Source organism: Mycobacterium sp. NGS58 (genome assembly GCF_059812385.1).
This window is the reverse complement of the sequence record NZ_JCALCO010000002.1, coordinates 57,672-114,203: the sequence shown is the minus strand read 5'-3', so window position 1 is coordinate 114,203 and position 56,532 is coordinate 57,672. Positions and strand designations below refer to the sequence as shown.

Annotated in this window: 52 protein-coding genes and 1 pseudogene (2 of these 53 running past the window's edge); 26 read left to right on the top strand and 27 right to left on the bottom strand. The window is 67.3% G+C overall.

Going from position 1 to position 56,532, the window contains the following annotated elements; genetic code table 11:
* From eccD to eccA, 4 genes are all read left to right on the top strand, one after another.
* Positions 1-514, top strand: partial view of a type VII secretion integral membrane protein EccD gene (gene eccD, locus AC5Y4H_RS02450; RefSeq protein ID WP_499978299.1) — the 3' portion only. Its footprint begins 1,016 nt before the window's first position; only the last 514 of its 1,530 coding nucleotides appear in the window; the start codon falls outside the window, past its left edge; its stop codon occupies positions 512-514.
* 41 nt (positions 515-555) lie between these two features.
* Positions 556-2,163 carry a type VII secretion system ESX-2 serine protease mycosin MycP2 gene (gene mycP2, locus AC5Y4H_RS02445; RefSeq protein ID WP_499978611.1) on the top strand — a complete coding sequence of 536 codons (1,608 nt, stop codon included), beginning with the start codon at positions 556-558 and terminating at the stop codon, positions 2,161-2,163.
* Complete coding sequence (eccE, locus tag AC5Y4H_RS02440) at positions 2,160-3,770, top strand: type VII secretion protein EccE (protein ID WP_499978296.1); 1,611 nt, start codon at positions 2,160-2,162, stop codon at positions 3,768-3,770. Before mycP2 ends, eccE begins: the two co-directional genes overlap by 4 nt.
* 131 nt (positions 3,771-3,901) lie before the next feature.
* Complete coding sequence (gene eccA, locus AC5Y4H_RS02435) at positions 3,902-5,743, top strand: type VII secretion AAA-ATPase EccA (RefSeq protein WP_499978294.1); 1,842 nt, start codon at positions 3,902-3,904, stop codon at positions 5,741-5,743.
* Between the two features lie 3 nt (positions 5,744-5,746).
* On the opposite strand, the gene AC5Y4H_RS02430 is transcribed toward eccA, so the two are convergent.
* Both AC5Y4H_RS02430 and AC5Y4H_RS02425 read right to left on the bottom strand, forming a co-directional pair.
* On the bottom strand, positions 5,747-6,187 hold the full coding sequence (locus AC5Y4H_RS02430; protein ID WP_499978292.1) for a nitroreductase family deazaflavin-dependent oxidoreductase: 441 nt from the start codon (positions 6,185-6,187) through the stop codon (positions 5,747-5,749).
* 1 nt (position 6,188) lies between these two features.
* Positions 6,189-7,040 (bottom strand): NmrA family NAD(P)-binding protein, encoded by an 852-nt coding sequence (locus AC5Y4H_RS02425; RefSeq protein ID WP_499978291.1) that lies wholly within the window; start codon positions 7,038-7,040, stop codon positions 6,189-6,191.
* A 111-nt stretch (positions 7,041-7,151) separates the two neighbouring features.
* Between AC5Y4H_RS02425 and sigI the strand changes: the two genes are divergently transcribed.
* Positions 7,152-8,009, top strand: coding sequence for an RNA polymerase sigma factor SigI (gene sigI / locus AC5Y4H_RS02420; RefSeq protein ID WP_499978289.1), 858 nt, complete (start codon positions 7,152-7,154; stop codon positions 8,007-8,009).
* On the opposite strand, the gene AC5Y4H_RS02415 is transcribed toward sigI, so the two are convergent.
* Complete coding sequence (locus tag AC5Y4H_RS02415; RefSeq protein WP_499978287.1) at positions 8,006-9,277, bottom strand: MinD/ParA family ATP-binding protein; 1,272 nt, start codon at positions 9,275-9,277, stop codon at positions 8,006-8,008. The genes sigI and AC5Y4H_RS02415 overlap by 4 nt on opposite strands.
* Before the next feature lie 642 nt (positions 9,278-9,919).
* Between AC5Y4H_RS02415 and gltB the strand changes: the two genes are divergently transcribed.
* Together gltB and AC5Y4H_RS02405 are read left to right on the top strand one after the other, a co-directional pair.
* Entirely contained in the window at positions 9,920-14,503 is a 4,584-nt protein-coding gene (gltB, locus tag AC5Y4H_RS02410; RefSeq protein ID WP_499978286.1) for a glutamate synthase large subunit, read from the top strand.
* The gene (locus AC5Y4H_RS02405) at positions 14,496-15,962 is read left to right on the top strand and encodes a glutamate synthase subunit beta (protein ID WP_499978284.1); all 1,467 of its coding nucleotides are present in this window, start codon (positions 14,496-14,498) and stop codon (positions 15,960-15,962) included. The genes gltB and AC5Y4H_RS02405 overlap by 8 nt, the downstream gene beginning before the upstream one ends.
* Positions 15,963-16,355: 393 nt before the next feature.
* On the opposite strand, the gene AC5Y4H_RS02400 is transcribed toward AC5Y4H_RS02405, so the two are convergent.
* Entirely contained in the window at positions 16,356-17,207 is an 852-nt protein-coding gene (locus AC5Y4H_RS02400; RefSeq protein ID WP_499978283.1) for an LLM class F420-dependent oxidoreductase, read from the bottom strand.
* 51 nt (positions 17,208-17,258) lie between these two features.
* On the opposite strand from AC5Y4H_RS02400, the gene AC5Y4H_RS02395 reads away from it, so the two are divergent.
* Complete coding sequence (locus AC5Y4H_RS02395; RefSeq protein WP_499978282.1) at positions 17,259-17,690, top strand: hypothetical protein; 432 nt, start codon at positions 17,259-17,261, stop codon at positions 17,688-17,690.
* A 22-nt stretch (positions 17,691-17,712) separates the two neighbouring features.
* On the top strand, positions 17,713-18,717 hold the full coding sequence (locus AC5Y4H_RS02390; RefSeq protein ID WP_499978281.1) for a PHP domain-containing protein: 1,005 nt from the start codon (positions 17,713-17,715) through the stop codon (positions 18,715-18,717).
* 25 nt (positions 18,718-18,742) lie between these two features.
* Here the strand turns inward: AC5Y4H_RS02390 and AC5Y4H_RS02385 are convergent, their stop codons facing one another.
* Positions 18,743-19,063, bottom strand: a complete 321-nt coding sequence (locus tag AC5Y4H_RS02385) for a DUF732 domain-containing protein (RefSeq protein WP_499978279.1) — start codon at positions 19,061-19,063, stop codon at positions 18,743-18,745.
* 218 nt (positions 19,064-19,281) lie between these two features.
* Between AC5Y4H_RS02385 and AC5Y4H_RS02380 the strand changes: the two genes are divergently transcribed.
* Complete coding sequence (locus AC5Y4H_RS02380) at positions 19,282-21,423, top strand: hypothetical protein (protein WP_499978278.1); 2,142 nt, start codon at positions 19,282-19,284, stop codon at positions 21,421-21,423.
* Between the two features lie 47 nt (positions 21,424-21,470).
* On the opposite strand, the gene dinB is transcribed toward AC5Y4H_RS02380, so the two are convergent.
* Together dinB and AC5Y4H_RS02370 are read right to left on the bottom strand one after the other, a co-directional pair.
* Entirely contained in the window at positions 21,471-22,679 is a 1,209-nt protein-coding gene (gene dinB / locus AC5Y4H_RS02375; protein WP_499978277.1) for a DNA polymerase IV, read from the bottom strand.
* Positions 22,680-22,709: 30 nt separating this feature from the next.
* Positions 22,710-23,348: a TetR/AcrR family transcriptional regulator gene (locus AC5Y4H_RS02370; RefSeq protein WP_499978275.1), complete on the bottom strand. Its 639-nt coding sequence runs from the start codon at positions 23,346-23,348 to the stop codon at positions 22,710-22,712.
* A gap of 77 nt (positions 23,349-23,425) precedes the next feature.
* Between AC5Y4H_RS02370 and AC5Y4H_RS02365 the strand changes: the two genes are divergently transcribed.
* A complete protein-coding gene (locus AC5Y4H_RS02365; RefSeq protein ID WP_499978274.1) occupies positions 23,426-24,895 on the top strand; it encodes a flavin-containing monooxygenase in 1,470 nt (489 codons plus the stop codon).
* Positions 24,896-24,899: 4 nt separating this feature from the next.
* Here AC5Y4H_RS02365 and rraA read toward each other — a convergent pair whose 3' ends face one another.
* The 10 genes from rraA to AC5Y4H_RS02315 form a co-directional block, all read right to left on the bottom strand.
* Entirely contained in the window at positions 24,900-25,382 is a 483-nt protein-coding gene (rraA, locus tag AC5Y4H_RS02360; protein WP_499978272.1) for a ribonuclease E activity regulator RraA, read from the bottom strand.
* Positions 25,383-25,399: 17 nt separating this feature from the next.
* Positions 25,400-25,837: an Rv3852 family protein gene (locus AC5Y4H_RS02355; protein ID WP_499978271.1), complete on the bottom strand. Its 438-nt coding sequence runs from the start codon at positions 25,835-25,837 to the stop codon at positions 25,400-25,402.
* 112 nt (positions 25,838-25,949) lie between these two features.
* Positions 25,950-26,450, bottom strand: a complete 501-nt coding sequence (locus AC5Y4H_RS02350) for a copper resistance CopC family protein (RefSeq protein WP_499978270.1) — start codon at positions 26,448-26,450, stop codon at positions 25,950-25,952.
* Positions 26,447-27,115, bottom strand: coding sequence for a YcnI family copper-binding membrane protein (locus AC5Y4H_RS02345; protein WP_499978268.1), 669 nt, complete (start codon positions 27,113-27,115; stop codon positions 26,447-26,449). The genes AC5Y4H_RS02350 and AC5Y4H_RS02345 overlap by 4 nt, the downstream gene beginning before the upstream one ends.
* Before the next feature lie 25 nt (positions 27,116-27,140).
* Positions 27,141-27,797 carry a DUF6474 family protein gene (locus AC5Y4H_RS02340; protein WP_499978610.1) on the bottom strand — a complete coding sequence of 219 codons (657 nt, stop codon included), beginning with the start codon at positions 27,795-27,797 and terminating at the stop codon, positions 27,141-27,143.
* Positions 27,798-27,928: 131 nt separating this feature from the next.
* Positions 27,929-28,327 (bottom strand): transcriptional regulator, encoded by a 399-nt coding sequence (locus AC5Y4H_RS02335; protein ID WP_499978267.1) that lies wholly within the window; start codon positions 28,325-28,327, stop codon positions 27,929-27,931.
* A 407-nt stretch (positions 28,328-28,734) separates the two neighbouring features.
* Positions 28,735-29,430 carry a TMEM165/GDT1 family protein gene (locus AC5Y4H_RS02330; protein ID WP_499978265.1) on the bottom strand — a complete coding sequence of 232 codons (696 nt, stop codon included), beginning with the start codon at positions 29,428-29,430 and terminating at the stop codon, positions 28,735-28,737.
* Between the two features lie 246 nt (positions 29,431-29,676).
* Positions 29,677-30,210 (bottom strand): peptidase, encoded by a 534-nt coding sequence (locus AC5Y4H_RS02325; RefSeq protein WP_499978262.1) that lies wholly within the window; start codon positions 30,208-30,210, stop codon positions 29,677-29,679.
* 199 nt (positions 30,211-30,409) lie between these two features.
* Positions 30,410-31,033 (bottom strand): superoxide dismutase, encoded by a 624-nt coding sequence (locus AC5Y4H_RS02320; protein WP_499978260.1) that lies wholly within the window; start codon positions 31,031-31,033, stop codon positions 30,410-30,412.
* A gap of 148 nt (positions 31,034-31,181) precedes the next feature.
* Complete coding sequence (locus AC5Y4H_RS02315) at positions 31,182-31,337, bottom strand: hypothetical protein (protein ID WP_499978258.1); 156 nt, start codon at positions 31,335-31,337, stop codon at positions 31,182-31,184.
* Positions 31,338-31,797: 460 nt separating this feature from the next.
* Between AC5Y4H_RS02315 and AC5Y4H_RS02310 the strand changes: the two genes are divergently transcribed.
* Both AC5Y4H_RS02310 and AC5Y4H_RS02305 read left to right on the top strand, forming a co-directional pair.
* Complete coding sequence (locus AC5Y4H_RS02310; RefSeq protein WP_499978256.1) at positions 31,798-32,844, top strand: DUF4328 domain-containing protein; 1,047 nt, start codon at positions 31,798-31,800, stop codon at positions 32,842-32,844.
* 4 nt (positions 32,845-32,848) lie between these two features.
* Positions 32,849-33,673 (top strand): glycerophosphodiester phosphodiesterase, encoded by an 825-nt coding sequence (locus tag AC5Y4H_RS02305; RefSeq protein ID WP_499978255.1) that lies wholly within the window; start codon positions 32,849-32,851, stop codon positions 33,671-33,673.
* An 8-nt stretch (positions 33,674-33,681) separates the two neighbouring features.
* On the opposite strand, the gene AC5Y4H_RS02300 is transcribed toward AC5Y4H_RS02305, so the two are convergent.
* Both AC5Y4H_RS02300 and AC5Y4H_RS02295 read right to left on the bottom strand, forming a co-directional pair.
* Positions 33,682-34,884 carry an LCP family protein gene (locus AC5Y4H_RS02300; protein ID WP_499978252.1) on the bottom strand — a complete coding sequence of 401 codons (1,203 nt, stop codon included), beginning with the start codon at positions 34,882-34,884 and terminating at the stop codon, positions 33,682-33,684.
* Positions 34,885-34,937: 53 nt separating this feature from the next.
* Positions 34,938-35,732: a DUF2470 domain-containing protein gene (locus tag AC5Y4H_RS02295; RefSeq protein WP_499978249.1), complete on the bottom strand. Its 795-nt coding sequence runs from the start codon at positions 35,730-35,732 to the stop codon at positions 34,938-34,940.
* 89 nt (positions 35,733-35,821) lie between these two features.
* Between AC5Y4H_RS02295 and pheA the strand changes: the two genes are divergently transcribed.
* Together pheA and AC5Y4H_RS02285 are read left to right on the top strand one after the other, a co-directional pair.
* A complete protein-coding gene (gene pheA, locus AC5Y4H_RS02290; RefSeq protein ID WP_499978247.1) occupies positions 35,822-36,766 on the top strand; it encodes a prephenate dehydratase in 945 nt (314 codons plus the stop codon).
* On the top strand, positions 36,763-37,449 hold the full coding sequence (locus tag AC5Y4H_RS02285; RefSeq protein WP_499978246.1) for a histidine phosphatase family protein: 687 nt from the start codon (positions 36,763-36,765) through the stop codon (positions 37,447-37,449). The genes pheA and AC5Y4H_RS02285 overlap by 4 nt, the downstream gene beginning before the upstream one ends.
* 8 nt (positions 37,450-37,457) lie before the next feature.
* On the opposite strand, the gene AC5Y4H_RS02280 is transcribed toward AC5Y4H_RS02285, so the two are convergent.
* The 3 genes and pseudogenes from AC5Y4H_RS02280 to AC5Y4H_RS02270 form a co-directional block, all read right to left on the bottom strand.
* Positions 37,458-37,649, bottom strand: a complete 192-nt coding sequence (locus AC5Y4H_RS02280) for a hypothetical protein (RefSeq protein WP_499978609.1) — start codon at positions 37,647-37,649, stop codon at positions 37,458-37,460.
* A pseudogene (locus AC5Y4H_RS02275) lies at positions 37,650-38,069 on the bottom strand (metallopeptidase family protein); the annotation flags it as partial.
* Positions 38,070-38,073: 4 nt separating this feature from the next.
* Positions 38,074-39,456 carry a septum formation family protein gene (locus AC5Y4H_RS02270; protein ID WP_499978244.1) on the bottom strand — a complete coding sequence of 461 codons (1,383 nt, stop codon included), beginning with the start codon at positions 39,454-39,456 and terminating at the stop codon, positions 38,074-38,076.
* A 112-nt stretch (positions 39,457-39,568) separates the two neighbouring features.
* Between AC5Y4H_RS02270 and serS the strand changes: the two genes are divergently transcribed.
* Positions 39,569-40,831 carry a serine--tRNA ligase gene (serS, locus tag AC5Y4H_RS02265; RefSeq protein ID WP_499978242.1) on the top strand — a complete coding sequence of 421 codons (1,263 nt, stop codon included), beginning with the start codon at positions 39,569-39,571 and terminating at the stop codon, positions 40,829-40,831.
* Positions 40,828-42,027, top strand: coding sequence for a formate-dependent phosphoribosylglycinamide formyltransferase (gene purT, locus AC5Y4H_RS02260; protein WP_499978240.1), 1,200 nt, complete (start codon positions 40,828-40,830; stop codon positions 42,025-42,027). Before serS ends, purT begins: the two co-directional genes overlap by 4 nt.
* Here the strand turns inward: purT and AC5Y4H_RS02255 are convergent.
* The gene (locus AC5Y4H_RS02255; protein WP_499978238.1) at positions 42,008-42,490 is read right to left on the bottom strand and encodes a DUF2834 domain-containing protein; all 483 of its coding nucleotides are present in this window, start codon (positions 42,488-42,490) and stop codon (positions 42,008-42,010) included. The two genes, purT and AC5Y4H_RS02255, sit on opposite strands and share 20 nt — an antisense overlap.
* Before the next feature lie 69 nt (positions 42,491-42,559).
* On the opposite strand from AC5Y4H_RS02255, the gene AC5Y4H_RS02250 reads away from it, so the two are divergent.
* A complete protein-coding gene (locus tag AC5Y4H_RS02250) occupies positions 42,560-43,192 on the top strand; it encodes a TetR/AcrR family transcriptional regulator (protein WP_499978236.1) in 633 nt (210 codons plus the stop codon).
* Positions 43,193-43,253: 61 nt separating this feature from the next.
* Complete coding sequence (locus AC5Y4H_RS02245) at positions 43,254-44,816, top strand: phytoene desaturase family protein (RefSeq protein WP_499978234.1); 1,563 nt, start codon at positions 43,254-43,256, stop codon at positions 44,814-44,816.
* Positions 44,817-44,824: 8 nt separating this feature from the next.
* On the opposite strand, the gene AC5Y4H_RS02240 is transcribed toward AC5Y4H_RS02245, so the two are convergent.
* Both AC5Y4H_RS02240 and AC5Y4H_RS02235 read right to left on the bottom strand, forming a co-directional pair.
* Positions 44,825-45,157, bottom strand: a complete 333-nt coding sequence (locus AC5Y4H_RS02240; protein ID WP_499978232.1) for a hypothetical protein — start codon at positions 45,155-45,157, stop codon at positions 44,825-44,827.
* The gene (locus tag AC5Y4H_RS02235) at positions 45,154-46,704 is read right to left on the bottom strand and encodes a Rieske 2Fe-2S domain-containing protein (RefSeq protein WP_499978230.1); all 1,551 of its coding nucleotides are present in this window, start codon (positions 46,702-46,704) and stop codon (positions 45,154-45,156) included. The genes AC5Y4H_RS02240 and AC5Y4H_RS02235 overlap by 4 nt, the downstream gene beginning before the upstream one ends.
* A gap of 149 nt (positions 46,705-46,853) precedes the next feature.
* Here AC5Y4H_RS02235 and AC5Y4H_RS02230 point away from each other — a divergent pair, with 149 nt between their 5' ends.
* From AC5Y4H_RS02230 to AC5Y4H_RS02215, 4 genes are read left to right on the top strand one after another with little or no spacing between them, the layout of a single operon-like run.
* Positions 46,854-47,621 carry a lysophospholipid acyltransferase family protein gene (locus tag AC5Y4H_RS02230; RefSeq protein ID WP_499978226.1) on the top strand — a complete coding sequence of 256 codons (768 nt, stop codon included), beginning with the start codon at positions 46,854-46,856 and terminating at the stop codon, positions 47,619-47,621.
* A 6-nt stretch (positions 47,622-47,627) separates the two neighbouring features.
* Positions 47,628-48,383, top strand: a complete 756-nt coding sequence (locus AC5Y4H_RS02225) for a lysophospholipid acyltransferase family protein (RefSeq protein ID WP_499978224.1) — start codon at positions 47,628-47,630, stop codon at positions 48,381-48,383.
* 14 nt (positions 48,384-48,397) lie between these two features.
* Positions 48,398-49,183, top strand: a complete 786-nt coding sequence (locus AC5Y4H_RS02220; protein WP_499978223.1) for a lysophospholipid acyltransferase family protein — start codon at positions 48,398-48,400, stop codon at positions 49,181-49,183.
* A gap of 34 nt (positions 49,184-49,217) precedes the next feature.
* Positions 49,218-50,033 carry an HAD family hydrolase gene (locus AC5Y4H_RS02215; RefSeq protein WP_499978221.1) on the top strand — a complete coding sequence of 272 codons (816 nt, stop codon included), beginning with the start codon at positions 49,218-49,220 and terminating at the stop codon, positions 50,031-50,033.
* Between the two features lie 7 nt (positions 50,034-50,040).
* Here the strand turns inward: AC5Y4H_RS02215 and AC5Y4H_RS02210 are convergent, their stop codons facing one another.
* Both AC5Y4H_RS02210 and AC5Y4H_RS02205 read right to left on the bottom strand, forming a co-directional pair.
* Positions 50,041-51,741, bottom strand: coding sequence for an N-acetylmuramoyl-L-alanine amidase (locus AC5Y4H_RS02210; RefSeq protein WP_499978219.1), 1,701 nt, complete (start codon positions 51,739-51,741; stop codon positions 50,041-50,043).
* A 126-nt stretch (positions 51,742-51,867) separates the two neighbouring features.
* On the bottom strand, positions 51,868-52,962 hold the full coding sequence (locus AC5Y4H_RS02205) for a PirG (RefSeq protein ID WP_499978217.1): 1,095 nt from the start codon (positions 52,960-52,962) through the stop codon (positions 51,868-51,870).
* A gap of 253 nt (positions 52,963-53,215) precedes the next feature.
* Between AC5Y4H_RS02205 and glf the strand changes: the two genes are divergently transcribed.
* The 3 genes in view from glf to AC5Y4H_RS02190 are tightly spaced (at most 43 nt apart) and all read left to right on the top strand, a layout consistent with a single transcriptional unit that may run on beyond the window.
* Positions 53,216-54,424 carry a UDP-galactopyranose mutase gene (gene glf, locus AC5Y4H_RS02200; protein WP_499978215.1) on the top strand — a complete coding sequence of 403 codons (1,209 nt, stop codon included), beginning with the start codon at positions 53,216-53,218 and terminating at the stop codon, positions 54,422-54,424.
* Positions 54,425-54,467: 43 nt separating this feature from the next.
* Complete coding sequence (locus AC5Y4H_RS02195; RefSeq protein WP_499978213.1) at positions 54,468-56,354, top strand: glycosyltransferase; 1,887 nt, start codon at positions 54,468-54,470, stop codon at positions 56,352-56,354.
* On the top strand, positions 56,347-56,532 hold the 5' end (the start) of the coding sequence (locus tag AC5Y4H_RS02190; RefSeq protein ID WP_499978212.1) for a phosphatase PAP2 family protein. Its footprint extends 357 nt past the window's final position; the window shows 186 of its 543 coding nt (coding positions 1-186); it begins with the start codon at positions 56,347-56,349; the stop codon falls past the right edge of the window. Before AC5Y4H_RS02195 ends, AC5Y4H_RS02190 begins: the two co-directional genes overlap by 8 nt.

The following is a 56,532-nucleotide window of genomic DNA, read 5'->3' as shown; positions in this document are numbered from 1 at the left end:
CGAGGACAACGAACTGACCGACATCACCGCGCGCGGCGCCGCGATCGCCGCCTCGGCGCGGTTGGTCAATGCGGTCCAGGTGGGCCTGTGCGCCGGGGTGTCGATAGTGCTGCCCGCGGCGGTATGGGGCGTGTTGACGCCTGGGCGTCAGTGGGCATGGTTGGCGCTGGTGGTCGCCGGGCTGGTGGTGGGCATCTTCGTCACGCAGGGGCGCGGATTCGCCGCCAAATATCAGGCCATCGCGCTCGTGTGCGGGGCGTCGGCCGCGGTGTGCGTGGGGGTGGTCAAGTATGCCGTCGCCGCGCCGAGAGATGCCATACCCGGCTTGATGTGGCCGGTGGTGACCGTGACGATCTTCGCCGGGTTGGGTTTGGCCGCAGCACTTTTGGTGCCGACCATGAGGTTCCGGCCATTCATCCGGTTGACGGTGGAATGGGTGGAAGTGCTCGCGTTCATCGTCTTGCTACCAGCTGCGGCAGCCTTGGGAGGGCTCTTCACGTGGATTCGCCACTGAAAAGGGCCGCGGTGGTCACCGCCGCCGTCGCCCTGGTAGCGATGTCAGCTGATATCCCCGCCGCACTTGCCATCACACCGCCCTCGGTGGATCCGGGGATGGTTCCGCCGGACGGGCCGCCGAGACCCGACCAGCCGATGCGCCGCGCCAACAGCTGCTCGACCCCGATCACCGTGCGAAATCCCGACGTCGCTCAGCTGGCCCCGGGCTTCAACTTGCTGAACATCACGAAGGCCTGGCAATACAGCACCGGCAACGGTGTTCCCGTCGCGGTCATCGACACCGGGGTGTCTCCGAACCCGCGGCTACCGGTGGTCCCCGGTGGGGATTACATCATGGGCGAGGACGGCCTGTCGGATTGCGACGCCCACGGCACGATCGTCAGCTCGATCATCGGCGCTGCGCCGCAGGGGATTTTGCCGATGCCGCGGCCGATGCCCGCCACTCCGGCCTTCCCTCCGCCGGCCGGTCCGCCGCCGGCCGCCGGCGCACCGCCCCCACCGGTCGAGGTCCCGCCCCCGGTGGCACCCCCGCCCCCGCCGCCGCCGGTGACGATCACCCAGGTCCTCCCGCCGCCGCCACCGCCCCCGCCGCCACCGCCGCCGGAAGGAGGCGGTGCCACCGCCGCATCCAACGGCCCCGCCGACCCGCAAACCGAGGACGAACCCGCGGTACCGCCGCTTCCCCCCGGAGCGCCCGACGGGGTCGTGGGGGTGGCCCCCCACGCGACCATCATCTCGATCCGCCAATCGTCACGCGCCTTCGAACCGGTCAACCCGCCGCCGGGAGATCCCTACTCCGACGAGAAGGTCAAGGCCGGAACGCTGAATTCGGTTGCGCGCGCGGTGGTTCACGCCGCGAACATGGGGGCCAAGGTGATCAACGTTTCGGTCACCGCGTGCTTGCCGGCCGCCTCCCCGGCCGATCAGCGCGCGCTGGGCGCCGCCCTGTGGTACGCGTCCACCGCGAAGGACGCGGTGATCGTCGCGGCCGCGGGCAACGACGGGGAAGCCGGCTGTAACAACAACCCGACCTATGACCCGCTGGACCCCTCGGATCCCCGGGACTGGCATCAGGTCAAGATCGTCTCGGCGCCCTCGTGGTTTTCTGATTACGTCCTGTCCGTGGGTGCCGTCGACGCCAGCGGTGCCCCGCTCGACAAGAGCATGTCGGGTCCCTGGGTCGGCGTGGCCGCGCCGGGAACCCACATCATGGGCCTGTCGCCCCAAGGCGGCGGTCCCGTCAATGCCTACCCGCCGTCGCGGCCGGGCGAGAAGAACATGCCCTTCTGGGGAACCAGTTTCTCGGCGGCCTACGTCAGCGGCGTCGCGGCGTTGGTGCGGGCGAAATTCCCGGACCTCAGCGCGCACCAGGTGATCAACCGAATCGTTCAGTCGGCGCACAATCCGCCTGCGGGCGTTGACAATAAGGTCGGATACGGGTTGGTGGACCCCGTCGCCGCGCTGACCTTCAACATCCCGCCGGGCGAGCGGATGCCCCCTGGCGCGCAAAGCCGCGTCATCACCCCGGCGCCGCCGCCCCCGCCGCCCGACCACCGGGCACGCAACATCGCGATCGGATTCGTCGGATTCGTGGCTGCCGGGATCCTCGTGTTCGCAATCGCGGCGCGGCTGCGGAGGGCTCGATGAGGCCGGACTTGACCGGGTTCACCCGCGGCAGCAACCGGCGGGTGGTCGGCGTGTGGGTGGTGTTCGTTCTCGCACTCGCGGGCTGGCTTGCGGGCGGCTACATCGGCGCGGCTGTCGCCGTGGTGGTGGGGATCGTGCTGACCTTCGTGCGCTGGTGGGGTCAGCCGGCGTGGTCGTGGGCCGTCTTGTGGCGGCGGGGTCGGCGTCCGGTCGACTGGACTGCCCCGATCACCGTGGCCAACAACCGATCCGGTGGTGGTGTCCGGGTGCAAGACGGCGTCGCCGTGGTCGCGGTGCAGCTTCTCGGCAGGGGCCATCGACCGACCATGGTGACCGGCTCGGTGACGGTCGAGACCGAAAACGTGCTCGACATAGTCGAATTGGTGCCGATGCTGCACCAGGCGCTGGGCCTGCAGCTCGATTCGATCAGCGTCGTCACCATCGGTTCTCGGCACGGCACCACCGGGGACTTTCCGCGGGTGTACGACTCGGAGATCGGAACGCCCCCCTACGCGGGCCGGCGCGAGACATGGCTGATCATGCGGCTGGCGGTGATCGACAACGCCGAAGCACTTTTCTGGCGCACCACCGTCGGCGCGGCCGCCATCTCGATCGCGCAACGCATCGCGGGATCGTTGCGCTGCCAAGGATTGCGGGCGAAGGTGGCCACCGCCACCGACCTCGTCGAGCTCGATCGCCGGCTGGGGCGGGACGCGGTGTCGGGGAACGTGCAGAGATGGAGGGCCATCCGCGGGGAAGCGGGTTGGATGACCACCTACGCATATCCGGCGGAGGCGATCACGTCGCGCAACCTCTCGCAGGCGTGGACGTTGCGCGCCGACGAGGTCATCCAGAACGTCACCGTGTTCCCGAACTCCGAATGCACCGCGACGATCACCGTACGCACGCCGACGCCCGCACCGACGCCGCCCAGCGTGATCCTGCGCCGGCTCAACGGCGAGCAGGCAGCGGCGGCGGCCGCGAACATGTGCGGTCCCCTCCCGCACCTGCGCGGCATTCGGCGCAGCCCGCTGCCCGCACAACTCGTCAGCGAGATCGGACCGTCGGGGGTGCTGATCGGCAAGCTGAGCAACGGCGATCGGCTGCTGATGCCGATTACCGATGCCGGCGAGTTGTCGCGCGTGTTCGTGGCGGCGGACGACCCGATTGCCAAGCGGCTGGTGATCCGCACCGCCGGTGCCGGCGAGCGGGTCTGCGTGCACACCCGTGACATGTCGCGCTGGCTCAGCGTGCGCATGCCGGAGATCAGCGTCGTGAGCAGCTCGCGTCCCGCACCACGGACCACGGTGAGCGTCGTCGAGTACGCCGCGCGGCGGGGCAACGCCCTTGGCGCGGGCGAAGGCTTGGGTATCGAGGCGGCGATCTCACCCACGCCGCGACCGGCAACCGTGATCACCGTCGCACCCGCGGGGGCCAGCCTCGCCGAGGGGCAACGGCACGGCTTCGAGGTGATCATCGAGCAGATCAGCCCGGCGGTGGTGAACGTCAGTGCAGCAGGGCAGGATTGGCTTGTCGAGATGGACATGTTCCGCGCCGAGAATCGCTACGTCAGTCTCGAGCCGGTGAGCATGTCGGTCGGCACATAGCAGGTCGTAAAGGCAAGTTTTGAGACACAGTGTGATGAGCGCACGCACCGGTTGCGGCGACAACTCGACTCGGCCGAAGGGGGCAGCCCATAACCTCGGCGCCCGGAGTCGCGGTGCTTGTGATGGGGGACATGATGGGTGATTTGCAAACAGCCCGAAGGCATTTCGACCGTGCCATGGCGATCAAGAGCCGACAGGGCCGGGCGGCGGCGTTACCTGAGTTCGTTGCTGCCACCGACGCCGACAAGTCGATGGCCGACGCGTGGCTGGGGCGCATCGCGTGCGGTGACAACGACCTGGCCTCGTTGCGACAGCTCTACGTCACCAGCGAATGGCTACACCGCGAGACCACGCGTATCGGGCAGACACTGGCCGCGGAGATCCAGCTCGGCCCCTATATCGGCATCACCGTCACCGACGCGTCACAGGTCGGGCTGGCGTTGTCGTCCGCGTTGACGATCGCCGGGGAGTACGCCGAGGCCGACAAGTTGCTGGCCAACCCTGACCTGCTGGACTCGTGGACGAACTACCAGTGGCATCAGTTGGCCCGGACGTTTTTGATGTACCGCACGCAACGCTGGCCGGACGTGCTGCTGGCCGCCGCCGAGGAGCTGCCCGCCCATGCCATCGTGATGTCGGCTGTGACGGCGTCGATCTGCGCGCTGGCCGCTCACGCGGCCGCCCACCTCGGGCAGGGCCGGGTCGCCCTGGACTGGCTGGACCGCGTCGACGTGATCGGGCACACCCAGTCGTCGTCACGCTTCGACTCCGATGTGTTGACGGCATCGATCGGGCCGGCCGACATCCCGTTGCTCGTCGCCGATCTGGCCTACGTGCGGGGGATGGCGCACCGGCAGCTGCGCGAGGAGGACAAGGCCCAGGTCTGGCTTTCCAAGGCCACCATCAACGGGGTCCTGACCGAGGCGGCCAAAGAAGCCCTGGCCGACCCGAACCTGCATCTGGTCGTGACCGACGAGCAAACCATCCGCAGCCGCACCGACCGCTGGGACGCCTCGTCGGCCAAGAGCCGCGACGAACTCGAGGACGACGCCGCCACCGGCCGCCGCGCGGAGCTGTTGGCCGAGGGGCGAAAGCTGTTGGCCAAGCAGGTGGGACTTGCTGCGGTCAAAGAAGCCGTCGCTGCGCTGGAAGACCAACTCGAAGTGCGGACAATGCGGCTCGAGCATGGCCTGCCGGTGGAGGGCCAGACCAACCACATGCTGCTCGTCGGGCCGCCCGGTACGGGTAAGACGACTACCGCCGAAGCCCTGGGCAAGATCTATGCCGGCATGGGAATCGTGCGGCACCCCGAGATCCGGGAGGTGCGCCGGTCGGATTTCTGTGGCCACTTCATCGGCGAGTCGGGGCCCAAGACCAACGAACTGATCGAAAAGTCGCTCGGGCGAATCATTTTCATGGATGAGTTCTATTCCCTGATCGAACGTCACCAGGACGGCACACCCGACATGATCGGCATGGAGGCCGTCAACCAGCTCCTGGTTGCGCTGGAAGTACACCGGTTCGATTTCTGTTTCATCGGCGCGGGTTACGAGGACCAGGTGGATGCGTTCCTCACCGTGAAGCCGGGTTTGGCGGGCCGGTTCAACCGCAAGCTCCGCTTCGAGTCCTACTCGCCGGCGGAGATCGTCGAGATCGCGCACCGGTACGCCACGCCACGCGCCAGCCTGCTCGACGAGGGCGCGCGCGAATCCTTCCTGGACGCGGCCACGACCATCCGCAACTACACCACTCCCGGCGGACGCCACGGCATCGACGCCATGCAGAACGGTAGGTTCGCCCGCAACGTCGTCGAACGCGCCGAGGGCTTTCGTGACACCCGAGTGGTCGCACAAAAGCGCGCGGGTCAGCCGGTGACCGTGGAGGATCTGCAGATCATCACCGCAGCCGACCTGCAGGCCGCGGTGCGCAGCGTCTGTTCCGACAACCGCGACATGGCGGCCATCGTCTGGTGACGGCTAGGCCGGCTCGAAGCGGAACACGGCGAGACGCCCCGCCAGCGCTTCGAATTCGTCGGCTGTTCCGTCGCGCACCATCCCCGAGCGTTTCGCAAACGCCACACCGACCGGAACTTCGGAGGGGAACGCCCGCAGCACCGACCGGGCCTCTTTAGCGGACAGTTCGACGATCCGGACGGACCGCGACCGCCGGCCACGGCTGAGCGTGCCGACGCCCGCGGCGCGGGCATTCGCGGCCCAGTCGGCGCCGGGATAACCGGCCACCACGTAGAGGCCGCCCTGGAAATGGAAGGGCGTCATCGGGGTGCTGCGTGGTTGACCCGACTTGCGGCCAGGCACGGTGAGCACCATTGCGGGCCCGGTTGGAATCCCGAGCCGTTGCACCGCCATCATGAACTTGTTCATCGGCTTGAGGTAGCGCGGGGGACGCGGATCGGCCATCTCAGATTCCTACTTTCTCGTTGTCGAACACGCCACGGTGCTCGGAAACCCAGTGCGCGAACGAAACTGGCGGACGGCCGAGGATCTTCTCCGCATCGTGTGTGACCAGTGCGGGCCTGCCGAGCGTCTCGCCGAGCATGGCGATGTAGGCGTCGGCGAATCCGGCGCCGAACCCCAACCCGATAAACCGTTGCCGCACCGCCTCGGTGGGGATCTCGCGGTATTGCAGCGGCCGGCCCAGGACGCCGCCGATGACCTCGACCAGTTCCGCGTTGGTGTACGCCCGGGGCCCGGTGAGCGGGATCCGTTGTCCGACAAGTTCATCGGAGAGCAACGCATGCCTCGCGACGCCCGCGATGTCTGCCTCGACGATCGGCGCGGTCGACGCTGCGGCGTACGGCCCGGCGACCACGTCGCCGGCGCGGATCTGCGCGGACCACATGCCGGCGAAGTTCGTCGCGAACACCGTGGGCCGCAGGCTCACCCAGGCCAGGCCGGAGTCGACCGCCAGACGTTCGACCTCCCTGTTGCGGTCGCCGCGGAACCGGGACGGCTGCCTGGCGTCGTCGTCGTCGGCATTGATCGCTGACAACGCGACCAGCTTGGTGACTCCGGCCCGCCCGCATTGCGCCACCACGTCTTCCAATTGCCCGGCCAGCGCCCGCGAGTTCAGGAACATCGCGGACGCACCCGACAACGCGTCGGCGGCCGAACCGAACACCTCTACGCCCGGGGGAAAGCCGGCCGGCGCCGGTTGTCGGGTGACCGCCCGAACCCGGGCGCCGGCGGCGAGTAGTTCGGCGACGAGTGGGCGTCCGACGTTGCCGGTCGCGCCGGTGACGACGATGGTCATGAGGGGCTTCCTTCCGTGAACTTCTTGCACTGCTGAAACGACGGGACAAAAGGTGGGAAAGTTACATCGCAAACCCCGTAACTTTTTGCCCTAGCAGTTCGTCGAAGAGCCATGAAGCAGTCGCAGTCAGCCAGCGACCAGGTCAGCGAGGCCTGGCGTCGCCACCGCCCGTACCTGGTCAATCTCGCCTACCAGATGCTGGGTGACATCGGCGAGGCGGAAGACATTGCGCAAGAGGCCTTTCTGCGGCTTTCACGCGCCGACGCAACCGAGATCGAGGACGTTCGTGGCTGGTTGACCGTGGTGGTGAGCCGCCTCTGTCTCGACCAGGTGCGCTCGGCCCGCGCCCGGTATGAACGCCCGGGCGACGTCGAGGAACGACCGGCACCGCGCCAATTCGACCCAGCCGACCGCGTCACCCTCGACGACGAGATTCGCACCGCGCTGCTCGAAGTACTGCGCAGGCTCAGTCCCGGTGAACGGGTCGCCTTCGTGCTGCACGACGTATTCGGTGTCCCCTTCGAGTCGATCTCACAGACCGTGGGCCGTCCGGTCGGCACCTGCCGTCAACTGGCCCGGCGTGCGCGGTCCAAATTTCATGCCGCACAACCGAACCTGACCGACGTCGCACCGGCGGAGCACCAGTTGGTCACCGAAAAATTCATCACCGCATGCGCGAACGGCGACCTGCAAGGGCTGGCCGCCGTCCTGGACCCGACGGTGTGGGGCGTGGGGACGGTCCTCTCCGACCCGCCACCGCCACCGCAGATCAACCACGGGCCGGATGCCGTGGCCACCAACCTGTTGCGCTACCTGTGGCCGGACGTGACCCTGGTCAGTGGTCCCGCCGGGGCTCCGGTGCTGCTGGCCTTCAGCGAGCGCCGCCTGTTCGCCGTCATCGTGCTGACGATCCGCGAATCCCGGGTGTGCAAGATCGAGGCCGTCGCCGACCCCTCGGCGCGGGCTTAGTTCTTCTTTTCCGTCGGGCGCGAATCTTTCGTGCCGTCGGGACGGGCCGCGAAGTAGCCGGCGATGGTCGCGGTGACCTCGAGGAACTTGCGACGCGTGGCCGGCGCCATCTCGTGGGCCACGTCGATGACGCCGCCGGGCCGGAGGTGGGGATCGTACGGCACCTCGATGACCGGGCGGCCGTGATCGGTGAATTCGCGAGCGAGCAGCGCCCGGGTGCGTTTGTCGGCATGCCCGTCGGAATCGTTGAGCACCACGATGCTGCGCTGCAACAGCGTGCTCAGCCCGTGATCGGTCAGCCACTCCATGGTCCGCGCCGCGGCGGATGCGCCGTCGGCCCAGGGCGAAGACACCACGATCAGCGCATCCAGGTCGCGCAGGACTTCCTGGGTGAGCGGCGAGTCCATCGTCGAACCGCAGTCGATGACCGAGATTGTGAAATGGCGGTCCAGCCGCAGCGCGGCTTCCCGGTAGATCGCCGGATCGAGCACCCGGCGCGGGCCCGACGCCGGTTCGCCGGCGAGCACGTGAAGGCCCGCGGAATTGCGGCCAAGCCGCGCCACCACATCGTCGAAGGAGCGAAGGTTCTTGTCGGCGGTGAGTTCCCAGAACGACCCCGTCGATGCCGGATCGATTCGGCTGCTGAGCCGGCCGAACGCGGTGTCGGCGTCGATCGCCACGACGTGGTCTTGGCGGCGGAGTGAGGCAAGCAGTGAGCCCACGCTCGCGGCCACCGACGTCTTTCCCACACCGCCCTTGCCCAGCACGCCGACCTTGTAGTTGCCGTACAGGCGGGTCCGGATGGCCGCCTCGAACTGGGCCTCCTGCTGCTGGGCGGGCGACGGGCCCAGCTTGATCAGCCCGAAGGTGGCCAGCCGCAAGACGCGTCGCCAACCGCGCTCGGCCAGCTCCCCGCCGCCCTGCTGGAGATCGGGTTGCGGTCCCGTCTGGGGCGCCTGCGGTGGGGCGGCAGGAGGAGCGGGACGATTCGGCTGCCTGGGTGGCGACCGGAACGACGACGGGGCGGCCGGAACCGACTGCGTCGCCGGTGACCAGCCCTGCGGTGGCGCGGGGGGACGGGCCGGTGGTGGCGGCGGAGCCGATGGCGGCCGCGGGGGGGCTGGCCGCTGGGCGACCGGAGGAGTGGCGGGCCGGGATTCGTGGGGCGCGGGCTGCGGCTGCCGCGAGGAGGGACCGGACGGTTGCGCCGGGGTGCTCGGCCGCTCGGGCTGCAGACGGTCCCGCAGGAATTCGTCGCGCTCGTTCATGGGCTCCTCGCGTGCCGGGGGGTCGATCGTCGCGCCGATGGGCCGGCGGCGACGAACGTATTACGTGATAAGCGCCACCGTCCAACCTGCGACGCCGGTTGTGACCAATTCTGTCCAGTATCTCCCGTCGCGTCGTATGCGCGAACCTGCAAACTCGGCCTCGCGCGGCTACGGACCGCCGTGACGCACCCGGCTGGGCGCTGAGCACGCTCATACCGGCGCCCAGCAACATCACCGACCGGCTCACCGGGCTCGCCAGCAAACTCGCCGAAAGGGGCGGACCCGGACCAGGAATTCTCGGAGCACCCGCAGCTACCAAAGGATTCCGCGGCCCCGGACCGGGGGTGGGCACAATTGCGCATCAGCGGCGGCAGCGAAATTTACGACGCCGCCGACTGGCGGTTAGACTTGACGAAGTTGGCATGTCAGGCGGGTATTGTCATATCGTTTTACGACTTGTCGAGACAGGTTCCAGGCCGCCGTTCAATGCTGCACGGACATCCCTAACAGGATCATCTCCGCCTGGGGCACAGCCCCTCGAGACAAGGCCGAAGGAGTTCTAGCCCGCAACCTCCGGGTGCGACCTCGTCGGGGCCGCTGGTAACGGCCGCACAGAACGTTCAGGTGAAGGGTCAGGTGCATATGACGCCCAAGCGCGTCGGGTTATACAACCCCGCGTTCGAGCACGACTCGTGCGGGGTTGCCATGGTCGTCGATATGCACGGCCGTCGTAGCCGCGACATCGTGGATAAGGCAATCACCGCGCTGCTGAACCTTGAGCACCGGGGTGCCCAGGGCGCCGAGCCCCGCAGTGGTGACGGCGCCGGCATCATGCTTCAGGTCCCCGACACCTTTCTTCGCGAGGTCGTCGACTTCGAGTTGCCCCCCGAGGGTAGTTACGCCACCGGCATCGCGTTTCTGCCGCAGTCGTCCAAGGACGCCGCGACGGCGTGTGCCGCGGTGGAGAAGATCGCCGAAGCCGAGGGCCTGACGGTCTTGGGCTGGCGCAATGTGCCCATCGACGATTCGTCGCTCGGCGCCTTGTCCCGTGACGCGATGCCGACCTTCCGGCAGGTATTCATGGCGGGCGCGTCCGGCATGACGCTGGAGCGCCGCGCCTATGTGGTGCGTAAGCGCGCCGAGCACGAACTGGGCACCAAGGGTCCTGGCCAGGATGGGCCCGGGCGCGAAACCGTATATTTCCCAAGCCTTTCCGGTCAGACCCTCGTCTACAAGGGCATGCTGACGACTCCACAGCTCAAGGCGTTTTACCTTGACCTGCAAGACGATCGGCTGACCAGCGCGCTGGGCATCGTGCACTCCCGGTTCTCCACCAACACGTTCCCGTCGTGGCCGCTGGCACACCCGTTCCGTCGCGTCGCGCACAACGGTGAGATCAACACCGTCACCGGTAACGAGAACTGGATGCGTGCGCGCGAGGCGCTGATCAAGACCGACGTTTTCGGGGCGGAAGCCGACGTCGAGAAGTTGTTCCCGATTTGCACGCCGGGGGCGTCCGACACCGCGCGTTTCGATGAGGCCCTCGAACTCCTCCACTTGGGCGGGCGCAGCCTGGCCCACGCGGTGTTGATGATGATCCCCGAGGCCTGGGAACGCAACGAGACGATGGACCCCGCGCGACGGGCGTTCTATCAGTACCACGCCTCGTTGATGGAGCCGTGGGACGGCCCGGCGTCGATCACGTTCACCGACGGAACCATCATCGGCGCCGTGCTCGACCGTAATGGCTTGCGCCCCTCGCGAATCTGGGTCACCGAAGACGGCTTGGTGGTCATGGCGTCCGAGGCCGGCGTGCTGGACCTAGACCCGGCCAAGGTGGTCCGTCGCATGCGCCTGCAGCCCGGCCGCATGTTCCTGGTGGACACCGCGCAGGGCCGCATCGTCTCCGACGAGGAGATCAAGGCGGAGCTGGCCGCCGAGCACCCGTATCAGGAGTGGCTGGACAGGAACCTGGTCCCGCTCGACGACCTGCCGCAGGGCAACTACAAGCGGATGCCCCATGACCGACTGGTCAAGCGCCAGCAGATATTCGGCTACACCTACGAGGAACTCAACCTCTTGGTCGCGCCGATGGTCCGCAGCGGCGCCGAGCCGATCGGGTCGATGGGCACCGACACCCCCGTCGCGGTACTCTCGCAGCGGCCCCGGATGCTCTACGACTACTTCCAGCAGCTCTTCGCGCAGGTGACCAACCCGCCGCTGGACGCCATCCGCGAGGAGGTGGTGACCAGCCTGCAGGGCACCACCGGCGGCGAGCGCGACCTGCTCACGCCGACCGAGCGCTCGTGTCACCAGATCGCGCTGTCACAGCCGATCCTGCGCAACAGGGAGCTGGCGAAGCTGATCAACCTCGACCCGGATGACGAGGTCAATGGTCGCCCGCATGGCATGCGCTCTAAGGTGATTCGCTGCCTGTACCCGGTCGCCGAGGGCGGCGCCGGCCTGGCCAACGCGCTCGAGGAGGTGCGCGCGCAGGCGTCGGCGGCGATCGCTGACGGCGCGCGGGTGATCATCCTGTCCGACCGCGAATCCGACGAACAGATGGCGCCCATCCCGTCGCTGCTCGCGGTGGCGGGGGTGCACCACCACCTGGTGCGCGACCGGACCCGGACCCACGTCGGCCTGGTGGTGGAAACCGGTGACGCCCGCGAGGTCCATCACATGGCCGCGCTGGTCGGCTTCGGTGCCGCGGCGATCAACCCGTACATGGCGTTCGAGTCCATCGAGGACATGCTCGATCGCGGCGTGATCGAAGGTATCGACCGCAAGAAGGCGCTGAGCAATTACATCAAGGCCGCCGGCAAGGGCGTGCTGAAAGTCATGTCCAAGATGGGCATCTCGACGGTGGCGTCCTACACCGGCGCGCAGTTGTTCCAGGCCGTCGGCATTTCCGAAGACGTGCTCAGCGAGTACTTCACCGGTTTGAGCTGTCCCATCGGCGGCGTCACCCTGGACGACATCGCCGCCGATGTCGCCGCCCGGCACGCGCTGGCCTACCTGGACCGCCCGGACGAGCGCGCCCACCGCGAGCTCGAGGTGGGCGGGGAATACCAGTGGCGCCGCGAGGGCGAGTACCACCTGTTCAACCCCGAGACCGTCTTCAAGCTGCAGCACGCGACGCGCACCGGCCAGTACAAGGTGTTCAAGGATTACACCCGTCTGGTCGACGACCAGAGCGAGCGGATGGCGTCGCTGCGCGGCCTGCTCAAGTTCCGGGCCGGGGTCAATCCGCCTATTCCCGTGGAAGAGGTGGAGCCCGCCAGCGAGATCGTCAAGCGCTTCTCGACCGGGGCGATGAGCTACGGCTCGATCTCCGCCGAGGCGCACGAGACGCTGGCAATCGCGATGAACCGCCTGGGTGGCCGGTCCAACAGCGGTGAAGGCGGCGAGGACGTCAAGCGGTTCGACCGCGATCCCAATGGCGATTGGCGGCGCAGCTCGATCAAACAGGTCGCCTCCGGGCGGTTCGGCGTCACGTCGCACTATCTGACGAACTGCACCGACATTCAGATCAAGATGGCCCAAGGTGCGAAACCCGGTGAGGGCGGCCAGCTTCCGGGGCACAAGGTGTACCCGTGGGTTGCCGAGGTGCGCCACTCCACCCCCGGCGTCGGCCTGATTTCGCCGCCGCCGCACCACGACATCTACTCCATCGAGGATCTGGCGCAGCTGATCCACGACCTGAAGAACGCCAACCCGGCCGCGCGGGTGCACGTCAAGCTGGTCTCCGAGAACGGCGTCGGGACGGTCGCCGCGGGCGTGTCGAAGGCCCATGCCGACGTGGTGCTGATCTCCGGGCACGACGGCGGCACCGGCGCGACCCCGCTGACTTCGATGAAGCACGCCGGGGCTCCGTGGGAGCTGGGGCTGGCCGAGACACAGCAGACGTTGCTGCTGAACGGATTACGTGACCGCATCGTGGTCCAGGTCGACGGCCAGCTCAAGACGGGCCGCGACGTGATGATCGCGGCGCTGCTCGGCGCCGAGGAATTCGGCTTCGCCACCGCGCCGCTGGTGGTCTCCGGCTGCATCATGATGCGGGTTTGCCACTTGGACACCTGCCCCGTGGGGGTGGCCACCCAAAACCCGGTGCTGCGCGAACGCTTCACCGGTAAGCCCGAATTCGTCGAGAACTTCTTCATGTTCATCGCCGAAGAGGTTCGCGAATACATGGCGCAGTTGGGATTCCGCACGATCAACGAGGCCGTCGGCCAGGTGAACTCCCTGGACATGACGCTGGCTCGGGCCCATTGGAAGGCGCACCGGCTGGATCTGGCCCCGGTGTTGCACGAGCCGGAATCGGCGTTCATGAACCAGGACCTGTACTGCAGCTCGCGCCAAGACCACGGTCTGGACAAGGCGCTGGACCAGCAGTTGATCGTGATGAGCCGCGAGGCGCTGGACTCCGGAAAGCCGGTGCGGTTCTCCACGACCATCAGCAACGTCAACCGCACGGTGGGCACCATGCTCGGCCATGAGGTCACCAAAGCTTATGGCGGACAAGGGTTGCCGGACGGAACCATCGACATCACGTTCGACGGCTCGGCGGGCAACAGCTTCGGTGCGTTCGTCCCTCGTGGCATCACGCTGCGCGTCTACGGCGACGCCAACGACTACGTCGGCAAGGGCCTGTCCGGTGGCCGGATCGTGGTTCGGCCGTCCGACGACGCCCCCCAGGACTATGTCGCCGAGGACAACATCATCGGCGGCAACGTGATCCTGTTCGGGGCGACCAGCGGCGAGGCGTACCTGCGTGGCGTCGTCGGCGAGCGATTCGCCGTCCGTAATTCCGGGGCGCACGCCGTCGTCGAGGGCGTCGGCGACCACGGTTGCGAATACATGACCGGCGGCAAGGTTGTCGTTCTCGGTCGCACCGGCCGCAACTTCGCGGCGGGCATGTCCGGCGGCGTGGCCTACGTATACGATCCGCAGGGCGAATTCCCAGGCAATCTCAACGCTGAGATGGTCGAGCTCGAGAGCTTGGATGAAGATGACTACGAGTGGTTACACGGCATGATTCAGGCACACGTTGATGCCACCGATTCCGCTGTCGGCCAGCGGATTCTGGGTGACTGGTCGCAACACCAGCGGCACTTCGCCAAGGTGATGCCGCGGGACTACAAGCGGGTGTTGCAGGCCATCGCCGAAGCAGAACGCGACGGCGTGGATGTCGACAAGGCGATCATGGCGGCCGCGCATGGCTGATCCGAGCGGCTTCCTGAAATACACGCATCGGGAATTGCCGAAGCGTCGGCCTGTCCCGCTGCGGTTGCGCGACTGGCACGAGGTCTACGAAGAGTTCGACAACGAGACGTTGCGCGAGCAGGCGACCCGATGCATGGACTGCGGTATTCCGTTCTGCCACAACGGTTGCCCGCTGGGCAACCTGATTCCGGAATGGAACGACCTGGTGCGCACGGACCGGTGGCGCGATGCCATCGAACGCCTGCACGCCACCAACAACTTTCCGGACTTCACCGGGCGGCTGTGCCCGGCGCCGTGCGAGCCGGCCTGTGTGCTCGGCATCAACCAGGATCCGGTGACGATCAAGCAGATCGAGCTGGAGATCATCGACAAGGCCTTCGACGAGGGCTGGGTGCGGCCGTTGCCGCCGGACGTGAAGACCGGAAAAAAGGTCGCCGTGGTCGGTTCCGGGCCTGCGGGCCTGGCCGCCGCCCAGCAGCTCACCCGCGCCGGGCACACGGTCACCGTGTTCGAGCGGGCCGATCGCATCGGTGGGCTGCTGCGCTACGGCATCCCGGAATTCAAGATGGAAAAGCGCGTCCTCGACCGCCGGCTGGACCAAATGCGGGCCGAGGGAACCGAATTCCGGCCCGGGGTCAAGGTCGGCGTCGACATCACCGCCGAGCAACTGCGTGCCGATTTCGACGCCGTGGTGCTGGCCGGAGGTGCCACCGCCGCGCGTGATCTGCCGATCCCCGGCCGCGAACTGGACGGCATCCACCAGGCGATGGAGTACCTGCCGTGGGGGAACCGCGTGCAGGAGGGTGACGACGTGGTGGGGCCCGACGGGGAGCCGCCGATCACTGCCAAGGACAAGAAGGTCGTCATCATCGGTGGCGGCGACACCGGCGCCGACTGCCTGGGCACCGCGCACCGGCAGGGTGCGAAAGTCATCCACCAGTTCGAGATCATGCCGCGCCCGCCCGAGACGCGCGCGCCGTCCACCCCGTGGCCGACCTACCCGCTGATGTACCGGGTGTCCTCGGCGCACGAGGAAGGCGGCGAGCGGGTGTTCTCGGTCAACACCGAGGAATTCGTCGGCGAAGACGGTCACGTGACGGCGCTTAAGGCGCACGAGGTGACGATGCAAGACGGCAAGTTCGTCAAGGTGGAGGGGTCCGAGTTCGATCTCGAGGCCGACCTGGTGTTGCTGGCGATGGGATTTGTCGGTCCCGAGAAGGAGGGCCTGCTCACCGACCTCGCGGTGAAATTCACCGAGCGCGGCAACGTCGCCCGCGGCGCCGATTTCGACACGTCGGTACCGGGCGTCTTCGTTGCCGGCGACATGGGTCGTGGCCAGTCGCTGATCGTCTGGGCGATAGCTGAGGGCAGGGCCGCCGCAGCCGCGGCGGACCGATTCCTGATGGGGACGACTGCGCTGCCGGCGCCGGTCAAGCCCACCGCCGTACCGCTTCAGTAGTAACACCAGTCACACGAGAAACACGGCCGACTTTGTTCGGCGAGTCTCCCACTGTTTGCCAGAGGGCAGGTGTCTAATAACCCGTTGTGAGCCCGCTCACACGGGGTCGCACCGGTTTACCGGTTGAACGCACCGATCGCAGGAGAGATTCTTGTGCATATCCACCCATTACCTCGGACACGGATGGGGCGAATCGCCTGGTCATGGTTGCGTCACCCGGTGAAAAGTCGTGAGTTTCCCGCCAAGCATGAGCGTCTGGTGACGGCTCAGGACTTGCTGCTCTTTGGTGCGTGACCGCCGCGCGGGCGCCGCGGTTGGGGCCCGTCGAGTTTGCTCAGCGCGCGCCCGCGGGATTTTCACCGGGCGGTCGGGGAACACGCCGCGGAAACTGCGTCAGCGATCCACCAAGCCCGAGTCGCGGATCGCCTCGGCGAGCGGTTCCAGCACGGCCGGGTCGTGTGGTGGGGGAAGGTAGACGATGCCCAGATCCAAGCCCTCGGCGGCCAGCGCGGCCGCGTCCTCGATGAGCTTGCCGTAGTTCAGGTCCGGCTCCAGGCGCAAGTGTGCCGAGAGCATGATCTCCTTCGGGTCGCGGCCGATGTCCGCGCAGTGCGAGGCCAGGACGTCACGCTTGTGGGCGAAAACGTCGGGCGGACCGCCCACGAAATTCCAGTGCTGGGCGTAACGGGCGGTGATCCGCAGCGTGCGCTTCTCCCCACTGCCGCCGATGCAAATCGGCGGGTGCGGCCGCTGGGGACCCTTGGGCTCGTTGCGGGCACCCTTGAGCTGGTAGAACTTGCCGTCGAAGTCGGTGGTCTCCTGGCTGAGCAGGCTGGTCAGCACCTCACACGCCTCCTCGAACCGGTCGAAGCGTTCCCTGATGCTGCCCAGCTCGATGCCGTACGCGCCCGACTCCTCTTCGTTCCAGCCGGCGCCGATCCCCAACTCGAGCCGCCCGTTCGAGATGATGTCCAGCGCGGCAACCATATTGGCCAGCACGGCGGGGTGGCGGTAGTGGATCCCGGTCACCAATGTCCCCACGCGCAGCCGGTTTGTGGCCTGCGCGAGCGCGGTGAGCGTCGTCCAGCCCTCCAGGCAGGGTCCGCTGCTGTCGGAGAAGATCGGATAGAAGTGATCGAACGTCCAGCCGGACTCGTAGACCTCGATGTCGTCGGCCGCTTGCCAGACGGCGAGCATCTGTGCCCAGGTGGTGTTCTGCGGAGAAGTCTTGAAAGCGAATCGCATGGCACCGACGTTAGCCGGTGTTTATGAAGGGCAACTAAACTCAAGCGCGCGATGACTGGCTCCCTCGGAATTGACACCAAGATCACCCTGCTGGCGGCGGGCTTGATCTTCATGCTTGCGCTGGTGCTGGGGGTGTGGAAATACCGCGAGATGATGACGTCGGAGACCCACCTTGCGCATCCCTATGTCGATATCGCGCACCGGGCCGCACTGCTGTATTCGTTCGCGACGCTGCTGCTCGCCGTCTTCGTTCAGCTGAGCGCGTGGCCGGGGTGGGTGAACCTGACGGCCGCCGGCGTGGTCGTCTTCTTCTTCGTGGCGGCCATCCTGGCGTACATCTACCACGGAGCACGGCGCGACACCGTCAACCAGTTCGAAAACGCCGACCGGAGTATCGCGGTGGCGATGGCGTTTCTGATCGCAGGGGAGATCGGCGGGTTCGGCGTGCTGCTCGCCGGATTCGTCGCCGGCCAGCTCTTGTGAGTGGGGCGGGCACACTGGGGTCATGGATCCGGTAGCGGCATTGCGGGAGATCGCCTACTTCAAGGACCGAAGCCGGCACGATCCCCGACGCGTGATGGCCTATCGCAACGCGGCCGACATCATCGAGGCCCTCGACGAGGCGACCCGGGAGCGGCACGGCCAGGCCAACAGCTGGCAGTCGCTGCCGGGGATCGGCCCCAAGACGGCCAAGGTCATCGACCAGGCCTGGTCCGGCCGCGAGCCCGACGTGTTGGTCGAATTGCGTTCCAGCGCAGAGGATCTCGGCGGCGGCGACATCCGCTCCGCGCTGCGCGGCGATCTGCACCTGCATTCCAACTGGTCGGACGGCTCCGCGCCGATCGAGGAGATGATGGCCAGCGCGGCGGCGCTGGGCCACGAGTACTGCGCGCTCACCGATCACTCGCCGCGGCTGACCATCGCCAACGGCCTGTCGCCGGAACGGTTACGCAAACAGCTCGACGTGATCGACGGCCTGCGGGAGAAATTCGCGCCGATGCGCATCCTGACCGGGATCGAGGTCGACATCCTTGACGACGGCAGCCTGGATCAGGAGCCCGAGCTGCTGGAGCGCCTCGACGTTGTGGTGGCCAGCGTGCATTCCAAATTGTCGATGGACGCCGCCGCGATGACCCGGCGCATGCTGCGGGCGGTGGCCAACCCGCACGCCGACGTGCTGGGTCACTGCACCGGCCGGCTGGTTTCCGGGAATCGCGGCATCCGGCCGGAATCCAAGTTCGACGCCGAAGCGGTGTTCACCGCATGCCGCGACCACGGAACGGCGGTGGAGATCAACTCTCGTCCCGAGCGGCGCGATCCGCCGGGCCGGCTGCTGAATTTGGCGCTCGAGATCGGTTGCGTGTTCACCATCGACACCGACGCCCACGCCCCCGGCCAGCTGGACTTCCTGGGCTATGGCGCCCAGCGCGCGCTGGACGCGGGCGTTCCCGTTGACCGGATCGTGAACACCTGGCCCGCCGAGCGGCTGCTGGAGTGGACCGGCTCCTAAGGTTGCCGAGGGCGTCAGGACGGGCTCAACGGCCGCAAAGGTTCCTCATCGCCGACCCGTAGAGAAAGTCGGCTTGTTGCTCATCTAGCCCTTTGCTCCCGTTCTGCTTGCTCTGATTGACGATGTCTTGAATGGAGTCTGCCCGCGACTTTCCGCTCTTGTTGGCGCATGCCAGATATCCCATACGCACCAGTTGTGCCCTCGGCCCATTGATGTTGCTGTTGGCGAGGTCGTTGACATAGTCATCCTCGCCGGCCGATGCCACCCCCGCGCCGGCCAGCGCTCCGATCGCGAGAGACACGACGGTCCCTACTAGGACCCCGGCTACCGTCTTGGCGCCGCTCATGGTCCGACCCCTTCGGTCTCGCCGATGAATTCATCACCGGGTTGGCTTGATCTCTACATCGCCCAGTGTGGTTCGCCTAAATGGTTGGCACACGCGTAGTGGACTACCTCACCTCGGTGCAGACCGCCACGGCGGTTGGAGTACCCGACTACGCAGGTCGCCGGGGTTCGGCGGGCATACGATCCGATTCTCGGACGAGATCCGCGAGGGACCACATCATGACGACCACGGAACGGCAACCGCACACTGACAACCAGGCGCAATCGCCGGCACCTGCCGTAGCGCCGAAGGCGCTTGAGGGACAACCCTCCGACGGAAGAGTCGTCCCCCACCCGTCATCACGGTCGACGCGCGAGGGCGTGGAGCGATTTGGCTTGCACGACCCGCATGTCATGGTCGGCGACAACAGCCAGGCGCGTAATCACCGCGATCGACCCCAAGGTGTCGAGGTGAGGGTCCACGGCATCGGTGATCACGACAGATACAGCGCACTCGGACGGCCCAGCTACAAAGAGCTGGTCGACAGCCGGGTGTGGATCGGCCAGGTACCGCGCCTGCCGTCGCACGAACTACGCCTGGTGAACTGGAGTCGCGCGAATCGTAAGCTGACTCGGCACCTCAGCTGGTACCTGGCGTTTCCGTTCACACTGGTCAACGTTGCGGGCTACATGGAGCCCAGGCAGAAAATGTTCCGCCCCCTCATGCGAGCCGGGGTCGCTGTCGCAGGGCTGCTGCTGACCATCTCGATGGCCGCGTGGATCACGGTGATTCTGGAATCGTGTTGGCAGAAAATGGGACTACGGGACGACCGGCTGACCGCGGTGGTGCTGCAGGTTATCGGACCCGGCCTCTTCATTTTGTTCATCGCGTATCGGATGGTCATCGGCCGGGTGTTGGTCGACAAGGGTGGAGCACTGGTCTCGGTGATTTCGATCGCCGCGCTCGCCGGGATGGTCCCGATTCTGCACACGAAGCCCGCATCGAAGACCGGCGACTGGCTGCACCGGCTGTTTTTGCCGGACGGCGCTCCGGACAACACCGTCGATGCGATGACCGCCCTCGTGGTCGTGTCCACGGCGATCATATGGATAACGGCAATGGGACTGTGTGTCCTCGCGCTCTGGAAGAAGCAAGACTGCCCCGCCTTCGCGGGGGCCGCGGCCCTACTCGTCCTAGCGGTGTCTCTCATGCATACGGCCGGTTCTATGCTCCGGCTGTTCACCGATAGCCTGCTCCGATTCGTTCCGGATGCGCAGGTTCCGTTCCGACACATCGCGCCGGGCTCGTACATCTCTAATGTCCTGCTGCCCAAACCGACCGGCTTTAAGACCGCGGAGGTCTCCTTCGCCGGCTCTGCGTTATGGATCGATCTCACGCCCGTCTTCTTTCTCGCCATGCTGACGCTCGCCGCGATCGCCGTACGCATCGAATTGCGACGGCAACGCAAGCGGTTAGCGGTCACACCGGGCTCCAAGAGGCCCGGCTTCAAGGAAGCGACCGTGACCCACGCATTGGTCGAATCGTTGCCCAAACACTTGGCCCCCCTCGTCGCCGTCGCCATCCTCTGCACCGGAATCCTCTGGATTCTGATGGGGTACGCCTTCGTGTGGGCAACGCCCCGTCAGAGGGATGACATTCTCCTAGGCCTGCAGATCGCCGGCGCGATCGCGATCGTCCTCGTTATTATTCGACGTCCCGAAAAACTGGCCGATCGGCTCCGCCGCACCTTCGGTTCTATCGCAGACATTGCGGGTTTCTGGGCGCCGGATCTGCATCCGTTAGCTGGCGCATCGTATCGTCGAGCCTTGCTCGCCGGGATCCGCCAGACGATCAATGACCTGGTGATGGACTTCCCCAATCTGCCTATCGCCCTCGTCGGACACAGTCAGGGCTCGGTGGTTTGCGCCTGGTTCGTCCGCGGCGGGCATTGGACCGAGCAACCGACCGAGGGCAAAACCGACCGCCGCGCGCTCAAGGAAAACCTGCATCAGGCCGGCAATACCGCCCGCTCGGGGCGCATCGCGTTGTACACCTGCGGATCACCGCTGTCCACGCTGTACCAAACGTTCTTTCCCCGCTATTTCGACTGCGACTTCTTCCGCAAGACGGCAAACATGACCTACAACGGGTCGTGGTGGCGCAACTATTGGCGCAAGACCGATCCGATCGGATCTGAACTGCCCACAAAACGGCCCCGCGACAACATAGATGTCACCGAACGCTCATGTGCGGAGACGGTTGGTCATGGCGAGTACTGGCGAGAAGAGCGGCTGCGCGGCGGTATCGAGAGTTTTTTCGGCATCGCGGCCGTGAAAGCGCCGGTACGCCAGGACAAGTCGGTGAACCCGGCAGCCTCCTGAACATGAATCCACGCGGCCGCGACGTCAGCTGATCGTCTACACGCCCGTCAGTCGGGCAAATGCGGCATCTCGAAGCCCGGATCATGGCCCAGCAGCACCGCGGGCGCCAGCGCCGACTTGCCGTAGCGCCGGCGCACCCGGTCGATGGCCGCGTCGATGTCGTCGCCGCGGTGCTTCGGCTCGCCGAAGGGCAGCATCAGCTGCTGGGACCCGCTGCGGTCGATACCCGATACGGCGAAGCCGACCAGCGTCAGGCCGCGCTGCGCGATAAGCGGCGCTGCGTCGGCGACCAATTGACGTGCGGCGGCCAACAGGGGCGCGGTCGACGAGGTGGCCCACGGCAACGTATGCGATCGGGTGGCCCGGGTGAAGTCGTCGAAGCGCAGCCGCAGCACCACCGTGCGACCGGTACGCCCCGCCGCCCGCATGCGGTCGGTGATGCGGTCGATGAGATTCACGACGACGGCGTCGATTTCGTTGTCCGACATGGTGTTTCCGGCGCGGCCCAGGGCCCGCTGAGCGCCGACGGACCGGCGGTGCACACCGGTGGTCACCCGGCGGCGGTCGATATTGCGGGACAACGCATACAGCTGGCGGCCCATCGCACCGCCGACCATCGAGCCCAAAGCGGACTCGCTGAGCTCGGCGACGTCGGCGACGGTCACGATGCCGTGCGCGCGTAGTTTCTCGGCGGTCACCGCGCCCACACCCCAGAGCCGGCGCACCGGCAGCGGCCGCAGAAACGTCAGCTCCTGATCGGGCGGAACCAGCAGCAGCCCGTCGGGCTTGGCTTCCTGGCTGGCGACCTTGGCGAGGAACTTCGTGCGGGCGACGCCGACGGTGATCGGCAGCCCGACGCGGTCGCGCACGTCCGCCCGCAGCCGCTCGGCGATCGCGACCGGCGTGCCGCTGACCCGGCGCAGCCCGCCGACATCGAGGAACGCTTCGTCCACCGACAGCGCCTCGACCACCGGGGAGCAATCGCGGAACACCTCGAAGACGGCGTCGCTGGCCCGTGAATACGCGCTCATCCGCGGGGGCACCACGACGGCCTGTGGACAAAGCCTGCGCGCCTGCTGACCGCCCATGGCCGTCCGCACCCCGTAGGCCTTGGCCTCGTAACTCGCGGCCAGCACCACTCCGCCGCCCACGATCACCGGGCGGCCGCGCAGGGTCGGGTCGTCGCGCTGCTCGACGGACGCGTAGAAGGAATCGAGGTCCGCGTGCAGGATGGACGCATCGCACCGCACGAACATATGTTCGCATACGGCGCCGACAAGCCCGGTTCAGCCGGCTGCGCCGTAGACGCTGCTGACCCAGACGTGGACCAGCGTGTCGAGCAATTGCTCGCTGGGCACCGACGGCCGCCCGTCGGCGAACGAGCTGAGCATGACCTTTTCGTTGAGCAGATTCAGTGCCGCGGACAGATGGTGGGCCGGCAGCGTGACCGGCGCGGCGCCGCGGGCGCGCTCGGCTTCGATCACGGTGGTGGTGTGGTCGACCCATTTCTGCATGAAGCGCGACCACAGGTCGTCGACGTCCTTGTTGGTGCGCGCCGCGTCGGCGGCCAACGACACCGCCCGATGCGCTCCGAACGTCTCGACGAACACGTTGATCCCGATGCGCCACAACGCTTTCAGATCGGCGGGCGGGTTGGCGACCATGGTCTCCAGGGCGGAGTCGGCTTCCATGATCACGCGTTCGAACAGGGTGAACAACACCGCGTCCTTGGAGGGAAAGTAGAAGTAGAACGTCGGCCGGGACAGGCCGGCCCCCTTGGCCAGGTCGTCGACCGAGATTTCGGCGAGCGGGCGGTCCCTCAACAGCCGCTCGGCGGTGGACAGGATGGCCAGCTCACGATCGTCGCCGGACGGGCGCGCGGAGCGCCTGCCACGGTGGGTGCGGGCCGAACCGACGGTAGTCACGGCCGCTACCTTACACGCTGTTGAAAGTTTCGACACGGTGTTGACTAGTTCGACATCGCGTTGATAGCGTTGCCGTCATGACTGAGCACCTTGACGTCCTCATCGTGGGCGCCGGTATCTCCGGCGTGAGTGCGGCCTGGCACCTGCAGGAACGCTGCCCGACGAAGAGCTACGCCATCCTCGAACGCCGCGCCGACCTGGGCGGAACCTGGGACCTGTTCAAGTACCCGGGCATCCGGTCGGACTCGGACATGTTCACGCTGGGCTTCCGGTTCAAGCCTTGGCGCTCGGCGAAGTCGATCGCCGACGGGGCCTCGATCAAGGCCTACATCAAAGAGACCGCCGTCGAGAACCGGATCGAGCCGAAGATCCGCTACCGCCATCGGGTGGTGGCCGCCGACTGGTCCGACGCCGACAACCTCTGGACGGTGACCGTCGAGAGCGATGGCCGGCAGAGCGAGATGACGTGCTCGTTCCTGTTCGCCTGCACCGGCTACTACAACTACGACGAGGGGTTCTCGCCCACCTTTCCCGGCTCGGAGGACTTCGGCGGCACCATCGTCCATCCGCAGCACTGGCCGGAGGACCTCGACTACGCGGGCAAGCGCGTCGTCGTCATCGGATCCGGTGCCACCGCGATCACCCTGATTCCCGCCCTGGTGAATTCGGGTGCGGGTCACGTGACGATGCTGCAGCGTTCGCCGACCTACATCGGGTCGCTGCCCGGCGTCGATCCCTTCGCCGAGAAGGCCAACCGGCTGCTGCCCGAGCGCCTCGCGCACATGGCCAATCGCTGGAAAGCCATCGCGTTCAGCACCTTCCAGTACCAGCTGTCCCGTAAGGCTCCGGGCTACATGCGCAAGACGTTGATGACGATGGTGAAGCGACGCCTGCCGGAGGGCTACGACGTCGAAAAGCACTTCGGGCCCCGCTACAACGTCTGGGACGAGCGGCTGTGCCTGGCCCCTGACGGCGACTTCTTCCGGACCATCCGGCACGGCAAGGCCGACGTCGTCACCGAGACCATCGACCGGTTCACCAAGACCGGCATCAGGCTCACTTCGGGCGAGGAGTTGGCGGCCGACATCATCATCACCGCAACGGGTTTGAACATGCAGTTGCTGGGCGGGGTGAAGCCGACCCGCAACGGTGAGGACATCGACCTGACCTCGCTGATGACCTACAAGGGCCTCATGTTCTCCGGCGTTCCCAACTTCGCCATCACCTTCGGCTACACGAACGCGTCCTGGACGCTGAAGGCCGACCTGGTCTCCGAGTTCGTCTGCCGATTGCTGAACTACATGGATGCCAAGGGCTTTGACTTCGTGGAGCCGCAGCATCCCGGCGACGCCGTCGACGAGCTGCCGTTCATGGACTTCACCCCGGGCTACTTCCGACGTTCGATGCATCTGCTGCCCAAGTCAGGGTCGCGGGAGCCGTGGCGCCTCAAGCAGAACTACTTTTTCGACATGCGCACGATTCGGCGCGGCAAGGTCGACGACGAAGGCTTAAAGTTCGCGAAAAAGCCTGCACCGGTAGCGGTTTAGCGGATCACCCTGCTGCGGCGACGACGATTCCGTCGTCGTCGCTGTAGGCGATCTCACCCGGCACAAACGTCACCCCGCCGAGGGTGACCTCGACATCGCGCTCACCGGCACCGGTCTTGGTGCTCTTGCGCGGATTGGTGCCCAACGCCTTGATGCCGATGTCCATGCCGCGCAACGTGGCCGAGTCGCGCACCGCGCCATTCACGATGAGCCCGGCCCAGCCGTTGGAGCGGGCCAACTCGGCGATGACGTCGCCGACCAGCGCGGTGTGCAGGGAGCCGTCGCCGTCGATGACCAGGACGCCACCGCCGCCGGGCTCCGAAAGCACCGACTTCAGCAGAGCGTTGTCCTGAAAACACCGCACGGTGCTGATCGGTCCGGCAAATTCGGCCCGCCCGCCGAACTGGCGAAATTGCACGTCGCAACTGCGCACGTCGGGACCGATGCTGTCAACGAGGTCGGCCGTCGGCCGGAAAGACACCGTCACGTCTGGCACTTCGCCGCTCAGCGGCGACGCAGCTGGCGGATGAGCAGGATGGCCAGCAGGCTGACGGCCAGGGCGACGATCAGCGGCAGCGGGGATTGACCGGCCACCGGTCCCGCGGCCGCGGGAGTGACCGGGTTGTTCGCGGCCTCAACCGTGGACTTCGCCTGGGCGGCAGCATCTTTGGCGGCGGCGGTTAGGTCGCCGTTGCGTTCTGCGCGCTGCTGCACATCGACCGGCCGCTCGGCGGGCTGCTCGGGTGGTTTCGGGGGCGCGGGTGCGACGTTCTTTGCCGGCACCTTCTTGGCCGGTGCCTTCTTGGCGGGCGCCTTTTTCGCAGGTGCCTTCTTGGCAGGCGCTTTGGCGATCTTTTTCGCCGCCTTGGCGGGCGGTTTCTTCTCCGGCGGGGTGCCGGCGCCGTCGGGTGCGCTGTTGGTTGGGTCCTGCGGGTCTGCCATGCGGCCGCTCCTTGAGCTTCCTCTGTCGTCGTTCCCTAGCTCGCCGGGTTCAAGGTCCCATCATGCCAGGACGCCTCGGGGCACCTCGGTCGCCGGTCGCCGGTGACCGCTCTCACCGTCGGCGCCGTGCCGCCCACCACGCGCCACCGGCGACGAGCGCCCCCGCCGCCGCCACGAACGGCCAGACCGGGAGAGCGCCGCCGCCGTCCGGTGCCGCCACGGGAGGACCGGGCGTGCCGGTGCCGGCCACCGTGAGCCTGAACGACCACGACCCGGACACCACGTGGCCGTCGGCGGACGTGACCCGATAGTTCACCGTGTAGGTGCCGGCCGGTCCGAGCGCGCGCAGGTCGACGCCGACCACCGCACCCTGCACGGTGGGTTCTCCGGCGGACCACACGTTGCCGTCCGGCCCGACCACCGTCATGGCAGCGAATGCGGTCTGCAACTGCTCGTTGAAAGTGGCGCTCACCCGCCGGGGGCCGGCCGCCAGCGCCGCGCCGGCCGGGGGATCGGTCGATATGCGGGTGGCGTGGGCGCCCGCGGCCGGCGCGGTCAGTGTGGCGATCACGAACATGACGCCGACGCACACACCAACCGCCAGCCGCCTCATGCCCGTCGACGGATCAGTGCGATCGCGACGCCCGCAGCCGCGACCACCAGAGCCGCTCCCCCCAGCAACCGGGCGGTGTTATCGGCCGCAGTCGACCGCGCCGCGGCGGGCGCCGGGCTGGGTGACCCGTGGTGTTGGTGCGGGCCCGCCGGGGCGGTGGCGAGGGTGAGCGTGGGCGCAGGGTGCTCCGGCTCGCTCCCGTCGGGCAGCGGCTGCTGATCCCAATTCACGACGGTCCCGTCGGCGTAGGTCTGCGCGGCGGGGAAGCTGACGGTATCGGTGTCTGGCAACTTCACCGACAACCGGAATAGCCCGAATTGATCTGGGCCGATTCCGCCGTTGGGGGCGGCCGTCCACGTCACTGAGCGCACGGTGCCGGACGCAGGGTCCCGGTCGAGCTTGGCCGTCCAGCCGGGCAGGCTTTCAGTGCGCGCCGAGGCGACGTTGGGAAGCGTGATGGTCAACGCCGTGGTGAGCGCCCCGGTGTTCGATTCGTTGGGCACCTGGAACGCGACGATCGCCATGGACCCGCGGACCGCGTTGTCGCTGCTGGCGTGCACGTGCGCAGAGGCGGCGGGGGTTTGGGCCGCCGCTCCGAAATACAGGGCGACCGCCGCGAAGATCGCGATCAGGCTGCGCGGGATCCACCTGCTGCGAGTTGACATGCCGGCTGCTGCGGTCCGTGTGCGGTCAGCTCAGACCGAGGCGGGCCATCAGGTCCGCCTCGATGCCGTCGAGCTGCGACGAGATGGCGGCGTGGGCCGCTCGGCGCCGCGCGGCCGGCATGTTCTCCGCGGCGGTAATCGCCGCCGACAGATCGGTGAGCCGCTCGGCGATCGCGGCGCCGAACTGCTTGGTTTCGGCATCCTTGGGCTTCTTGTCCTGAACCATCCGCAGCGACTTCTCCGCCCCGGCGATACGGGCCGACAGCTGGGCGCCGTGACCGGAGAACTGGCCGATCTGGGCCAACGGAATGCCGAGCTGATCAGCGCGGCGCTGATCGATCTGCGCGCGGACCGCGACGGCCGCACGGTAGATGATTGGGGTGAGAATCGGTGCGAGCAGCCGAGATACCGTCAGCACCCGGCGAATTCGTGTCGGTGCGAAGATCTTGCCCTCCCGCGCGGCTTTGAGTTCGGCCTCGGCTACTTTCAGCGCATTGCGGTCGCTGTCTCGTTGCGCCTTGATCTGCGCGCGCAACGCCTTGGCCTCCGCCCGTTGGGCGGATTTGGCGCGGCGAACCTCGTTTTTTGCGGCCAACTTGGCCTCGAGCTTCGCGCGGGCCTTGATCGCGCGGACTTCAGCGCGACGCGTCGCGCGACTCTTTCGCTTGCGGAACAGGCCCATTCCCGGCCGCCTCCCGGTCATCTCGTGGATTAGCTCTCGCGGTTGCGCGATCCGCTGAGCCAACCCTAATCGGAATGGGCGGGCGGCAGCCCTGCAGGGCGGCCTCCACGGCCGGTGCCCTGGCGTGGACGTCAGGCGTCTAAGTGCTCGGCCCGGCGCAACTCGTTGACCCGCTCTATGACCTCACGCTGCGCCTCGGGGGACAGCTCGGCCGTGCGCACGGCGATGCGGCGCACGTTATCGTCGCGCGTCGTGGCCAACCACGACAACTCCTTGTCGAGCTTCTCGTAGTACTCGTCGTCGGTGAAGTAGGCCGACTTGATTCGGAAGAAGTTGGCCAGGGCGGCCATGGTCGCCGTCGACGGGTTGGTGCGGTTGCCTGAACGCAGCTGGGAGAGGTAGGGAGCAGACATCGTTATGCCCTCCGCCTTAAGTGCCGCGATCACTTCCGCGGAGGTGTGCGGTCCGCGCCCGGGCGGATACACCGTGTCGAACAGGCGGTTCAGGCGAGCAGCGAACGTCGTGCTCATCGATAAGACCTCCACTTGGCTGTAGAAGTGAACTATTACCTAGGTGTATTTGCTGATCATGGTAGCGAGGCTTGGTAACCGTAACCAGGTGCAAACCCCGAGGGAACGTCGACCGGCATTGCTGACGGCCACCAACTCCCCACTTGACGAGCGTCTAACTGATTCGCTGGGGTGTCCACTAATTAAGTGAAACTCACAGGTTATCCGCAGAATTCGAGGTTCGGCCGGAGATGGCGGGCGATTGGCCCACTGACGCGTGCGATAATATGCCGCGCGGTGCTGGGCGATCGCACCGCAACGGAGCAGCAATCCGGAACGGGTTAGCACGCCCTTTGCTGTCGAATGCCAAACGCGGCCCGCTGCCCGGGAAAGAGCACCCGGACACCGGTGGGCGAGGCGTCGTTAACTTAGCCCGTAGGCGTCCGTCCGGCGCCGATCGCCGCCACCGGTCGGCGGCGCCGCAGCGTCTGGGCGACCGCGAATACGACAGCGCCGATCGCTACCGCGACGGCCGCGGCGACGGCCACCCAGCACCAGCCCAATGCGCTGTCGAACAGCATCCACAGCCCGAAAGCGAGGAACAGCAGACTGGCCGCCACGTGCAGCAGTTTCTCCGGAAGTCGCCGATGCAGCAGCCGCCCCGCGACGATCGCCAACCCATCGGCCAGCACCATGCCCGCCGTCGAGCCGATCCACACTCCGATCCAATTGTGATAGCTGGCCAACGTCACCGTCGCCAAAGCGGTCTTGTCGCTCATTTCCGCGAGCGCGAACGACGACACCACGGTCAGGAAGGCGAATCGCGGTTCGCGCGGCTGCGACACCGCCTCGTCTGTCGTCGCGCCTTCGCGCCACGCCCATACCGCGAACGCGAGGAACGCGAACGCCGACGCGAAGGCGAGCGGCCGCGCCGGCAGGGCAGCGCCCAGGAAGTGTCCGACGGTCACCGACACCCCATGCACGGCGAACGCGGCGAGCGCCACCCCGCTCAGCACCACCCACCACCGGTAGCGCAGGGCGTAGGTCAGGGTGATCAGCTGGGACCTGTCGCCGAGTTCGGCGACGAACACCACTCCCAGCGTCAACAGTGCGGCGGCGAGCATGGCGGACGACCTTTCGACACGTCGTCGACGACAAGTCGTCGAACTCCGGTCGAAGGTCTCGCCCACCGGATGAACCGGTTCGCCGGCCGGGCTGTGCGCCAGTATGTCGACTCGACGATTTGGGGCTACTCCCCTTCGCTAACGGTCCCAGGTTAATGGACGCGTTCACAGTCCGCCAGCGGGGAAGCGGAGTTCGGCCAGCCGTATTTCTGGAATTCGAGTCCCGAACTGTTGCCGGACATTTCGTTATGCGGCAAGCAGCATTGCCAGTATTGCCGTATCGGGGTGGGTGATCGGGTCGACACCGACTCGGCTCACCATCGACGTGATGGTGCCGTCGGCTTCGGCCTCCACCCACGCCGCCCGATGCTCGAGTCCCAGATATGGCAGTCCGGGCAGCAATACGCATCCCGAGGCCGCCCCGGTGCACTCGGGAAGCGACGGCGTCGTTTCTGAAGGCGGGTGCAACATCAGCAGGGCAGGGGGCTGATGATCCGCGAAATAGCCTGGCTGGATTGCGGATTCACCGAATACGGTGCCCTCGGCCAGCACCAGGCCCACCGTGCCCGGCTCGGGCTCGTCCGGCAATTCCTCGCGGGCTCCGAAGACCGTTGTGGTGGAGAGTAATCCAGGCAAAGAGGCGATCCTGACCGCGACGATGAGCAGCTGCGCCCATTCTTTGGTCGAGTCGGGCCAGCGGCCGGAGATCACGAACCCCTTCAAGGCCCCACGAGAATGGAACGGGGAGACCCCGATAGGCCCGTCCGACCCAGTTTCCATTTCGACCTCCGCGCGACGCCTCCGCTTGGAATAACCACACTGGTAAGCCCGAATAATTAAGCATGCCTGCGGTTTAGGCGCGGTGCAACACGACACGGTCACCGGCGCAGAAGCGCGCTTTCCCGCAGTCGAAAAATGGTCAGCAATACGACCGGGGCGCCGCGCGAATTGCGCGACGCCCCGCCGATTGAAATGGAAGTCAGCCGAAAATCAGGCCCTTCGTTTGCGACGTCGCAGCCGCGTACCGCTTCTGCACGTCCGCCCAGTTGACGACGTTCCAGAAGGCCTTCACGTAATCCGCCTTGACGTTCTTGTACTGCAGGTAGAAGGCGTGCTCCCACATGTCGACCTGCAGCAAGGGGATGATGCCAAGCGGAACGTTGGCCTGCTGGTCGTATAGCTGGAAGGTCAGCAGCCGGCTGCCGAGGGTGTCGTAACCCAGCACCGCCCAGCCCGACCCCTGCAGTCCGTTCGCGGCAGCGCTGAACTGCGCGCGGAATCGGTCGAAGGACCCGAACGCGTCATCGATCGCGGCGGCCAGTTCGCCGGTCGGCTTGTCGCCGCCGTCCGGCGACAGGTTCTTCCACCAGATCGAGTGGTTGACGTGACCGCCCAAGTGGAAGGCGAGGTTCTTTTCGTTCAGGAAGATCGCAGCGTGGTCCTCGTTGGCGCGGGCCTCTTCGAGCTTGGACAGAGCGTCGTTCACGCCTTTGACGTAAGTGGCGTGGTGCTTACTGTGGTGGATCTCGTTGATCTGCCCCGAGATGTGCGGTTCCAACGCTGCATAGTCCCAGTCCAAGTCGGGCAGAGTGTATTCAGCCACGGCGTTCCTTTCTTCGGTTGTCGTCTTGACGCTCAGTCGCGCGGGACCGCCTCGCGGCGGTCAGCCGTTATCAACCCTGCTCCATGACCGCGCGCTCCGCAAGAACGACGCTTGTGAGCCGGAACGCGGATACCCGCTCAGCGGCGATTCAAGACAAGACGATGATCACGAGCACCGCGAGCAGCGCCAGGGCGATCAACCCGGCGCGCAGTGCGGCGATGCTGTAACTGTGATTCCACGCCGCCGAACCGCAGTACGACTTCGACGAGTCCGGTGAAGTCGGACCGAACGAATGCGTGGCCATCACTCGCCTTCCACCCCAGTCACCTCGCATCAGTGAAGTGAGTCACAAATACATTTCGCGAACGCGATCATAGCGCTTCGTGGCGGGCTTGAGAAATGATCGCTGAGCCTTGGTCCGGCGATAACCGCTGGCATAAGGGAAAAGTCGAGGACCGGCTGGTACGACCGTGCCATTGCTTAGCAAGCCAATCGATTTCGCTCAACGACCGATTCGGGGCCGTCTCGACGTGGTTGCAAACCCGAGGTGTTATCCACAGAGGCACCCCGTTTGCCGCCAGAGGCTGTAGCGATGCTGTCTGTACCCACTTCAGGGGTGTGGATAAACCTGTGGAAACTGTGGATAGTATTTGCCGGCTCAGTCGGTTGCCCAGTCCGCTCGAATGGTCGTCGATGACGCAGTGCACGCACGGCCCGTGACCGGTGTTCCCTGGCCGCCGTCGGGACGGCGTTAGTCTGGTCCGGTGATCCAGGTGTGCTCCCAGTGCGGCACGCGCTGGAACGTGCGCGATCGAGAGCGCGAATGGTGCCCCCGCTGCCGCGGGGCCCTCATGGCGCCCACGCACGATGGCCCCCCGGCCGACCCGCGATGGGGTGCGCCCGGCGCACCGACGCAGGCTCGCCCCGCGACGACGCCGACGCGGCAGCGCACCCCGCCGCACCTGCCGCCCGGCTACCGCTGGATAGCGGTGCGACCGGGTGCAGCGCCGCCCACCCGTCGTGGCCGCCGTCCGCTCGGGCCCACGCCGCGATACGCCGTCATACCGCGCTGGGGTTTGGCCGATCGCGTCGCACAGACGTCCGCCGCCGCACCAGCGCCAGTGCAGGCCGGGCCGCCTGCACAGATCGTCCGCACCACGTCCTTCGTCAGTGTGCTGGTGCTCAGCATCGCCGCCCTGGTTTACGTGGTGCGGTATGTGCTGCTGGTGATCAACCGGAACACCTTGCTGAACTCGTGGGTCGCCATCGGAGCCGACTGGCTCGGCGTGCTCGCCAGCGTGGGCGCGGGTGCGGCGGTGATCGCTTCGGGCGTGCAACTGATCCGCTGGATGATCGCCCGCCGCGCCGCCGTATTCGCCCATCATGGGTTGCCTGAGCAGCGCTCGCCGCGGGCGCTGTGGGCGGGGTGCGTCGTGCCGCTGGCTAACCTGCTCTGGGCCCCGGTGTACGTGATCGAGCTGGCGCTACTCGAAGAGCACTACGCCCGCCTGCGCAAGACCATCCTCCAGTGGTGGGGCGCGTGGGTGTGTAGCTACGCCGTGTCCATCGCGGCGATCGCGACCAGCTTCGCCACCGACGCCCAGGGCATCGCCAACAACACCGTTCTGATGGTCTTCGCGTACCTGTTCGCGGCCGGTACGCTGGCCGCCGCCACTCGTGTCTTCGAGGGTTTCCACCGCAAACCCGTTGCGCGGCCCGCGCACCGCTGGGTCGCGGTTCCCGATGACCGGCCCGCCGCGCCGGCGTCGGCCGACCCAGTTGAGTTGAAGGGGCAGGAACCGGCAGCATAGGGGTATGACGTGGGCCGACGAGGTGCTCGCCGGGCACCCCTATGTCGTCGCCCACCGCGGAGCCTCGGCCGCGCGGCCCGAACACACGCTGGCCGCCTACGATCTCGCCCTCAAAGAGGGCGCCGACGGCGTCGAATGTGACGTGCGGTTGACCCGGGACGGGCATCTGGTGTGCGTGCACGACCGCCGGCTGGACCGGACCTCGACCGGGGCGGGCTTGGTCAGCACCATGACGCTGGCCGAGCTGCGCGAGCTCGAGTACGGGGCGTGGCACGACAGCTGGCGAGAAGACGGCACGCACGGCGACACCAGTTTGTTGACGCTGGACGCGTTGGTTTCACTGGTGCTGGATTGGCGTCGGCCGGTGAAACTGTTCATCGAAACCAAACACCCGGTTCGGTACGGCTCGTTGGTGGAGACCAAACTGCTCGCGGCGCTGCATCGGTTCGGCATCGCCGCGCCCGCCTCGGCGGACCGGTCCCGCGCGGTGGTGATGTCGTTCTCGGCATCCGCGGTCTGGCGGATCCGGCGAGCCGCGCCGCTGCTGCCCACGGTGCTGCTCGGCAAGACCGCGCGCTATCTGACCAGCGGTGCGCCCACCGCTATCGGTGCTACCGCAGTCGGGCCTTCGCTGACGACGCTGAAGGACTATCCCCAGCTCGCCGACCGCGCCATCGCCCAGGGCAGGGCGGTCTACTGCTGGAACGTCGACGACTACCAAGACATCGATTTCTGCCGCGACGTCGGGGTGGCGTGGCTCGCCACCCACCACCCGGGCCGCACCAAGGCATGGCTGCAGGGCAACCGTGCGGGCGAGGGTAGCGGCTAGACGGACCGCTATTGCTGCTCGCCCGACGCGGGGGGCGCCGGTGCGTCGGACGCCAACGCCTCGAACAATTTGGCCGCCTCGTCGTGATTCCACACCACAACCGATCCGGCGCCGCCGTTGGTGAACTCGCCGATCGGGACCGTCATGGTGGTGGGGGCCCCGTGCAGCGCCCAGCCGAGCCGGGCCAGATCCCAGACGTGGTCAAACTGGTCGACGGTCAGGGCGTCCGCGGCCGCGCGCGTTACCGCATACCAGCGCCACGGGTTGAGCCATACCGCGGGGCTGGCGGCCCGATGCAGCAGCGCCGTCACGAACTGCCGTTGATTGACCATCCGGTCCAGATCGGCGCGCGGGGTGTCGCGTGACCTGACGTAGCCGAGCGCGTTGCGGCCGGTCAGAGTCTGGCAGCCGGCGGGCAGGTCGATGCCGGCCAACGGGTCGTTGAACGGCGCCTTCGGGCAGACGGTCACGCCGCCGAGCGCGTCCACCAGCGCGGCGAACCCGCCGAAGCCGATCTCGGCGTAGTGGTCGAGGCGCAGCCCCGTGGCCTGCTCCACCGTCTGGACCAGCAGTTGCGCGCCCCCCGTCGCGAACGCGGCGTTGATCTTGTCTTTTCCATGGCCCGGAATGGGCACATAGGAGTCGCGCGGTATCGACACCATGGTCGTCGGCGCTCCGGATCCGATGCCCGGCACGTGAACCAGCAGGATCGTGTCGGTGCGGCCGTTACCGATATCGCCGCCGGTGGCCAGATCCTGTTGCTGCTGAGCGCTGAGCCCCTGGCGGCTGTCCGACCCGACGATCAGCCAGTTGGTGCCCCGACCGGCTGGGGGGCGGTTCGGGTAATCGGCGAGCACTTGCTCGCGGTGCAGTTTGTAGTCGAACCAGACGGCCGTGCCCACGATGCCCGCACCGATCAGCAGCACGCCCGCCAGCAGGACCATCACCACATTGCGAGCCCAGCGGAGCTTGCCGCGCTTGCGGCCCGGTGCTTGCGGCCGGGGAGGCGCGACCCGTGGCGCCGGCGAAGCGGCGGGGGGTGGGGGTGGTGTGGTGTGTGGCTGCAGCGGCCGGGTCCCCGCGGTCGGCGATGGCGGAGGCGCGGCCGGGCGGCGGATCACTTGCGGTGGCTCGGGGCCTGGTTGTCCGGCACGCGGGCGCGGGCTCGGCCCCGGAGGTCGCCGACGCTGCGGTGATCGGTCGCCGTTCACCCGGTTAACGTACGTGCCCCGCGCCCCGCCGCGTCGGTACGCCGCGGTTTCGGCTAGCCGCGCGCGCGAAGTCCGTTGATGAACGGGCATCCCATCAGCACCCGGATGGCCTGGCTCAGACCGGTCATGTCGTCGACCGGTTTGTGGAACGGCAGCCGAACGTCGTGGTCGCGGTCGTCGCCTTCGACGCGGAAGCGGACGCCGTAGCGGTCCAGCCCGAGGGGTCGCACGTGTCCCCGCCGCAGGGGCGCCGGGAGGCGGGACACCAGTCGCGCCAGGACATCGCTGTGGGCGGTGTCCAGGTGCCACAGCAGGTTCGACTCGAGCGCACAGAACGGGTCGGGCCGCGCGTCCAGCAGGTCGGCCACGCTGACCGGCTCCGCGCCGGTGGCATCGGTTACCACCACCGAGGCGATCTCGAGCCGCAGCAGCGTGTAGCGCGGCTCGTCGCTGACGGCGGGGGCGCATCGCGGGGTTTCGACGCTCAGCAGTGCCGGATTAGGGCATTCGGCGGCGATCAGGTCGAGCGTGTCGAGGATCTCGGTCGGCTGCACCTCCTCGAGGTGCCCGCGCACCCAGACCAGCGAACGGACCGGTTCGCGCAGCGGGAGCGGCGCGTAGTCGGTCAGCTCCAGCAGCGCAGGTGACCCGGAGATCGGGCGCGTGAGCCCGCGCACACGTTCAACCGGAACGGCCAGCGCGACGGAGCCGTCGTCCATCAGGTGATGCATGGGAGTCGCGACCGGGTCGTCATGCTCGATTGCCAGCAGCGCGCCGCCTGCGCGGACGCAGGCGCTGCGGATGCGTTCGGCGGTTGTCGGTGCGGAGCAGTTCACCGGTAACAGCATTCTCATCCTTCAATTAGGTAAGCCTAAGTTAACTTACACAGGATGGCGTCGCAAGGGTGCTCCGGCCTGTACGCCGCTAGGGTTGGGACGTGGCACGCATCGCATATCTCGGTCCGGAGGGGACGTTCACCGAGGCGGCGCTGCGACAGATCACCGCCGCCGGCCTGGTGCCCGACCACGGCTTGGGCGCGGTTGAACCCGCGCCCTTCGACAGCAACTCCGCGGCGCTGGATGCCGTGCGCGATGGCGCCGCCGACTACGCCTGCGTCCCGATCGAAAACTCGATCGACGGTTCCGTGACGCCCACGTTGGACAGCCTCGCTATCGGCTCACCCCTGCAGGTGTTCGCCGAAACCACGCTGAACGTCGCGTTCAGCATCGTGGTCGAACCTGGCCGCAGCGCGGCGGACGTGCGGACGCTGGCGGCCTTCAGCGTGGCGGCCGCCCAGGTCCGCCACTGGGTGGCCGCCAACCTGCCCGACGCGAAGCTGCGGCCCGCGTACTCCAACGCCGACGCCGCCCAGCAGGTGGCCGAGGGACACGTGGACGCCGCGGTGACCTCCCCGCTGGCCGCCGAGCGGTGGGGGCTGACCACCCTGGCCGAGGACGTCGTCGACGAGGCCAACGCCCGCACCCGCTTCCTTCTGGTCGGCCGCCCGGGACCACCGCCGGCGCGCACCGGAGCCGATCGCACCTCGGTGGTGCTGCACATCGACAACGCGCCCGGCGCGTTGCTGGCCGCGCTCGCCGAATTCGGTGTGCGCGGCATAGACCTGACCCGCATCGAATCCCGGCCGACCAGAACGGGACTCGGGACCTACCGCTTCTTCGCCGATTGTGTGGGCCATATCGACGACGACGCGGTCGCCGAGGCACTCAAAGCGCTGCACCGTCGTTGTGCTGATGTGCGATACCTAGGATCCTGGCCCACCGGCTCACCCGCCGGAGCGTTACCGCCGTCGGCCGACGATGCCGCGCGCTGGCTCGCGCGGCTGCGCGACGGACAGCCCGACGCGCGGGGGTCGCAGCGGTGAGTGGCCGGTTGATCCTGGTGCGCCACGGCCAGTCGTTCGGAAACGTCGAGCGCCGCCTCGACACGCGCCCACCGGGCGCCGAGCTGACCCCGCTGGGCCGCGACCAGGCCCGTGCGTTCGCCCGCCATTCGGGGCGGCCTGCGATGCTCGCACACTCGGCGGCCACCCGGGCGTTGCAGACCGCCGCCGTGATCGGAAGCCAGCTCGAGATGCCTGCCGTCGAGATGACCGGCGTCCACGAGGTCCAGGTCGGGCGGCTGGAAAACCGCAACGACGACGACGCGGTCGCCGAGTTCAACGCGATCTACCAGCGCTGGCACCATGGCGAGCTCGACGTCGCGCTGCCCGGCGGCGAAACCGGCAACGACGTTCTGGACCGCTACGTGCCGGTGCTCACCGACCTGCGCATGCGCTATCTCGACAACCGCGACTTCCACGGTGACATCGTCCTCGTCAGCCATGGCGCGGCGATCCGGCTGGCCGCCGCGGTGCTGGCCGGCGTGGAGGCCGATTTCGCGCTGGACAATCACCTGGACAACACCGAATCGGTGGCCTTGACTCCGATCACCGATGGCCGGTGGAGTTGCGTGCGCTGGGGACGCTTGACGCCGCCGTTCTACCCGGAGGAAGCGGCAACCCCGGTCGCGGACGCGGTGCGGTCAAGCACCGACCCGATGGGCTGACCTTTCGGTCAGACGGCCAGCGCGATCACTTCGGTGCACGCGCAGCCCACGGCGTCGCAGTCGATCACGAAGGCGTGCGGTAACAACTCAGGAGTGAAGCAGTCCGGCTCCGTGCATTCCGACCGGTGCAACGCATGGCGAATGATGGTGCCGTGACAGTGATCTAAGCCTGCCCGGCAGTCGCGGCAGTCAATGCTCATAGGTGAGTTAATAGCACTTGGCGCGGACAAATCCGTGCTGCCGCGCCCGGGAGGCGGGCACGGGAGTGCTCAGGCCCAGCCCAGCTCGTGCAACCGGTCGTCGTCGATGCCGAAGTGGTGTGCGATTTCGTGGATCACGGTGATCGCCACTTCCTCGACGACCTCGTCCTCGGACTCGCACACGTCCAGCAGCGCCTCGCGGTAGATGGTGATGGCATCCGGCAGGGAGCCGAAGTAGTCGGAGTCTCGCTCGGTCAGCGCCACCCCCTCGTACAGCCCGAGCAGTTCGGTGTCTTCGGGATGGCGGGCTTCGACCAGGACTACGACGTTGTCCATGGCGGCCGCCAGCTCTGGCGGGATCAGGTCGAGGGCGTCGGAAACCAGTTCGTCAAAGCGCTGCGGAGTCATCCGCACGGACACCCGTCTAGCCTCCGGGCGGGGGCTCGGCGGGCGGCGCCTCTGGTGCGGGGTTCGCCGGTGGCGCGGGCGCCGGCGGTGGCGCGGGTGCCTCGGGTGCCGGATTGGCCGGCGGGGCGCCGTTATCCGCGGGCGGCGGAGCCTGCTGCTGCGGGGCCTGCTGGGGCTGCTGCGCCGGCTGCTGGCCGGGCAGGTGCTGGTTGTTCGGCGGGATTTCGGGTGCCGGGCCGGGACCGGTACCGGTCTGGGTGGACGGCGGCTGCGCCGGAGCCGGAAGGGGAATCGGCGGCATGGTGAGCCGCTCTTCGGGAATGTCGGGCGGTGGCACCGGCGGTTGGCCGTTGATCAGCAGCTGACCCTTGGCGCTGTTCAGCAGTGTGGCCCAGCCGCCGTTGCCCAGCGTGGCGCCGATGCTGCAGGCCACTTCGCGGCTGCCCGCCGTCCAACTGGCCAGCGGCACCGTCGGGTAGATCAGCGTCAGGGTGGTGGTGCGCAGCTTGACCGGCGCCAGGTACGCGTCCGTCATCTTGGTGCACGAGTCTTTGATGAAGCCGTCCTGGTCCGGCTCGGCGGGCAGGCCACCGGGAAACTTCTCGCCCAGGTTGACGGTGCCGGTGACTTCCATCGCATGCGGCGCCGCGCACTCGACCGGCGCATCGGTCGGCTGGTTGGTCGCCGAATCGATACCCAGGCACGTGCCGGTCGGCCACACCTTGGACTGGTCGACGTCGGCGACCTTGCCCTTGAAGGCCTGCTGCTGATTGCTCGTGCCGGGCAGCTGCAGGCCGCACAGCATGCGGCGATCGCCGGATTGGCGCCAGGCGCGGTCCCCGGGCCACAGCAGGCTGACGATGAACTTGCTGTTCGGGTCGAACTTGGGCCCCAGGTAATTGCGGACGGCGGCCTCGCACTGCTCCTGGGTGATCTGCTGGATGCGCGCGGGTGTCGGCGGCGCGGCGTTGGGGCCGTACTCGGCGCCCGGGAACGTCCGCATGTCAATCGATTCGGCGACCTCGAACTTGTGCTCGTCGCCGCAGTTGACGATCTTCGCCGATTCGGGAGTGGTTTCCGGCCACATCAGGCATTGCCCGGTGGTGGCACGGTTCAGGGCGGCGTCGCTCTTGGTGCCCGTGCTGCGCACGGGGCTGCTGTCGAGGAACCGTCCCGATCCGGGGCCCCCGACCGGGATCGCGGTGACCAGGCCCGCGATCAACAGGCCACCGAGCGCGGTCAGCAGTAGCGCACGACGGGTCGCCCGGGCCTGCAGGCTGCGTGGCCAAAGGAAGGCCGACGGCTCATGACCGGACGGCTCGTCGGTCGAGGCGACGGACGGCTCGACCCCCCGGCCTTCCGACAGTTCTCTCTCGGGCGCTTGCGACATCCGCTCCATTCTGACAGCAGCGCCGGAGATGCTTGACAAAAGTTACTGATGTGAGTCCTGCGACCACTGCGGGCGGATGCTCCGGCAGCCGGCGAGAAGCGGTGAAAGTAGTCTCAGGGCCGTGATCGACCTGAAGCTGCTCCGGGAAGACCCCGACGCCGTGCGCCGCTCCCAAGTAAGTCGTGGGGAGGACCCGTCGCTGGTAGACGCCCTGTTGTCGGCCGACGCCGCCCGCCGGGCCGCGATCTCGTCGGCCGACGGCCTGCGGGCCGAGCAGAAGTCCGCCAGCAAGAGCGTCGGTGCGGCGTCTCCGGAGGAGCGGCCCGACAAGCTGGCGCGCGCGAAGGAGCTGGCCGAGCAGGTGAAGGCCGCCGAAGCGGCCCAGGCCGACGCGGAGACGGCGTTCACCGCGGCGCACATGGCGATCTCCAACGTCGTCATCGACGGGGTGCCCGCCGGTGGGGAGGACGACTTCGCCGTCCTCGATGTGGTCGGCGAGCCAGCCGCGATCGACGACCCGAAGGACCACCTGGAGCTCGGTGAATCGCTCGGGCTCATCGACATGCAGCGTGGGGCCAAGGTGTCCGGGTCGAGGTTCTACTTTTTGACCGGCAAGGGCGCGCTGTTGCAGCTCGGCCTGCTGCAGCTCGCATTGCGGCTGGCCGTCGAGAACGGTTTCGTTCCGATGATTCCGCCGGTGCTGGTGCGCCCGGAGGTGATGGCCGGCACCGGATTCCTTGGCGCGCATGCCGAGGAGGTCTACCGGGTCGAGGCCGACGACCTCTACCTGGTGGGCACCTCGGAGGTGCCGCTGGCGGGCTATCACTCAGGCGAGATCCTCGACCTGTCCGGCGGGCCGCTGCGGTATGCGGGGTGGTCGTCATGCTTCCGCCGCGAGGCCGGCAGCTACGGCAAGGACACCCGCGGCATCATCCGTGTGCATCAGTTCGACAAGGTCGAGGGCTTCGTCTACTGCACCCCCACCGACGCCGAGGCCGAACACCAGCGGCTGCTGAGCTGGCAGCGCGAGATGCTGGCCCAAATCGAGGTGCCGTATCGGGTGATCGACGTCGCCGCGGGTGACCTCGGCTCGTCGGCCGCCCGCAAATTCGATTGTGAGGCTTGGGTTCCGACTCAGGGCGCCTACCGCGAGCTGACGTCGACGTCCAACTGCACCACCTTCCAGGCGCGCCGGCTGGCCACCCGGTATCGCGACGAGGCGGGTAAACCACAGACGGCGGCCACGCTCAACGGCACGCTGGGCACCACGCGCTGGCTGGTGGCGATCCTGGAGAACCACCAGCAGCCCGACGGCAGCGTGCGCGTGCCCGAGGCGCTGGTGCCGTTCGTCGGTGCCGAGGTGTTGGAGCCCGTCGGTCGATGACCACCATCGGGACGCCGCTGACGCCGGATGCGACCAGGGTCATGCTGCTGGGCTCCGGCGAACTCGGCCGCGAGGTGGTGATCGCGCTGCAACGCCTCGGTGTGGAGACGATCGCGGTCGACTCCTACGACAACGCGCCGGGCCAGCAGGTGGCCCACCACGCGCGGACCATCGCGATGTCGGATCCGAACCAACTCAAGGCTCTGATCGAGGCCGAAAGGCCCGACGTGGTCGTCCCGGAGATCGAGGCCATCGCCACCGAGGCGCTCGAGGAACTCGAGGCGGCCGGCGTCGTACGGGTGATTCCCACCGCCCTCGCGGCGCGCCTGACCATGGACCGTGCGGGAATTCGGGGTTTGGCGGCCGAGACCCTCGGCCTGCCTACCAGCCCGTATCGGTTCTGCGATTCGCTGGCCGAATTGCAGACCGCCACGGAGGTCATCGGTTACCCGTGCGTCGTCAAACCGGTGATGAGCAGCTCGGGCAAGGGCCAGAGCAAGCTTGACGGGCCCGACGACGTCACGGCGGCCTGGACCTATGCGATGGCCGGGGGTCGCGTCAGCCGCGGCCGCGTGATCGTCGAGGGATTCATCGACTTCGATTACGAGATAACACTATTGACGGTCCGGGCGCGCGGTCGCGATGGCGAGGTGTGCACGCAGTTCTGCGCGCCGATCGGCCACAAGCAGGTCAGCGGCGACTATGTCGAGAGCTGGCAACCGCACCCGATGTCGGCCGCCGCGCTGACCAACGCGCAGCGGATCGCCGGCGCCATCACCGAAAGGCTGGGCGGGCAGGGGATTTTCGGGGTCGAGCTGTTCGTCAAGGGCGACCATGTGTGGTTCAACGAGGTCAGCCCCCGTCCGCACGATACCGGCATGGTCACGATGATCACGCAGTGGCAGAACGAATTCGAGCTCCACGCCCGCGCCATCCTCGGGCTTGCGGTCGACACCACGTGCAGGACGCCGGGCGCCAGCGCGGTGATCTACGGCGGTGTGGACGCCAAGGGTGTCGTCTTCGACGGCGTGGCCGAGGCGCTTCGGGTACCGGGCACGGACCTGCGCCTGTTCGGGAAGCCGGAAAGCTTCCTCAAACGGCGCATGGGTGTCGCACTGGCTCACGCCGACGACGTGGACACCGCGCGGCGCAACGCGGTTGAGGCGGCGAGTCGGATCAGGCCGCGACCGGTGTGACCGCGGTGCGCTCGTGCCGGCGTTGGCGTTCCATCGTCGCGAAGTAGAAGGCGAACGGAAACGCGAAGCTGGTGAAGAAACTGGACAGGAAGAACAGCCATGGGCGCCGGATGCCCCGCCGGAGGCCGTCGACGATGGTAAACACCGGCATCAGAATGACATTCGCGATCATGTAGTCCTGATTTCCGGATCCGCAGGCCGGGGTGGCGAACTGCCCCTTGATGAATTCCGGATAACTGGCGGGCCCGGAGATCAGGTTGCCCTGGCCGTGCGCCGCCATCACGAAGTGGATGTTGAACCAATATCCCAACGCGATCGACGCTATGCCCGCCACGTAATACACGCATTCCAATGGCGAAAGCCACGGTCCGCCTTGAGGTCTGGCGTAGATCTTCTGGTTGGAGGCGATGATGCCCGCGATGCAGGCAAGTCCCAGCAGAAAGTGAATGATGATGGAGGCCATGCGCGAAGTGTCGCGCGCGGCCGAAAGTTTTGTCAATAATGTCAAAAGATTTCTTGGTACCTTCTTTCCATGGTCAGGCCCGCTCAGACGGCGCGCAGCGAGCGCACTCGCGAGGCGCTGCGCCAGGCGGCCCTGGTGCGATTCCTGGCCCAGGGCGTCGAGGACACGTCGGCCGAGCAGATCGCCGCCGACGCCGGGGTCTCGCTGCGGACCTTCTACCGCCACTTCGGCTCCAAGCACGACCTGCTGTTCGCCGACTACACCGGGCTGCATTGGTTTCGTTCCGCGCTGGACGACAGGCCGGCCGACGAACCCATCATCGATTCGGTGCAGGCGGCCATCTTCTCTTTCCCGTATGATGTCGACGCCGTGACCAAAATCGCCGCACTGCGGCAAGACGAGCTGGATCCCGGCCGCATCGTCCGGCACATCCGGGAGGTCCAGGCCGACTTCGCCGACGCCATCGCAGCCCAGCTGCAGCGGCGCAGCCGCCGGGCCCACGGCGCGCATCCGACGGCGGACCAACGAGTGCGTGCCGCGGTGACCGCCAGATGCATTGCCGCCGCGGTGTTCGGCGCGATGGAGGTCTGGATGGTCAGCGACGAGCGGTCTCTGGGAGAACTCGCGCGGCTGTGCCATGCGGCGCTGGAGTCGCTGCGAGCCGGGATCACCGACTCCTGGGTCACGGCGGCCGCCCGTTGAAGTTTCGTCATAATTGACAAAACTTTGCCGTCGTGCGAGCCTCCATTCCGGAGGGCAGGACATGACTGATTACGACGCGATAGTTATCGGTGCCGGCCATAACGGGCTGACCGCGGCCGTGCTGCTGCAGAAGGCCGGACTGCGCACCGTGTGCCTGGATCCCAAGCTGTACGCGGGCGGCATGGCTTCCACCGTAGAGCTTTTCGACGGATACCAGTTCGAGATCGCCGGCTCGGTGCAATTCCCGACCTCGCAGGTGGTGGTCGACGAGCTGGGCCTGGACACCATACCCACGATCGACCTGGACGTGATGTCGGTGGCGGTGCGCGGTGTCGGTGACGATCCGCTGGTCCAGTACAGCGACCCCGTCAAGCTGTTCACCCATCTCAACGAGGTGCACGGGGCGGACGCCGTCAACGGCATGGCGGGGCTGATGGCCTGGAGTCAGGGGCCCACCCGTGCGCTGGGCCGATTCGAAGCCGGAACGCCACCCAAGAGCATCGACGAGATGTATGCCTGTGCCACAAACGAATTCGAGCGCTCGGCGATCGACGACATGCTGTTCGGATCGGCCACCGATGTGCTGGACCGTTACCTGCCGGACCGCGAGAAGCATGGAGCGCTGCGCGGCTCGATGACCGTGCTGGCCGTGAACACGCTCTACCGGGGTCCGTCCACGCCGGGTAGCGCGGCCGCGCTCGCCTTCGGCCTCGGCGTGCCCGACGGCGACACCATGCAGATGAAGAAGCTGCGGGGCGGCATCGGGGCGCTCACCTCGCACCTGTGCGACGTGCTGGCCGGCCACGGCGGTGAGGTTCGGTTGCGTACCAAGGTGACCGAGATTCTGGTCGCCGACGGGCGGGTGACGGGGGTGCGCACCGAGGCCGGGGAAACGCTGAATGCCCCGATCGTGATCTCCGGCATCGCGCCGGACGTCACGCTCAACGAGATGATCGATCCCGCCAAGCTGCCCGCCGACATCCGGGAACGCTACGCGCGCATCGACCACCGCGGCAGCTACCTGCAGATGCACTTCGCGCTCGAGGAGGCTCCCGCGTTCGCCGCGCCATACGAAGCCCTCAACGAACCGGCAATGCAGGCCTCGATCGGCCTGTTCTGCACGCCCGAGGAAGTCCAGCAGCAATGGGAGGACGCGCGCCACGGAATCGTGCCGGCCGACCCGACGGTCGTGTTGCAGATCCCATCGCAGAACGACCCGGGCCTCGCGCCGGAGGGCAAGCATGCCGCGTCCGCGTTCGCGCTGTTCTTCCCGATCGAGGGCGATGTGGACTACGGGCAGGCCAAGGTCGAAATGGGCCAGCGGGTGATCGAGAAGATCACCCGGCTCGCCCCGAACTTCGAACGCAGCATCATCCGGCACACCACCTTCACGCCCAAACACATGGGCGTGATGTTCGGCGCCCCCGGCGGCGACTACTGCCACGGCCTGTTGAATGCCAACCAGATCGGTCCCAACCGGCCGGGCCCGCGGGGGTTCCTTGGCCAGCCAATCCCGATCGAAGGGCTCTATCTGGGCAGCGCGGGCTGCCACGGTGGCCCGGGCATCACGTTCATCCCCGGCTACAACGCGGCCCGACAAGCCCTCGCCGACCGGGGCCGCTGAAAGGCGTCCTAACCGCGCCGGCCCAGCAGTTCGTCCAACAGGGCGGTGAACTCGTCGGGGCGCGCCGGAGTAAATGCGGGGGAGGGCCGGGTGCCCGGGACATCCAGCGTGATCAGCGTCGACTTGAACGGCCGGCCGATATCCAGCGGCAGCCAGCGGCGGAAGTCCGAACTGCCCCATATCCGGAACCGTTGGGTGAAGAGACCCAGCCGCTCGGCCTTGTACCCACGGATCGCCTCGAGCGAGATCACCTTCGCCGTTCCCGATGGAAAGTGGTAGCGGCGCAACGTGATCGCCGCACGGTCCAGCTGGACGAGGCCGTCATCGTAGGAGTCGCTCACGCCCGCGAGCTCCTCAGCTGGTGGCCCTTCGCGGTCAGGCAGCGCCCGTCGTCCAGGCGCCACTGCCACCCATGCAGGTTGCAGGTCAACGTGTTTCCTTCGACCACGCCGAATTTCGACAGGTCGGCCTTGAGGTGGGGGCAGCGGCGCTGAATCTCCCATCCGTCCAGCGTGACCGAGGCCGAGTCATCGTGCGTCTCGGCGAACCAGCCGTCGGCGTAAGCGATGCGTTCGTCGGTCAGGCATTTGAAGAACGTATAGAGGTACTCGTTGTAGCCGCCGACCCGCCAGGCCCGGAAACGGGTCGACAGGAAGATGGTGTTGACCCAGTCAGGCTCGCCGTCGCGCAGCACTGTGCGAACCAGCTCCGGTGCTATCGCGAATCCGTACCGAACTTTCTCGTCCGGAATACGTTCCCGCACAGTCCGTTTCGGAAAATCCAGGACCACGGTCTCCGGCCCGAGCACCAGTTCGACGGGGTAGCCGATCCCGTCGCAGATTTCGTCGCTCTGCGACATGATCGGCTCGAACAGCGCGCGCAGCGGCTCCAGCAGCGGCTCCCCGCTCGCCGGCGCCCAGCTCGCCCGCTGCGCGGCGACGACGGGTGCCATCCGCTCGGCGTAGTCGGCGATGTAGTCGGCCTTGCCCGTGGTGAAGATGGCTTCGACCTCATCGGTCGGCAGCGGATGGGTCAGCGAATTCAGGGTTGAGCCGCTGAAGTCGGCGGTCGACCCGGGGATCATCAGCAACCCGCCGTCGTTGCCGTGCCTGCGCATCTGGTCCAGGAAAACCATCTGGTCGGGAAAGATGTTGGCAGGATCGCCGTGGTCGTCGTTGAGGTCGCGCAGCTCGGGATCCAGGAAGCAGGGCGGTCCCGCGGAAGGGACCACCCACGTCGCCCCGACCTGCGCGAGGTACTGGCGGGCGCGGTCCATCTGCCGCTGCCGCTTCTGCACGCCGAACGACTCCTTGGCGCGGGCCGGCATGTCGTAGACCATCGGGTACCAGATGGCCCCCGAGTACTGCAGCAGGTGCACGTCGATGTGCCCGAACTCGGACGCCAGCACGTCCAGGTCCACCGGCCGCGCGTCGTTCATGTTGAAAACCGTTGTCGCGCCGTCGGAAACCAGCAGCGCCGAGTCACCGATCGGGCCGTCGGCCGGTGCCCGCAGGGCGATGATCATGACGTCAAGGTCGCCGCCCGCGCCGCCGAGCCGGTGTTTGACCGAGTCGCTGGTCTCGAAGAACCGGTGAAAACCCAGCTTCTGCAACTCATTTCGCAAATCGGGCACCGGGAAGTCCGGCAGCAATACCACCGCGTCCTTGTTGACGTGCTCGGCCAGATTCTGCGCGTCGAAGTGGTCCTTGTGCAGGTGCGAGACATACAGGTAGTCGCAGTCGCCCAGCTCGTCCCAGTCCAGGGCGCTATTGTCCGGGAACGGGAACCAGGACGCGAAGTACGCGGGATTCACCCAAGGGTCGCAAAGAATGCTGCCCGCTTGGGTCTCGATCAGAAATCCGGCGTGGCCGACGCTGGTGACCTGCACTGATACCTTCCTGGGGCCGGTAGAAGGCCGTTACGGCCTCGGCCGGCGATGACGACTTTTCAGCCCCCGAGCTTAGCGCGAGCAGGCACCCCGGCCCGCCGCCGCCGTCCGGTGACGGCGCAGGGCGGGGAGCATTAGGCTGAGGTGCTGTGGAACCGGTTTACGGGACTGTCATTCAGCTCGCCCGCCTGGTGTGGCGCATCCAGGGCCTGAAGATCACGATCGCGGGTGAGGAGAACTTGCCGAAGAGCGGCGGTGCGGTGATCGCGATCAACCACACCGGCTACCTGGACTTCACCTTCGCGGGATTACCGGCCTATAAGCAGGGCCTGGGCCGCAAGGTGCGATTCATGGCCAAGCAGGAGGTGTTCGACAACAAGATCACCGGGCCGATCATGCGCAGCCTGCGGCACATTTCGGTCAATCGGCAAGACGGTGCGGCCTCTTTCGAGGCCGCCGTCCGGAACCTCAAGGACGGTGAGCTAGTCGGCGTCTACCCCGAAGCCACGATCAGCCGCAGCTTCGAGATCAAGGAATTCAAATCGGGGGCCGCCCGCATGGCCGTCGAGGCCGGGGTCCCGATCGTTCCGCACATCGTCTGGGGCGCTCAGCGGATCTGGACCAAGGATCACCCGAAGAAGCTGTGGCGTCCGGAGGTTCCGATCACGGTGTTGGTCGGCGAACCGATCGAGCCGACGTTGGGCATCGAGGAACTCAAGGGGTTGCTGCATTCGCGCATGCAGCATCTGCTGGAGCGCGCGCAGGAAATGTACGGGCCCCACCCCGCCGGCGAGTTCTGGGTACCGCACCGGCTGGGCGGAGGTGCCCCCTCCCTGGCGGAAGCGGCCCGGCTGGAGGCCGAGGAGGCGGCCGCCCGGGCGGCGCGGCGGGCCCGGTCCGCAGGGTCGCCGGAGTAGTGATCGATGGCGGAGCCGACCTTTCGCGCTTTGGAGCTTCTGGCTCATCTTCTGGTGAAGGCCACCGGCACCAGGATCACCTACCACGGTGAGGAGCAGATCCCCGAGCGCGGCGGCGCGGTAGTGGCGATCAACCACACCAGCTATGTCGACTTTCTGCCGGCCGCGCTGGCCGTACACCGCCGGGGACGTCGGCTGAGGTTCATGATCAAAGCCGAGATGCAGCAGGTCAAGCCGGTCAATTTCCTGATCAGGCACACCCGCACCATCCCGGTGGACCGCAACGCGGGGGCGGGTGCCTACTCGGTGGCGGTGCAGCGGCTACGCGAAGGTGAGCTGGTGGGGGTGTATCCGGAGGCCACGATCAGCCGCAGCTTCGAGCTCAAGGAGTTCAAGTCCGGCGCCGCGCGGATGGCGATCGAAGCGGACGTCCCGATCGTGCCGGTGATCGTCTGGGGCGCGCAGCGAATCTGGACCAAGGATCACCCACGAAATGTGGGCCGCGCGAAGACACCCATTACTGTGCAGGTAGGCGCGCCGCTACGGGCGCGCGAAGACATCGCGCAGACCGACGCTGCCCTGCGCGACTCGATGACCACCTTGTTGCACCGGGCGCAGGAGCGCTATCCGGGCGAGCCCGGAGCGTATTGGCTGCCGCGCCGGCTGGGCGGCGGAGCGCCGACCCCGGCCGAGGCCGCTCGCAGGGAGGCCACCGAAGCGGCGGCTCGATCGGCCAAAAGGGCCGGGCCCCCGCCGCAGTAGGCGAAGGAGAAGGCATGCCGGAGGGTTTCTACCGGTTGGCGGAATGGGTCGTCCCGCCGATGGTCGCGATGCAGGGCACCAAGTTCACGTATCACGGCCTGGAAAACATTCCCGCGCGCGGCGGCGCCCTGCTGGCCCAAAACCACACCAGCTACCTGGACTGGCTGCCGACGCTGATGGCCGTCCGGGAACGCCGGCGGCGCGCCTACTTCATGATCAAGGCGGAAATGGCCGACGTGAAGGCGGTCAACTACGTCATCAATCACGCCCGGCTGATCCCGGTGGATCGGAGGTCGGGACACGACGCTCTCGATGTGGCCGTACAACGCATGCGCGAGGGCGAACTGATCGGGATGCATCCCGAGGCCACCATCAGCCGCAGTTTCGAACTGCGGGAGTTCAAGACCGGGGCGGCGCGCATGGCGCTGGACGCCCAGGTGCCGATCGTTCCGATCGTGGTGTGGGGCGCTCATCGAATCTGGCCCAAGGATCATCCCAAGAAGGTGTTTCGGAACAAGGTTCCGATCACCGTCGCGGCCGGGCAACCGCTGCCGCCGCGCGGCACGCCCGAGGAACTCAACCTGCTGCTGCGTTCGGCGATGAATGACCTGCTGTATTGGGTGCAAGAGGAATATCCGCACCCGAAAGACGAGTTCTGGGTGCCGCGCCGGCTGGGTGGTAGCGCGCCTACGCAGGAGGATTCCCGGGCCCTCCGGTTGTCGGAGTTGCAGGAGCGGATGAAGAAGTACGGTACCGACGGTGTGACGCGAACGGGTCAGACCCAGAGCGGGTTGCATTGAGCGGTCCGGTCTGCAGCCAATGCGGGCGGCGTCGATGACCCTGCCGGCGCTCGTCGCTTGCGACGTCGACGGCACCCTGTTCGACGACGACGAGAAGATCTCCCCCCGCACCCGCGACGCCATCCGCGCCGCCGTGGCCGGCGGTGCGCAGTTCGTGGTGGCGACCGGCCGTCCGCCGCGCTGGATACGCCCCGTCGCCGACGCGCTGGGCTTCGCGCCGGTGTCGGTGTGTGCCAACGGCGCCGTCATCTATGACGCGGCGACCGACCGGGTGCTGTCCACGCGCACGCTGGCGGTCGACACCCTGGCCGAGTTGGCCGAGGTGGCCACCCGCGTCATCCCCGGCGTGGGTCTGGCCGTCGAGCGGATTGGCGAAAGCGCGCATGACACGGCGACGCCCCAGTTCGTCAGCTCGCCGGGCTACGAGCACGCGTGGCTGAACCCGGACAACACCGAGGTGTCGATCCAGGATCTGCTCAGCGCCCCGGCGATCAAGCTGCTCATTCGCCGGTCCGGGGCCCGCAGCGACGACATGGCCGCCGAACTGGCCAAGCACATCGGTGTCGAGGCCGACATCACCTACTCCACCAACAACGGCCTGATCGAGATCGTGCCGTTGGGGACCAGCAAGGCCACCGGTATCGACGAGATCGCGCGGCCGTTGGAGATTGCCGCCGAAGAGGTCGTCGCGTTCGGCGACATGCCCAACGACCTGCCGATGCTGCGGTGGGCGGGCCACGGCGTGGCGATGGGCAATGCCCATCCCGACGTGCAGGCGGCCGCCGACGAGGTCACCACCACCAACAATGACGACGGGGTGGGCCGGGTGCTGGAACGCTGGTGGCTCTAGCGGCGGGTCATGTCGGCGTCGGATGCGACGGCAGCGAGAAGTGCTCGGCCGGTACCGTTGGGCCGCTTGGCGATTCGGTGGTCAGCGGAACCGTGATCCCGTCCACCACCTCGGTGATGTTTCCCGTCAGCCGCTCATAGTTCAGCGTGCCGTGCTGGAAGTTCTGGGTAATCTGCAGCGGCTGTTGGATTTCCGCGCTGGTCGGCAACCCGAGCGGGCCACGTTCGTAGCTCTGCGAGCCCCACGCGTCGTAGATGGCCCCGGTGACCGGCTGAGGGCCGGTCTCGGGTGACCAGTACATCGCGCCGCGGGCAAAGGTGACGAAACGGGCGTCGCCTTCTGCGCTGTCTTCCGGCGAGGTAGGGGCTCCCAGCACGCTGTTCATTGCGCCCATCGCTTGCCAGTGGTCATAGATCGCACCGCCCTGCAACGCCTGGAGCAGTTCTTCCGGCGGGTCGTTGACATGGGAAGCGATATCACGCATTTCGTCCATCAGCGCGTAGGCGGCGTTGCCTGGGCAATCGGTGTTCCCCACGTCGCGGTGGGTGAAGATGGTCGGCAGCGTTGCGATGGAGCCGGCCGGAAAAGTGGTGTAGTGGCTGCCGGCCGATTCCAGTTGCACCGTGCCCTTCGGATCGACGCCGTCCAGGCCCAGCCGCCAGCCGAGCAGCCGGCCCATCATTCTGAGCTGGATCGGGGTGGGGGGCACGTCGTCGAAGTTGCCGATCATCGCCACACCCCAGGTGTTGCGGTTGAATCCGCCGGTGTGGAAGGCCTCGACCGCCTTGGTGAGACCGCCCGCGCTGCCCTCGAAGACCTGACCGTACTTGTCGACCAGCGCGTTGTAGGCGATGTCGCACCAGCCCAGCGTCTTGCTGTGATAGGTGTAAATGGCCTTGACGATCCCGGCCGATTCAAGCGGCGAGTAGTCATTGCTGCCCGCGGTGTGGTGGACGACCGCAGCCCGAATCCCGTTGTCGTACTGCGGGCTACCGCAGCGCAGCGACTCATCGGCGCCCCATTCGGCTCGGCCGATGATGGGCGGAGCCTGGCCGGGCATCAAGACGCCCGCCGGGGGTGTCCAACGTGTTTTGGCCGGCGCTTGGGGTGGGGAGATGAGGACGGCCGAGATGTTCTGCCCGAAGGGCTGTTCCCGGGAGGCCGGCCTGTAGCCCAGATCGGTCTTCGCGCTGGGAGGCGGCGGGGCCGGTCCCCCCGAAGCGGGCGGCGCCCCCAGGGTCACCGCCGCGTCAAGCGGGCGGGTGACCGCGATCTGGACGGTCGTGGTGGTGCCGACGAACACCGGATCGGTTCCCCGGGGTCCCTCTGTCGCCCCGCCGGGGCGGTCCGGCCCCGTCGTCTCTTCGGCGCCCGCCGGGGGCGCCGCCGGGTCGGGTGCCGCCGTTTCGTACTCGGTCTGATACCAGGGACCCCACGAACCGTCGGGGCGCCTCGCACGCACGCGGGTGGACGTGCCGGCCAGGTCGCCGGTCAGCGCGACCAGAGAAAACGGGGTGACCTGACTGATTTCGCGGACCGTGACGCCCGGGCCGAGTCCGATCAGTGGCTGCTCGACGAGTTGAGTGGCGTGTGACGCGGGCGGGCCGGCGGTCCCGCGATCGCGTGTCGTGTTCGTCACCCACGAGACCAGGACGACAGTCGCCGCCAGGGCGGTGAGCAACATCGTCGGCGCACGACTGCGAGACACCAGCCGATGTTACGTGTGGTTCTGATGTTATTCGTGAGACGACACGAGCCGCGTGCGGTGAATCTCCAAAGATCGACGGCACCGCAGATGATCTGCGGTGCCGTCTTGTGGAGGGTTTGTAGAGGACTAGACCGGGGGCAGTGCCGGTAGTGCACCGGCGGCCGCCGGCAACGCACCGGCCGCACCCGCGGCAGCGGGCAGAGCGCCCGCGGCGGCACCCGGGAGGGCGCCCGCGGCACCCGGCAGGGCACCGGCCACACCCGGCAGGGCACCCGCGGCACCCGGCAGGGCACCGGCGGCGGCACCAGGCAGTGCACCCGCCGCACCCGGCAGGGCACCCGCCGCGCCCGGCAGAGCACTGGCGGCACCAGCGCCGCCATGCATGCCCTGCGTGATGGCCGGCATGACCAAGCCCTTGAGCAGGTCGATCGCCTGGCCGGCGCCCAACTGGTTGGCGGCCTGCATCACATCGTTGACCAGACCGCCGCTGGCACCGCCACCGGTGCCCGAGCCACCGCCCAGGCCGGTAGCGCCGCCGCCAATCGGCGACGCGTTACCGAAGGTGGACGGGTCGCCCAGGATCGGGTAGGTGCCACCGGCGCCCGGGTCCAACCCGGCCCCGGAGTCGATCGGCACCTCGCTCGGCGACATCGCCGGGCCACCGAGACCCGGCGTGACACCGGCCGGGCTGGTCAGCCCCGGGTTGGAGAGCGCGGGGTTGAGCCCGGCACCCGGTGTCGCGACGCCGCCACCAGGGGTGGTCGGCAACGCGCCGGGCGCGGTGAGCCCGGGCGTCATGGGCGCCATGCCGGGGCTGGTCAGGCCGGGACTGGTCAGGCCGGGGCTGGTCAGGCCGGGGCTGGTCAAGCCGGGACTCGTCATGGCCGGGTTGGTCAGGCCCGTCGTCCCCAGACCGGGGGTTCCCAGCCCGGGAGTGCCCAGGCTGGGGCTGGCGAGGCCCGGTGTGCTGGTTGCACCCCCGCTCAGGGCGGGCACCGGGGGCAGGTTGATCCCGAATTGCGACAAGCCCTGCGACAGCGCGCCCATTAGCTCGCCGGGCAGATCGCTCATCACCGCGGCCTGCTTGAACTCGTGATGCTCGGGCGCCTTACTGCCGGCGGTTGATTCGTAAACAAGGAAGTATGCGCAAGGACTCGCCACTGCCAGGGCGGCAACCGCGCTCATGGCTGTTGAGAGCTTGCGTCGGCGTCGGTTCGGCACGGAAGTCTCCTCAATCTGACTATGTGTTGTGTCGGCGCGTCCCACCGCTCCTATCTGGCGGGAATCACACAAAGTCGATGGTACGAGTGGTGGGGCTGTTACTAGAGTGGTGATATTGAATCGTGAGGCTATTGCGACCCCGACTGTGATCGCGGATCCCAGGCGCGCCGACGGCCGTCGTCACCGAGCCAACGCCGCCGCATGGCCTCGCCAAATGGGTTAGGGCCACGCGGTCGGATACCCTAAGCAACCGATGACCGCTCGTTTCGATCTTTTCGTCGTCGGCTCTGGATTCTTCGGACTGACCATTGCCGAGCGCGTGGCTACCCAGCTCGGGAAGCGCGTCCTCGTCGTGGACCGCCGACCGCACATCGGGGGCAACGCCTACTCAGAAGCCGAGCCCCGCACCGGCATCGAGGTGCACAAGTACGGTGCGCACCTGTTCCACACCTCCAACAAGCGGGTCTGGGACTACGTGCGGCAGTTCACCGACTTCACCGACTACCGCCACCGGGTGTTCGCGATGCACAACGGGCAGGCCTACCAGTTCCCGATGGGGCTGGGCCTGGTGTCGCAGTTCTTCGGCAAGTACTTCACCCCGGACGAAGCCCGCAAGCTCATCGCCGAGCAGGCCGCCGAGATCGACACGGCCGACGCCCAGAACCTCGAGGAGAAGGCGATCTCGCTGATCGGCCGGCCGCTCTACGAGGCCTTCGTCAAGGGGTACACGGCCAAGCAGTGGCAGACCGACCCGAAGGAGCTGCCCGCGGCGAACATCACCCGCCTGCCGGTGCGGTACACCTTCGACAACCGCTACTTTTCCGACACCTACGAGGGCCTGCCCGTCGACGGCTACACCGCCTGGCTGCGCAACATGGCCGCCGATGACCGCATCGAGGTCAGGCTGGACACGGACTGGTTCGACGTTCGCGACGAGCTGCGCGCGGACAGCCCCGACGCTCCCGTCGTCTACACCGGGCCGCTGGACCGCTACTTCGACTACATCGAGGGCCGATTGGGTTGGCGCACCCTCGACTTCGAGGTGGAAGTGCTGCCCATTGGGGATTTCCAGGGCACGCCGGTGATGAACTACAACGACCCCGACGTGCCTTACACCCGCATCCACGAGTTCCGTCACTTCCACACCGAGCGCGACTATCCCGCCGACAAGACCGTGATCATGCGGGAGTATTCGCGCTTCGCCGAGGACGACGACGAGCCCTACTACCCGATCAACACCGAGGCCGACCGCGCCCTGTTGGCCGCATATCGAGCCCGGGCGAAATCCGAGACCGCGTCGTCGAAGGTGCTGTTCGGCGGCCGGCTGGGCACCTACCAATACCTGGACATGCACATGGCCATCGCCAGCGCCCTGAACATGTACGACAACGTCCTCGCGCCGCACCTGCGGGACGGCGCGTCCCTGACGGAAGCCCAGAACAAAGCGGAAGGCGCGCGCTGATGCGCGCCACGACGATGCAGAGCAGAGAAGGAGTGGCGCCTAAATGAGTGCCGTGAGCCTGCTGTCCCGGATCATCCTGCCGCGTCCCGGCGAACCGCTCGACGTGCGCAAGCTGTATCTCGAGGAATCCACGACCAACGCCCGGCGCGCCCACGCAACCAGCCGCACCTCGCTGGAGATCGGCAAAGAGTCGGAGGTGTCGTTCGCCACCTACTTCAACGCCTTCCCGGCCAGCTACTGGCGGCGGTGGTCCATCTGTCAGTCGGTGGTCCTGCGGGTCGAGCTGACCGGAACCGGCCGGGTCGACGTCTACCGGACGAAGGCCACCGGGGTGCGCATCTCCGTGGAAGGCCGCCAATTCGTCGGCACCGAGGAGCAGCCGGCCGTCGTCGAGATCGAGGTCGCCCTCAAGCCTTTCGAGGACGGCGGGTGGATTTGGTTCGACATCACCACCGACACCGCGGTCAACCTGATCAGCGGTGGCTGGTATGCCACCGAGCCCGCTCCGGGCACGGCCAACATCGCCGTCGGCATCCCCACGTTCAACCGCCCCGCGGACTGCGTCAACGCGCTGGCCGATCTGACCGCGGATCCGTTGGTGGACGAGGTTATCGGCGCGGTCATCGTCCCGGATCAGGGTGTACGCAAGGTGCGCGATCACCCGGACTTCGCGGCGGCGGCCGCGGGCCTGGGCAGCCGGCTGTCCATCCACAATCAACCCAACCTCGGAGGCTCCGGCGGCTACAGCCGGGTGATGTACGAGGCGTTGAAAAACACGGACTGCCAACAGATTCTGTTCATGGACGACGACATTCGCATCGAGCCGGACACGATCCTGCGGGTGCTTGCGCTCAATCGTTTCGCCAAGACGCCGACGCTGATCGGCGGCCAGATGCTCAACCTGCAGGAGCCGTCACACCTGCACATCATGGGCGAGGTCGTCAACCAGGCGAACTTCATGTGGACCGCCGCGCCGCATGCCGAGTATGACCACGACTTCGCCAAATTTCCGTTGAACGACAAGAACGATCGCAGCGCTCTGCTGCACCGTCGCATCGACGTCGACTTCAACGGCTGGTGGACGTGCATGATCCCGCGCCAGGTCGCCGAGGATCTCGGCCAACCGCTGCCATTGTTCATCAAATGGGACGACGCCGAGTACGGTCTGCGCGCCGGCGAGCACGGCTACCCGACCGTCACGCTGCCCGGCGCCGCGATCTGGCACATGGCCTGGAGCGACAAGGACGACGCCATCGACTGGCAGGCCTACTTCCACCTGCGCAACCGGCTGGTGGTGGCATCGTTGCACTGGGACGGCGACATCACCGGTCTGGTTCGCAGCCACCTCAAGGCGACGCTGAAACACCTTGCCTGCCTTGAGTATTCGACCGTCGCGATCCAGAACCGGGCCATCGACGACTTCCTCGCCGGACCCGAGCACATCTTTTCGATCCTGGAATCCGTCCTGCCCGAGGTGCATCGCCTGCGCAAGGAGTACCCGGACGCCGTCGTGCTGCCCGCGGCCAGCGAGCTCGCTTCACCCCAGCACAAAACCAAGGCGATGAAGCCGCCGGTGAACCCGGTGTCGATCGGCTACCGGCTGGCCCGCGGAATCCTGCACAACATGACCAAGGCCGACCCGGAATCCCACACCCGGCCCGAATTCAACGTGCCCACCCAGGATGCGCGCTGGTTCCGGCTGTGCACGGTCGACGGCGTGACGGTCACCACGGCTGACGGTTGTGGTGTGGTCTACCGCCAGCGGGATCGGCGAAAGATGTTCTCGCTGTTGTTGGCATCCCTGCGCCGCCAGCGCCAGCTGCTCAGCCGATTCGACGAGATGCGCCGGGTGTACCGCGGCGCGCTGCCCGTGTTGTCCAGCAAGCAGAAGTGGGAGACGGCGTTGCTGCCAGCTGCAGAACATGCATGAGGCCGCTGCCGCACAGGCACCGCGCGGCGAAGTGGCCGCGCTCGTCGCCGTCCAGGCCGCATTGAGCGATCGTCCCGGCGTGCTACCGGTGGCGCGCGCGCTGTCCCACTTCGGTGAGCACAGCATCGGCTGGGTGGTCGTCGCCGCGCTCGGAGCGGTGCTTTCGCCGAAGCGACGG

What these genes read in the sequence shown, in the direction of transcription:
- glf (WP_499978215.1), top strand. Translation starts at nt 53,216, where the DNA reads ATGACCGCTCGTTTCGATCTTTTCGTCGTCGGCTCTGGATTCTTCGGA.
- AC5Y4H_RS02380 (WP_499978278.1), top strand. Translation starts at nt 19,282, where the DNA reads ATGACGACCACGGAACGGCAACCGCACACTGACAACCAGGCGCAATCG.
- AC5Y4H_RS02330 (WP_499978265.1), bottom strand. Translation starts at nt 29,430, where the DNA reads ATGCTCGCCGCCGCACTGTTGACGCTGGGAGTGGTGTTCGTCGCCGAA.
- AC5Y4H_RS02365 (WP_499978274.1), top strand. Translation starts at nt 23,426, where the DNA reads ATGACTGAGCACCTTGACGTCCTCATCGTGGGCGCCGGTATCTCCGGC.
- AC5Y4H_RS02220 (WP_499978223.1), top strand. Translation starts at nt 48,398, where the DNA reads ATGCCGGAGGGTTTCTACCGGTTGGCGGAATGGGTCGTCCCGCCGATG.
- AC5Y4H_RS02270 (WP_499978244.1), bottom strand. Translation starts at nt 39,456, where the DNA reads ATGGAGCGGATGTCGCAAGCGCCCGAGAGAGAACTGTCGGAAGGCCGG.
- AC5Y4H_RS02315 (WP_499978258.1), bottom strand. Translation starts at nt 31,337, where the DNA reads ATGGCCACGCATTCGTTCGGTCCGACTTCACCGGACTCGTCGAAGTCG.
- AC5Y4H_RS02350 (WP_499978270.1), bottom strand. Translation starts at nt 26,450, where the DNA reads ATGAGGCGGCTGGCGGTTGGTGTGTGCGTCGGCGTCATGTTCGTGATC.
- AC5Y4H_RS02335 (WP_499978267.1), bottom strand. Translation starts at nt 28,327, where the DNA reads ATGAGCACGACGTTCGCTGCTCGCCTGAACCGCCTGTTCGACACGGTG.
- AC5Y4H_RS02225 (WP_499978224.1), top strand. Translation starts at nt 47,628, where the DNA reads ATGGCGGAGCCGACCTTTCGCGCTTTGGAGCTTCTGGCTCATCTTCTG.
- AC5Y4H_RS02325 (WP_499978262.1), bottom strand. Translation starts at nt 30,210, where the DNA reads ATGGAAACTGGGTCGGACGGGCCTATCGGGGTCTCCCCGTTCCATTCT.
- mycP2 (WP_499978611.1), top strand. Translation starts at nt 556, where the DNA reads ATGTCAGCTGATATCCCCGCCGCACTTGCCATCACACCGCCCTCGGTG.
- eccA (WP_499978294.1), top strand. Translation starts at nt 3,902, where the DNA reads ATGATGGGTGATTTGCAAACAGCCCGAAGGCATTTCGACCGTGCCATG.
- AC5Y4H_RS02355 (WP_499978271.1), bottom strand. Translation starts at nt 25,837, where the DNA reads ATGGCAGACCCGCAGGACCCAACCAACAGCGCACCCGACGGCGCCGGC.
- AC5Y4H_RS02425 (WP_499978291.1), bottom strand. Translation starts at nt 7,040, where the DNA reads ATGACCATCGTCGTCACCGGCGCGACCGGCAACGTCGGACGCCCACTC.
- AC5Y4H_RS02305 (WP_499978255.1), top strand. Translation starts at nt 32,849, where the DNA reads ATGACGTGGGCCGACGAGGTGCTCGCCGGGCACCCCTATGTCGTCGCC.
- AC5Y4H_RS02295 (WP_499978249.1), bottom strand. Translation starts at nt 35,732, where the DNA reads ATGCTGTTACCGGTGAACTGCTCCGCACCGACAACCGCCGAACGCATC.
- AC5Y4H_RS02390 (WP_499978281.1), top strand. Translation starts at nt 17,713, where the DNA reads ATGGATCCGGTAGCGGCATTGCGGGAGATCGCCTACTTCAAGGACCGA.
- gltB (WP_499978286.1), top strand. Translation starts at nt 9,920, where the DNA reads ATGACGCCCAAGCGCGTCGGGTTATACAACCCCGCGTTCGAGCACGAC.
- AC5Y4H_RS02405 (WP_499978284.1), top strand. Translation starts at nt 14,496, where the DNA reads ATGGCTGATCCGAGCGGCTTCCTGAAATACACGCATCGGGAATTGCCG.
- purT (WP_499978240.1), top strand. Translation starts at nt 40,828, where the DNA reads ATGACCACCATCGGGACGCCGCTGACGCCGGATGCGACCAGGGTCATG.
- AC5Y4H_RS02215 (WP_499978221.1), top strand. Translation starts at nt 49,218, where the DNA reads ATGACCCTGCCGGCGCTCGTCGCTTGCGACGTCGACGGCACCCTGTTC.
- AC5Y4H_RS02280 (WP_499978609.1), bottom strand. Translation starts at nt 37,649, where the DNA reads ATGAGCATTGACTGCCGCGACTGCCGGGCAGGCTTAGATCACTGTCAC.
- AC5Y4H_RS02415 (WP_499978287.1), bottom strand. Translation starts at nt 9,277, where the DNA reads ATGAACGAGCGCGACGAATTCCTGCGGGACCGTCTGCAGCCCGAGCGG.
- AC5Y4H_RS02385 (WP_499978279.1), bottom strand. Translation starts at nt 19,063, where the DNA reads ATGAGCGGCGCCAAGACGGTAGCCGGGGTCCTAGTAGGGACCGTCGTG.
- AC5Y4H_RS02345 (WP_499978268.1), bottom strand. Translation starts at nt 27,115, where the DNA reads ATGTCAACTCGCAGCAGGTGGATCCCGCGCAGCCTGATCGCGATCTTC.
- AC5Y4H_RS02245 (WP_499978234.1), top strand. Translation starts at nt 43,254, where the DNA reads ATGACTGATTACGACGCGATAGTTATCGGTGCCGGCCATAACGGGCTG.
- dinB (WP_499978277.1), bottom strand. Translation starts at nt 22,679, where the DNA reads ATGTTCGTGCGGTGCGATGCGTCCATCCTGCACGCGGACCTCGATTCC.
- eccE (WP_499978296.1), top strand. Translation starts at nt 2,160, where the DNA reads ATGAGGCCGGACTTGACCGGGTTCACCCGCGGCAGCAACCGGCGGGTG.
- sigI (WP_499978289.1), top strand. Translation starts at nt 7,152, where the DNA reads ATGAAGCAGTCGCAGTCAGCCAGCGACCAGGTCAGCGAGGCCTGGCGT.
- AC5Y4H_RS02395 (WP_499978282.1), top strand. Translation starts at nt 17,259, where the DNA reads ATGACTGGCTCCCTCGGAATTGACACCAAGATCACCCTGCTGGCGGCG.
- AC5Y4H_RS02340 (WP_499978610.1), bottom strand. Translation starts at nt 27,797, where the DNA reads ATGGGCCTGTTCCGCAAGCGAAAGAGTCGCGCGACGCGTCGCGCTGAA.
- AC5Y4H_RS02430 (WP_499978292.1), bottom strand. Translation starts at nt 6,187, where the DNA reads ATGGCCGATCCGCGTCCCCCGCGCTACCTCAAGCCGATGAACAAGTTC.
- AC5Y4H_RS02195 (WP_499978213.1), top strand. Translation starts at nt 54,468, where the DNA reads ATGAGTGCCGTGAGCCTGCTGTCCCGGATCATCCTGCCGCGTCCCGGC.
- AC5Y4H_RS02400 (WP_499978283.1), bottom strand. Translation starts at nt 17,207, where the DNA reads ATGCGATTCGCTTTCAAGACTTCTCCGCAGAACACCACCTGGGCACAG.
- AC5Y4H_RS02250 (WP_499978236.1), top strand. Translation starts at nt 42,560, where the DNA reads ATGGTCAGGCCCGCTCAGACGGCGCGCAGCGAGCGCACTCGCGAGGCG.
- AC5Y4H_RS02255 (WP_499978238.1), bottom strand. Translation starts at nt 42,490, where the DNA reads ATGGCCTCCATCATCATTCACTTTCTGCTGGGACTTGCCTGCATCGCG.